This window comes from Brucella cytisi, assembly GCF_038433355.1.
GTDB classification, from domain to species: Bacteria; Pseudomonadota; Alphaproteobacteria; order Rhizobiales; family Rhizobiaceae; genus Brucella; species Brucella cytisi.
The window spans coordinates 1-57,671 of sequence record NZ_JBCAUP010000016.1 but is presented as its reverse complement, the minus strand read 5'-3'; the positions used below and the strand labels follow the sequence as shown (position 1 = coordinate 57,671).

The following is a 57,671-nucleotide window of genomic DNA, read 5'->3' as shown; positions in this document are numbered from 1 at the left end:
CATGCTGCATCCCTCTTCAGCCTGATGTGAATGCTGAACGCGGCCACACCACCTTCACTTCTGCGCCCTGTCCGGGATTGTTGCGATTGCGGAAGGTGATATGCGCGCCTGAGCGTTCCAGCAAAGTCTTGGCGATGAACAGACCAAGGCCGAGTCCGCCGCCGTTCCGCGTATTGTCGCGACTCGTCATATAGGGCTCGCCGATACGGTCGAGGATTTCCGGTTTGAACCCCTCGCCATCATCCTGAATGGTCACGCTCACATTACCGTCGGTCCAGCCCCAGGTCACGTTGACCGTACCACGTGCAAAATCGACGGCATTTTCCACCAGATTGCCGAGACCGTAGAGAAGGCCGGGATTGCGCCGGGTGATGGGTTCCGGTTTCGGACCTTCCGTCTTCTGCACATCAATCGTGATACCGAAGTTGCGGTGCGGCGCAATCACCTCTTCGATAAGCGAGGAGAGCGGCAGGCGGGACATATGTTCCTCGCCTTCCGAGGATAGGCTGGTCAGCCGTTGGAGAATTTCCCGGCAGCGCTGGGTCTGGGAATGGAGCAAGGCGATATCTTCGGCAAGGCCCGGATCGGTGGTGCGGGCGCGCTGCATTTCCTTTACCACTAGTGCAATCGTTGCCAGCGGTGTGCCCAATTCATGGGCGGCTGCGGCAGCCAGTCCGTCCAGCGCCGATAGATGCTGTTCACGCTGGAGAATAAGTTCGGCAGCGCTCAACGCATCGCCGAGCTGACGCGCTTCCTCGGCGATACGATAGGCGTAAACGCCAGTGAATCCGAGCGCCGAAATAATGGCGCACCAGATGCCGATGACGAACAGAAACGGCAGGTCCAGCGTTTCGCCCGGATACCAGGGTAGCGGTTCGTGCCTGATGGTAAGCACCGACGTACAGGCAACCACCAGCAAGGCGAGTACCAGCGTATGACGAGCCGAAAGCGACGTCGCCGAGATAATAACGGGCACGATCATCAAAATGATGAAAGGATTCTGCAGCCCGCCAGTGAGATAGAGAAGGCCTGCCAGTTGCAGAACGTCGAACGCCAGAACCAGGCTTGCCGCCGCCGGATTGAGCCGGTGATTGGTCGGAAAACGGAAGGCCAGATAAAGGTTGAGCCATGCTGAACAGGCGATCAGAGCAAAACAGATGCCGACTGCAAGAGGAAATTGCAGATAGAGCGCCACGAACATGACGGCGGCGGTCTGGCCGGCAATGGCCAGCCAACGCACACGTATCAACGTGGTCAGGCGCGGGCGGCGCGAAAGATTGGAAGCGCGATTCTCGAATTCTGCGTGCATGAGTCCCTCTACTCGCTCCTTATGAGACAAGGTCGGGTCTCAACGCAAGCGGAACTGCGTTATCCGGTCGCAGGTTGGAATCAGGTTCCGCGTGGCTTGGCGCGACGCGTCGCTTCCGCATTGGCCGGGTCTTCCGGCCAGACATGCTTCGGGTAGCGTCCGCGCATGTCGGCGCGCACATCCGCCCATGATCCCTTCCAGAAGCCGGGAAGATCACGGGTGATCTGGATCGGACGATGTGCTGGAGAAAGCAGCTCCAGCAAGAGCGGCACCTTGCCATTGGCGATGGCCGGATGAACCCCAAGACCGAAAAGCTCCTGTACACGAACTGCGATCACCGGCTCTTCGGCGTCATAGCGGATCGGAATATTCGATCCGGTCGGCACTTCGAAATGCGTCGGCGCAAGCTGGTCAACACTACGCTGCAGATCGAAGGGTACAAGGCTCATCAGACCGTTCTTCAACACGTGCCCCGGAATGCGGTTAAGTTGCGCTTCGCCCGTCAGGAAGGGCAGCAGCCAATCGTCCAGCCTTTCGACGAGATGGTCGCCATCCATCGAAGGCCACGGATCACCAAGACCGCGATGAAGCCAGCCAAGGCGACGGCGCAGAATATCGGTTTCCCTGCCCCATGGCAAAATATCGAGGCCATGTTCACGCGCAGCGGCAATCACGCCTTCGTCGGCGGCAGCTCCCGAAGGAGCGGCGAGCGGCTTTTCGGAGAGAGCTATCGCGCCGATGCGCACAGCTTCACGAGCCCGCAGGACGTTCTTTTCCGCGTCATAGACGACCTGTCGTCCACTTTCGATCCTGTTACCAAGGGCTGCGCGGATTTCGGTTTCCGAAACTTCCGCGGCAGAAAGAATGCGGGCACGGCCCGCTCTTCCAGACATATCTGCAACCACCAGCCATGGCGCCCTGCTGAGGCTGATAGCGGGATCGACCTCGCCGCCACGTCCATTGGCCAGAAGAAACTGTCCCATCTGCCCGCGAGCCTTGGCTATGCGGTCCGGATAAGCATCAATGAGCATACGACCTACGCTTGAGCCTGCCGCTTCGCCCTTGTTCGGAACATTTGCGGCAAGCCGCCTCGCCAGTCCTTTTGCACGCTGCGCACGATCCGAACGGTCATTGCGAAACCGTGACATGCGGGTCTCTAAATCGGTTTCATTCCCGCCAAGACCACGTTCAGTCAGCAACACAGCGAGTTCAGCCGCCTTCTGCGCCTCGCCACGTTTACCAGCTTCGGCCACCATATGTGCCAGACGTGCAGGAAGGGCCAGCGAACGCATGGCCTCGCCATCTGCAGTCAGGCGCCCTGCTTCATCCAGGGCCTCAAGCCGCATGAGTAGCGCTTTGGCTTCTTTCAAGGCTGGTATCGGCGGTTTGTCGAGCAGCGATAATGTTGCCGGATCAGTCACACCCCACGCAGCCGCATCAAGCACAAGCCCGGACAAGTCAGCTTCCAGAATTTCCGGTGGCGAGAACGCCGGAAGCGACGCCGTCTGCCCCTGATGCCAGAGGCGAATGGCAATGCCCGGCTCGGTACGACCCGCACGGCCGGCACGTTGATCGGCGCTCGCACGCGAAGTCCGCACGGTTTCAAGCCGGGTGAGGCCCGTGGCCGGTTCATATTTCGGCTGGCGTGCAAGTCCGCTGTCGATCACCACGCGCACGCCATCAATCGTGATGGAGGTTTCCGCAATCGAGGTCGCCAGAACAACCTTGCGGTGGCCTGCCGGTGCAGGCTTGATCGCCGCATCCTGATCGCGGCCATCCATTGCACCGTAAAGCGGTGCCAGAATGATATTGGCAGGCAGTAATTTTTCCAGAATGCCTGCCGTGCGTTCGATCTCGCCCTGCCCCGGCAGAAAAGCCAGAATGCTGCCGGTTTCATCCGCCAGCCCATCCCGGATAGCACGCACCATCGCGTCCTCGACCCGTTCATCCGCCTTGCGATCGCGATAGCGAATATCAACGGGAAAAGCGCGCCCTTCACTTTCGATCACCGGCGCATCGCCCAGAAGCGAGGCCACGCGTGCGCCATCAAGCGTTGCCGACATGACGAGAATTTTGAGATCGTCACGCAAGGCTGCCTGCACATCCAGCGCCAGCGCCAATCCAAAATCCGCATCGAGGCTGCGTTCATGGAACTCATCAAACAGGACTGCGGCGACACCCTTGAGGTCTGGATCGTCCAGGATCATGCGCGCAAAGACGCCCTCGGTGACGACAAGGATCTTGGTTTTCCCTGATACCTTGCTTTCAAGGCGCATCCGGTAGCCGACCGTTTCACCCGGTTCCTCGCCCAGGAGCTGCGCCATGCGGCGAGCGGCTGCACGTGCCGCCAGACGACGCGGTTCAAGCAGCACGATCGTGCCATCCTTGCGCCAGTCCGCGTTCAGCATATGAATAGGCACCAGTGTCGTCTTGCCCGCGCCCGGCGGCGCGACAAGGACTGCGCTCGCATGATGCGCCAATGCCTCATCCAGCTGAGGCAGAATTCGTGTCACAGGAAGGTCGGGCAGGCTCGTCAAAATAATTTCCGTCAGATAAGGCTTCCGCTTTCGTGCTTATCACACAGGGAACGCACATGATCCATATTCGAAAATCGAACAGGGCCGATGCGCCCGCGTTGACTGAAATCTGGCGCGCCAGCGTTCTCGCTACGCATGACTTCCTGAGCCGCGATGATTTTCTGGAAATCGAAAAGCTGGTGGCCGAGCAATATCTGCCGAACGTCGAAGTCTGGCTTATTGAAGACGCTGGCAAGCCGATCGGCTTCATGGGCATGAGCGAGCATCATATCGATAGCCTGTTCATCGCACCTGATCAGCACGGCAAAGGCATCGGCAAACAGATGATAGCGCATGCAAAAACGCTCGGCAGTCCGCTGACAGTCGATGTGAACGAGCAGAACCTGCAGGGTGTCGGCTTTTACCGGCATATGGGGTTTGTCGAAACCGGGCGTTCGGAGACAGACGACCAGGGACGCCCCTATCCACTCCTGCATCTGCGGTTGGCGACCAACAATTGACATACTCCCCTAGAGTATATAGATTTCGCTGAAATCGGGAGTTTCCATGCCGCATTCACCGGAAGACAAGAAGCGCGCCTTGACTCGCCTGCGCCGCATTCGCGGACAGGCCGAAGCGTTGGAGCGCGCGGTGGAGGCTGGCACGGAATGCGCGGCATTGTTGCAGCAGATTGCAGCACTGCGCGGTGCGGCCAACGGGTTGATGGCGGAAGTGCTGGAAAGTCACTTCCGTGAGACATTTGGGCAGGAAACCAAAGCTGACCCCGATACACAAATCGACGAAATCATGCGGATTTTACGCACCTACCTCAAATGAGTGCGTTGCTCTAAGATAGACTGAAAGGGAGAAACATCGTCATGAAATCACGCGCAGCCGTTGCGTGGGAGGCGAAAAAGCCGCTCACCATCGAAACAGTCGAGATTGGCGGTCCACGGGCTGGCGAAGTGCTGGTCGAAATCATGGCGACGGGCGTTTGCCATACAGATGCCTACACCCTTTCGGGCCTTGATTCCGAAGGCAAATTCCCGGCGATCCTTGGCCATGAAGGCGCGGGCATTGTTCGCGAAGTGGGCGCAGGCGTCACCTCCGTCAAGCCAGGTGATCATGTCATCCCGCTTTACACGCCGGAATGCCGCCAGTGCAAAACCTGCCTGTCGCAGCGCTCCAACCTCTGCACCTCGATCCGCGCCACGCAAGGCCAGGGCCTGATGCCGGACCGCACCACCCGCTTTTCCTGCGATGGCGGCGAAGTGTTCCACTATATGGGCTGCTCGACCTTCTCGAACTTCACCGTTCTGCCGGAAATCGCTGTCGCCAAAGTCCGCGAAGACGCGCCTTTCGACAAGATCTGCTACATTGGCTGCGGCGTGACGACCGGTATCGGTGCCGTGATCTACACGGCAAAGGTTCGCCCGGGTTCCAATGTTGTTGTGTTCGGTCTTGGCGGCATTGGCCTCAATGTCATTCAGGGTGCACGCATGGTTGGTGCCGACAAGATCATCGGCGTGGACATCAATCCATCCAAGGTCGAGATGGCCAAGAAATTTGGCATGACCGACTTCATCAACCCGCGCGAGATCGGCAATGACAAGGTGGTGCAGGCTATTCAGGACCTGACCGACGGCGGCGCGGACTATTCGTTCGACGCCACCGGCAATACCGACGTCATGCGTCAGGCGCTGGAATGCTGCCATCGCGGCTGGGGTGAATCGATCATCATCGGTGTGGCGGAAGCGGGCAAGGAAATTGCCACGCGTCCATTCCAGCTGGTCACCGGCCGCGTCTGGAAAGGCACTGCCTTCGGCGGCGCGCGCGGTCGCACCGACGTGCCAAAAATCGTTGACTGGTACATGGAAGGCAAGATCAACATCGACGATCTTATCACCCACACCATGCCGCTTGATGAAATCAACACGGCTTTCGATCTGATGCATGAAGGCAAGTCCATTCGCTCGGTGATTGTCTACTGATGAGTGAAAAGCTTCTCGTTTCCCAATGGGATGAACTCGACAATCTGGGCCCGCGCGCGCTTTATGCGATGCTGAAGCTGCGCGTGGACGTCTTCGTGGTCGAGCAGAAATGCCCTTATCCGGAGATCGACGGCAAGGATTTCGAGGCATTTCACTTGCGCATTCTCGATGGCGAGGAACTTGCAGCGAGCCTGCGAGTTCTGCCACCTGAACAGGCTGGCAAACCGGTGAAAATCGGGCGCGTTGTCGTGGCACCGGATTATCGCGGCTACAAGCTCGGCCAGCGCCTGATGAAAGAGTCGGTAGAATTTGCACATGAACGATTCCCGAACATCGCGATCGAACTTGGCGGACAAAGCCATTTGCGGAAATTCTACGGGTCGTTCGGCTTTGTCGCGATTTCGGAAGAGTATCTCGAAGATGGTATACCGCATGTCGATATGCGGTTAAATCCAAAGGAAGTAGCAGCCTGATGTTTCTGCTGCGCCGCCATATGTCGTTCTATCTTGGCGCTCTTGGTGGCGTAGCAACATTCATCATTGCCTGGCTTTTCAAAAGCCCTCTTGCCCCGGTCATCGGTGCAAACTGCTTCTTCGTGCTCTATCTGGGGCTGGCGGCATCTGCCCTGCCAAAGCTCACGGCCAGCTTTTTGAAAAAGCACGCCGCAAGTGCTGACGAACCTGTCTGGATCATCTTTCTGGTGACTTTCGCGACCGTTCTCGTCGCAATCGTCTCGCTGTTCATTCTCATCAACGGCGAGAAAAAGGCCGATACATTCTCACTTGTGATGACACTCGCTTCCGTGCCTCTCGGCTGGTTCACCATTCATATGATGACGGCGATCCATTATGCGCACGTATACTGGCAGCCAGGTGAGCCTGCGGGCGGCGATACCAGCCATGCCAGCCATTATCGTGGCGGCTTTGAATTCCCCGGCACACAAGAACCATCCGGCTGGGATTTTGCCTATTTCGCCTATGTCATCGGCATGACGGCGCAAACCTCCGATACGAGCGTGACGACGCCTGCCATGCGCAAGGTAACGCTGCTGCATAGCATCGTCTCCTTCTTCTTCAATACCGTGCTGGTCGCCGCTTCTGTCAATGTTGCGGTGGCGCTCGGAAGCTGAACAAAACTGGAAATTTTCTATGGAAACGATTTCGACTGCAAAGTGCTTTGATGGAACGCAAGGCGTCTATCGCCACAAAAGCGAGACGAACCGGTGCGACATGACCTTTGCCGTCTTCCTGCCGCCGCAGGCAAAAGACGGTCCGATGCCTGTACTCTGGTATCTTTCCGGCCTCACCTGCACGCATCAGAATGTCATGGACAAAGGCGAATATCGGCAAATGGCCGCAGAGTTGGGAATTGCCGTCATTTTCCCAGATACAAGCCCGCGCGGCGATGACATTCCGGATGAACCCGATAACTGGCAATTCGGCAAGGGTGCCGGTTTTTATGTTGATGCCACACAGGAACCTTTCGCCAAAAACTACCAGATGTACAGCTACATTACGCAAGAGCTGACCAATCTGGTGGCACGCGAATTTCCACTCGATATGTCGCGGCAAGCAATCACTGGCCATTCCATGGGCGGACATGGCGCTTTGACAATTGCGCTTAAGAACCCGGATCGCTTCAAGTCAGCATCCGCCTTTGCACCCATCGTCCAGCCTTCGACGGCAGGCTGGTCCAGACCGGCACTGGAGAAATATCTCGGACCAGAAGAACGGGCTTGGCGCGCCTATGACGCCACGCTGCTCATCGAAGACGGCTATCGGTTCCCGGAATTTCTGGTCGATCAGGGTACCGCAGACGGTTTTCTTGATGATGGCTTGCGTCCATGGCTTCTGGAAGAGGCTTGCAAGAAGGCTGGCATTCCTCTCACGCTCAATATGCGTGAAGGCTATGACCATTCATATTTCTTCATCTCAACCTTCATGGACGATCATCTGAAATGGCACGCTGAACGCCTTAAGAGCTAATCAGCGCTTCATCACTTTCATCGGTAGACCACCTTGCGGCTGAGTAGTGAGCTTCTGCACGGGCCATGGCTTCGTCGTTTCCAGCACCTCGAAACGACGACCGTCGAGCAGGATGGCGAGTGCAATCACAGCCTCCTGCAAGGCAAAGCTTGCGCCGATACAGACGCGCGGGCCTGCCCCAAAAGGCAAATATTGGAAACGGTCGAGCTTGTCGCGGTTTTCGGGCCAGAAGCGGTCAGGCATGAAAGCGTCCGGCTGGTCCCAGTAGAGCCTATGACGATGAATGACCCATGGCATAACCAGTACGGTCGCGCCCTTCGGGATTTGCAAGTCATCGTATGTATCGTCGGTTGCCGCCTCGCGATTGATCGACGGCGCTGGCGGATATAGTCGCATAGCTTCCTCGAAGGCCGCACGTGTGAAAGGCAGCGATGCCAGCCATTCCTGCGGCGGCAGATCACGTCCGCCTTTTGCAAAAAATCCGTCGATTTCCAATTCGATGCGCTCGCGTTCACGCGGTGCCTTCGCGAGCAGATAAAGCGTCCAGCCAAGCGCACGGGCGGTCGTCTCGTGACCGGCACCAATGAAGGTGATGATGTTGTCCTCGATTTCGGAGCGGCTCAGGCCGTCCGGTCCTTCGGCCCGCAACAGCAGGGTGAGGAAGTCGCTCGGCACGTCTTCGCCCTTGTCCATGCGCGTTTTACGCAGCGCGATCGTGTTTGAGACCAGCTCGCGGAAGAAACCAAGCGATTGCTGTCCGCGCAACCGCGTGAGGCGCGGCAGCCAGTCGGGCAGCCCCAGAAGGTCGAACGGATCGACCCGCCCCATGGTCTCGAACAGCTTGTCGATCTGGTGGGCGAAGTCGTTTGGATCGCCTGCGATCTCGCCGGAAAACAGCGTCTCCGCCAGAATATCATAGGTCAGGAGCGTCATGTCATGGGCGACATCGGTAATCGTACCGGGGGTCTTGTATCGCTCAACGAACTGCAGCGACCGGTCGCGCATGGCCTCGGCAAAACCACCGATATGACGCGGCGTGAAAACCGGCGCCATGGCTTTTCGCGACCGCTTCCACACCTGGCCTTCAGCCGTCAGCAGGCCGTCGCGCAACAAGGGGCGTAGCACGCGCTGACGAATGGCGGACATGGGATAATTGGCTGCATTGTCGACCAGCACATGGCGGATCAGCCCCGGATCATTGGCGATGATGGTTTTCATGCCGAACCAACTGACGGAAATCCACCGCTCGTTATAGGAAGGCTCCCCCCAAAGCTCGAGCGGGTTCTTGTAGACGACCCGCATCATCTCGAAACGCCCCACCGGCTTTTCGCGCGGGCGCGGTGCGGGCGGCACAAATGGAACCGGTCTTTCGCTCATGACGTTCGCAATTTCCATCAAGCGTTCCTTTCGTCATAAAACAGGTCGAGAACGCCCCCGTCAAACCCGATATAAGCGTCAATTGTGGCGGTTCCAGAAGCCAAGCGGCACCGGTACTGTTCTCATATGAACCAACTGCCGGAATCCCCGGCAAATTTACCGCCAAAATTTGGAAAAAAAGCCTTTAGCACCTATATTAAAGCCATGTTTGTCGCGTGATTCGACATATCTTTGAAGCTGCATTCGCAGCGCGTTTTTCGAAAGATTTTCATGAGCGAGATGCCCGAGATGAATTCCGAAGCCCCCGCCGAGTATGGCGCGGATTCCATTCGTGTTCTGAAAGGCCTGGATGCTGTTCGCAAGCGTCCCGGCATGTATATCGGTGACACGGATGACGGCTCCGGCCTGCATCATATGGTCTACGAGGTCGTGGACAATGCGATCGACGAAGCGCTGGCAGGACATGCCACGCTTGTCACTGTCGCCCTCAACCCGGACGGCTCCTGCACCGTGACCGATAATGGTCGTGGCATTCCGACCGACATCCATAAGGAAGAAGGCGTTTCAGCGGCCGAGGTCATCATGACCCAGCTTCACGCCGGTGGTAAGTTCGACCAGAATTCCTACAAAGTTTCCGGCGGTCTGCACGGAGTTGGCGTTTCGGTTGTGAACGCGCTGTCGATCTGGCTGAAGCTGAAGATCCGTCGTGCCGGCAAGATTCATGAGATGAGCTTTACCCATGGCGTGGCCGATGCCCCGCTCGTGGTAACCGGTGATGCCGGTGCGGAGACGGGTACGGAAGTCAGCTTCCTGCCCTCGCCTGATACTTTCAGCATGGTCGAATTCGATTTCGATACGCTGGAGCGCCGCCTGCGCGAACTCGCCTTCCTCAATTCCGGTGTGCGCATCAAGCTCACCGACCGCCGTCATGCGGATGTGGTTGAGCATGAGTTGCACTATGATGGCGGGCTTGTGGAATTCGTGAAATATATCGACCAGAGCAAGAAATCGCTTCTGGAAGAGCCGATTTATATCCGCAGTGAAAAAGACGGCATGACGGTTGAAGTCGCCATGTGGTGGAACGATTCCTACCACGAGAAGGTGCTGTGCTTCACCAACAACATCCCGCAGCGCGATGGCGGCACGCATCTGGCCGGTTTCCGCGGCGCGCTGACCCGTCAGGTGACGGGCTATGCCGATGCTTCGGGCATGACCAAAAAGGAAAAGGTGACGCTGACCGGCGATGACTGCCGCGAAGGCCTGACCGCCGTTCTTTCGGTCAAGGTTCCTGATCCGAAGTTCTCGTCGCAGACCAAGGACAAGCTGGTTTCCTCGGAAGTTCGCCCCGTTGTGGAAAGCCTCGTCAACGAAGCGCTTTCGACGTGGCTGGAAGAACATCCGGCTGGTGGCAAGGTCGTGGTTGAAAAGGTCATTCAGGCAGCCGCTGCACGTGAAGCTGCCCGCAAGGCGCGCGACATCACCCGCAAGAGCAATCTGAGCGTGACGTCCCTGCCCGGCAAGCTTGCCGACTGTCAGGAGCGCGATCCGGCCAAGTCTGAAATCTTTATCGTCGAGGGTGACTCGGCAGGTGGCTCTGCAAAGAGCGGTCGTTCGCGCCAAAACCAGGCCATCCTGCCGCTGCGCGGAAAGATCCTCAATGTGGAACGCGTCCGCTTCGACCGCATGATCTCGTCCGATCAGGTTGGCACGCTGATTACTGCGCTCGGTACATCAATCGGCAAGGATGAAACGCACGGTTTCAACCCGGACAAGCTGCGCTATCACAAGATCATCATCATGACCGATGCTGACGTCGACGGCGCGCATATTCGTACATTGCTGCTAACCTTCTTCTTCCGGCAGATGCCGGAACTGATCGAGCGCGGCCATATCTATATCGCCCAGCCGCCGCTCTATAAGGTCTCGCGCGGCAAGTCCTCGCAATACATCAAGAACGAGGCCGCCTTCGAAGACTTCCTCATCGAGACAGGTCTTGAAGAAGCCAAGCTGGAAATGGCAAGCGGCGAAGTTCGCGCCGGGCCTGACTTGCGTTCGGTGGTGGAAGATGCTCGCACTATGCGTCAGCTTCTGGCGGGTCTTCACACGCGCTATGACCGTCGCGTGGTGGAGCAGGCTGCCATCGCAGGGCTCCTGCATCCGGATGCATCAAGGGACAATGCAACCGCACAGCGTTCCGCCGATACTGTTGCAAAGCGTCTCGACATGATCTCGGAAGAAACCGAACGTGGTTGGGAAGCACATGTAACGGAAGATGGCGGCTACCGCTTCGAGCGCATGGTGCGCGGCGTGAAGGACATTGCCATTCTCGACATGGCATTGCTCGGTTCTGCCGATGCCCGTCAGATCGATCGCGTGGCTTCGCGTTTGTCAGAGGTCTTTGCCGAGCCGCCTGTGCTGCGCCGCAAGGACAAGGTAGAGACACTTTCCGGCCCGATGGGCCTGCTCGACGCAATCTTTGCGACGGGCCGCAAGGGCCTGACCCTGCAGCGCTACAAAGGCTTGGGCGAAATGAACGCCGAACAGCTTTGGGAAACCACACTCGATCCGAACGTGCGTTCGCTGCTGCAGGTCAAGGTGACAGATGCGACCGATGCCGATTCACTCTTTTCGCGCCTGATGGGCGACGACGTGGAACCGCGGCGCGAGTTCATTCAGGAAAACGCGCTGAGCGTTGCCAATCTGGACGTTTAAAAAACACAAACCCCGAAGAGCCGGAAAGCTTCTCGGGGTTTTATAATACCCAAAGAAAAGCCCGCTATTTAGCGGGCTTTTCTTTTATCGTGTTATTTACTCGCCGCGACGCTTCTTGCTGTAACCGCCGCCTTCAGGCTTTTTACCGCCCTTTTTGAAGCCATCTTTCTTGAAGTCGTCTCCACGGGAGAAATCACGTGGCTTGTCCCACTTGTCGCCTTTATAGCCGTCGCTCTTGTAGCCATCCCGGAAGCCGCCTTCCTTGAACTTGTCGCCGCGTGGTTTGAAACCACCCTTGCCTTCGCGCGGAGCAGCGTCACCGCCTGCACCTGCAACGGCAGTGCGGATCACAAGACCCTTTTCGCCGGTACCACGTTCTTCGACCGAACGGCGGAACTCATCGGCCTTCGAAGCCGTGATTTCGAAGCGGGTTTCATTGTCAAAAATCTTGATCGAACCGACATCGCGCTTGGAAACATCGCCCGCCTTGCAGATGAGCGGCAGCAGCCACTTCGGATCGGCGCGATGCTTGCGACCGGCAGAAACCGAGAACCAAACACCGTCAAAATGTGCATTGCGGTCGAAACGTTCGCCCGGCTCACGACGCTCGCCGCGTTCGAAGCGGTCGCCACGATCAGAACGTTCGCCTTTTTCAAAACGATCTCTGGGCTTCTTGCCACCAACCGGATGCACCGGTGCATCGGAAACTTCTTCCGCTGCCGGATAGGAAGCCACTTCGCGGTTGAGGAAAGCGGCGGCAATCTGTTCCGGCGTATAACGCTCGGTCAGCGCCTTCAGGAGATCCTGATATTCTTCTTCAACCGGCTGGTTGAAGACTTCCGCATTCAAAATACGCTCATTGGTCTTGGCCTGAACAGCAGCGATGCTTGGTGCCGGAACCGTCTGCGCATCGAGCTTCGCCATATGCAGAAGGCGCTCTGCAGTGCGGCGACGCGAGAACGGCACAACCAGCACACAGGTGCCCTTGCGACCGGCACGACCCGTACGCCCCGAACGATGCAGCATCGTCTCGGGATTGTTCGGAAGATCGGCATGAATGACAAGGTCGAGATTGGGCAGATCGATGCCGCGCGCAGCAACGTCGGTTGCCACGCAGACGCGGGCACGACCGTCGCGCATTGCCTGCAATGCATTGTTGCGTTCGGCCTGGCTCAATTCGCCCGACAGCGCAACCACGGCAAAGCCGCGATTGGAAAGCCGGCTTGCCATGTGCTTCACCGCTTCGCGGGTCGAGCAGAAAATGATCGAGTTCTGGGAATCGTAATAGAGCAGCGTATTGATGATCGCGTGGTCGCGCTCATGCGGCGGCACCGGCATGGCGACATAGTCGATATCGGCGTGCTGGCTGGTTTCGCTCTGGACGGTGAGGCGAAGTGCATCGTTCTGGAAGCGCTTGGCAAGCTGGGCAATCTGCTTCGGCACGGTTGCCGAGAACATCAGCGTGCGGCGGTCTTCCGGTGCTTCGCCGAGGATGAATTCGAGATCTTCGCGAAAGCCCATGTCGAGCATTTCGTCGGCTTCATCGAGAACGACAGCACGCAGCTCCGACATGTCGAGAGCGTCACGGGTAATGTGATCGCGTAGACGTCCTGGCGTACCGACAACGATATGAGCGCCACGTTCCAGCGCGCGACGCTCGGTGCGGATATCCATACCGCCAACGCAGGATGCGATGCGCGCGCCGGTATCGGCATAAAGCCATTCCAGCTCGCGGCGAACCTGAAGTGCCAGTTCGCGCGTCGGCGCGATGATCATGGCAAGCGGCGCACCGGCATCGCTGAAACGCAGCTCGTCTTCGAGGATGGTGTTGGCCATTGCGAGGCCGAAAGCGACCGTCTTGCCTGATCCGGTCTGTGCGGAAACGAGAAGATCGGCATCAAGCGTTTCAGGCGCCAGAACGGCGTTTTGAACGGCGGTGAGTGTATTATAACCGCGAGCGGCTAATGCTCCGGACAGAGCCGGAGCGATGGTTTCGGGCAAAGACATGAACCACTTTCACGAAAAAAGCTTCTCAAGCCGTATACCCATTGGTCGTGAACCCACTTGTCCACGACTCCCCTGACGACCACCGAAGCAACAGAATTGATGCTTCCCTATAGGGTTGGACCGCTCAGGTCAACCGGCCAAACCTCAGAGCGCAATTCGATCCGATTGAATCGTACCGCCGCTCTGGTCTTTTTGACGCGCATTTGGCCCGAAAACCGTTTCACACTTTTCGGAATGCGCTCTAATGCGCCTCATCCCAGTTATGCGCTGCGCGCGCATCGACATGCAGCGGTACAGCAAGCGAGACGGCAGGCATCGCCGCATTTTCCATAATGTGACGAACGACCGGTATGGTCTTTTCGACTTCATTATCAGGCACTTCGAAGATCAGTTCATCGTGCACTTGCAACAACATGCGCGCGGCAAGATTTTGCTCCGCCAGCGCATCTTCCATGCGGATCATGGCGCGGCGGATAATGTCGGCGGCGGAACCCTGTATTGGCGCATTGATGGCAGCGCGCTCGTTGAAAGCGCGGACCTGCGGGTTGGATGCCCTGATATCGGGATAATGCGCACGGCGGCCGAAAATCGTTTCGACATAACCATGCTCACGCGCGAAAGCCTTGGTCGCCTCCATGTAGTCCTTGATGCCAGGGAAGCGCTCGAAATAGGTCCGAATATATTGCCCTGCTTCTTCGCGCGGAATCGACAACTGGTTTGCCAAACCGAATGCGGAAATGCCATAGATGATGCCGAAATTGATTGCCTTGGCGCGTCGACGCACTTCCGACGGCATACCTTCCACCGGCACACCGAACATTTCGGATGCCGTCATGGCGTGAATGTCTATGCCGTCGGCAAAGGCCTGTTTCAGTTGCGCGATATCGGCCACATGGGCCAGCACGCGCAGTTCGATCTGGCTGTAATCGGCAGAAACCAGCTTGTTACCGGGTTCGGCAATGAAGGCTGTCCTGATCTTGCGGCCTTCTGCGGTGCGAACCGGAATATTTTGCAGGTTCGGGTCGGATGACGAAAGACGTCCGGTCGAAGTGGACGCCATCGCATAGGACGTATGAACACGCTTGGTCTCAGGGTTGATGAACCCCGGTAGCGCATCGGTATAGGTGGATTTGAGCTTGGTGAGCTGACGCCAGTCGACGATCTTGCGCGGCAGCGGATGACCTTCCGCAGCAAGGTCTTCCAGCACCTGCGCAGACGTGGACCATTGACCGGTCTTGGTCTTCGACGCGCCCGACAAACTCATCTTGCCAAACAGAATATCGCCAAGCTGCCTGGGCGAACCGATATTGAATCTTTCACCTGCCAGTTCGTAAATCTCGTCTTCATAGGCAGCGGCAGCCTGTGCCAAATCGCCGGAAAGACGCGACAGTACCTGGCGGTCAACGGCAATGCCGCGTTCTTCCATGCGCGCCAGAACATCGACCAGCGGACGTTCCAGACGTTCATAGACCGACATCAGTCCTTCAGCTGCAAGACGCGGTTTCAGAACTTGCCACAGGCGCAAGGTCACATCGGCGTCTTCTGCCGCATAAGCCGTGGCACGGTCGAGATCGACCATATCGAAGCTGACAGCGCTCTTGCCGCTTCCCGCCACGTCCTTATAGGGAATTGGCGTATGACCGAGCCAACGCTCGGACAACGGGTCCATGCCATGGCTACTCGTGCCAGCATCAAGCACATAGGAAATCAGCATCGTATCGTCGAACGAGACTGTATTGATCCCATGGCGGCGCATGACCAGCCAGTCATATTTCATGTTCTGCGCGATCTTGAGAACGGAAGCATCCTCAAGCACGATCTTCAAAGCGGCCAGCGCCTCATCCCGCGGAATTTGTCCTTCGACCATGCCGCCGCCGAGAAGATCACCGGCGCCAGACTTGTGTTGGAGCGGAATATAAGCGGCTCTGCCCGGCGCCAAGGCCAGAGAAAAACCAACCAGCTCCGCCTGCATCGGATCAAGCGACGTCGTTTCCGTATCGAAGGCCAAAACACCGGTTTCAACCGCCTCTGCGAGCCAGAGTTTCAGCGTGGCGATATCGCGAATGCAGGTATAAGCGCCCGTATCGATTGTCTGTGCGGTAGCTTCTGTCGCCCGCTTTTCTGCGAGCGCCTTCGGCGTGTAGCCCTGATCCAAGGCAGCGACAGCGGGTGTCGGTTGCGACGCAGCATTATCAGCTTTGGCGGGAACATCGACATCGGGACCATGAGCGTCTGCGCCCCAGTCTGTCTCCACATGGCACGGCTCGACAGCCGATGCGTCGGTGTCAGTCGCCTCGGCCACCCGGCGGGTGAGCGAAGTGAATTCCATAGCCTTCAGGAAGCCGATCAGCTTCGGGCCGTTCTGCGGCTCCAGCACCAGACTGTCCAGATCGACATCCAGCGGCACGTCAGTCTTGAGTGTAACCAGCTCGCGCGAAATCTTCGTCTGGTCGGCAAACGCCAGAATGTTCTCGCGACGCTTGTTCTGCTTGATTTCGGAAGCGCGGACCAGAAGCGTATCGAGATCGCCGAATTCTTCCAGCAATTGCGCCGCCGTCTTCGGCCCGATGCCAGGAATGCCAGGAACATTGTCGGTGCTGTCGCCAGTAAGCGATTGCAGGTCGATCATCTTTTCCGGCGAAACGCCCCATTTCTCGATCACTTCCGGGATCGAAATCTGCTTGTCCTTCATGCTGTCATACATCGATACGCTTGACGTCACGAGTTGCATGAGATCCTTGTCGGACGAAACGATGGTGACATCGCCGCCAGCCTGCTCGGCAATACGGGCATAGGTCGCGATCAGGTCGTCAGCCTCGAAACCTTCCTTCTCGATGCAGGGCAGATTGAACGCGCGCGTTGCCTGACGGATGAGGCCGAACTGGGGAATGAGATCTTCCGGCGGCGCGGTGCGATTGGCCTTGTATTCAGGATAGATTTCATTGCGGAACGTCTTCGACGAATAATCGAAGATGACCGCGAAATGGGTCGGCACCACGCCCACATCGGTGTTGCGCGCATCTTTCAAGAGCTTCCATAGCATGTTGCAGAAGCCCGAGACGGCGCCGACCGGCAGACCATCCGTCTTGCGGGTCAGCGGTGGCAGGGCATGATAGGCGCGGAAAATATAGCCCGAACCGTCAACGAGAAAGAGATGATCACCTTTTTTCATAAGCTAGAATTAGAGGAAATGACGCCTAAAGAAAACCACTCCCGTGTCAGGAGAAACATCCGTCCACGTGAAAGAAAATCCATCACGTCGCGGTAACACGTTTGTTACAGATTTGTAATCTTCCGTGCCCTTGAATAGCCACAGTTGAAAGGCCAAATCTCAATCATCGACAGTTCGTCGGTCGCCGGTTTTCTGACCCGTCCCCCGTTGGATGCCGGATGTTAGCGGTAGCCTCATTCCCCTCTCCGGGCTGCCGCTTTGAGTGTAGTGACATGGCCGTTGCGGTACCCCCTCACCGTAACGGCCAATTCATTTTATCGAGGCTCTTCTTTCTTCCAAACCGGGTTTCATCCTGACGACGCTGGTTGTAGTGTGCCGCCAGTTTACGTTACGACTCGTCAGGAAGTTTCCATGTCCCAGCAATCGTCTGCGCAATCGCTCGACAAAGTACTCAGCCACCTCGACGCCAATCTCGATCAGAGCCTCGATCGCCTGTTCGATCTTTTGCGGATCAAGTCGATTTCGACCGACCCGGCCTACAAGGCCGATTGCCGCAAGGCTGCGGAATGGCTCGTCGGAGATTTGAAGACAATCGGTTTCGATGCCAGTGTGCGCGACACGCCCGGCCACCCAATGGTGGTTGCCCATCATGAAGGCGCGACACCGGATGCGCCGCACGTGCTGTTCTATGGTCACTATGACGTGCAGCCGGTCGATCCGCTAAATCTTTGGGAAAACGATCCTTTCGATCCGGCTATCAAGGACGTGGGTAATGGCCGCAAGATCCTGACCGGTCGCGGCACGTCCGACGACAAGGGCCAGCTCATGACCTTTGTGGAAGCCTGTCGCGCATACAAGGCGATCAATGGCAATCTGCCAGTCAAGGTGACACTCCTGTTTGAAGGTGAAGAGGAATCCGGCTCGCCATCGCTGAAGCCGTTCCTCGACGCCAACAAGCAAGAGCTGAAGGCCGATGTGGCACTCGTCTGCGACACGGCCATGTGGGACGCAGAAACACCTGCCATCAGCGTGGGCTTGCGCGGTCTCGTCGGCGAGGAGATCGTCATCAAGGCAGCCGATCGCGATCTCCATTCCGGCTTCTTCGGCGGTGCTGCGGCGAACCCGATCCACATCCTGACAAAAATTCTGGCCGACCTGCACGACGAAACCGGACGTGTGACAGTTCCCGATTTCTATGAGGGCGTAGAAGAAACACCGACGCAGATTCTGAAGTCATGGGAAAGCCTTGGCCGCACGGCTGAAAACTTCCTCGGTCCGATCGGTCTGTCCATTCCATCCGGCGAAAAAGGCCGCAGCGTTCTGGAACTGACATGGGCGCGCCCGACCGCTGAAGTCAACGGCATCACCGGCGGCTATACCGGCGAAGGCTTCAAGACCGTCATTGCAGCGGAAGCTTCCGCCAAGGTTTCGTTCCGTCTTGTCCACAAGCAGGACCCCGTCAAAATCCGCGAAGCCTTCCGCACGTTCGTCAAGGAACGTCTGCCAGCCGATTGTTCGGTCGAGTTCCATCCGCATGGCGGCTCGCCAGCCATCCAGCTACCCTACGATTCACCGCTTGTTTCTAAGGCCAAGGATGCGCTTTCCGACGAATGGCCGAAGCCAGCCGTGTTGATCGCCATGGGCGGCTCAATCCCGATTGTCGGCGACTTCGACAAGTTCCTCGGCATGGAATCGCTGCTGGTGGGCTTTGGCCTCGAAGATGACCGCATCCATTCGCCCAATGAAAAATACGAGCTGAACTCCTTCCACAAGGGACAACGCTCTTGGGCACGTATTATGGCGGCTATCGCCGCCAAGTAGGTCGCGTATTATGGCGGCTACTGCCGCGAAGTAAGGATAATTGAATGACCATCCGTTTTCACAAGAACGATCTGCCGAACCTCGATAACTATCAGGTCGATGCGGTCGCCATCGACACCGAAACGCTGGGCCTGAACCCGCATCGCGACCGGCTTTGCGTGGTGCAAATTTCACCCGGTGACGGCACGGCAGATGTGATTCAGATTGAAGCCGGTCAGAAGAAGGCCCCCAATCTGGTCAAGCTTCTGAAGGATCGCTCGATCACCAAGATCTTTCATTTTGGCCGCTTCGATCTGGCCGTGCTGGCACAGGCTTTCGGCACCATGCCGCAACCTGTGTTCTGCACCAAGATCGCATCGAAGCTGACCCGTACCTATACGGACCGCCATGGCCTGAAAGAGCTTTGCAACGAGCTTCTCGACGTTTCGATTTCCAAGCAGCAGCAATCATCGGACTGGGGAGCGGAAACACTGTCAGCTGCGCAGCTCGAATATGCGGCTTCCGACGTGCTCTATCTGCATCGTCTGAAAGCCGTGCTCGATCAGCGGCTGGAACGCGATGGCCGTGCGAAACAGGCCGAAGCCTGCTTCAAGTTCCTGCCAACGCGCTCGGAACTCGATCTGATGGGCTGGCCCGAGGACGACATTTTCGCCCATTCGTGATGAGATCAAACGGCGGCGGTAGCCGCCGTCTTCTTTTGCGGCGCCTGATCGATATAGGCCCAGCCGGGACGGCGGAACAGAAACTGTCCGTAACCGCTCCACTGGATAAAGCCATAAAGAATGACCGGACCGATGACGCCGCTGGCTGTCGTCAGGAGCGAGACTGTACCGATATCGCCAATGCCGAGTTTCAGCAGCGCTGTGCGGGCAATGGCCATCGGCAGGAAGAAAGCCAGATAGACGACAATCGAATGCGCACCGAGCCAGCTCAAGCCTTGATGCAGCCAGTTTCTGGCCGACAGCAGGCTGAGGAGCGAAGATATGCAAATGATTGCCAGCGCACCCACCAGGCCCAGGAGAAGTGAAACGACCGGCAGATCGCTGATTGCGCCCCGCCCATCCAGAAGGTCGCTTGCGGGTGATATCAGCGCGGCAAGGCTTTCCGGCACTGGCATGAAGACGAACTTATATTCGATCAAGCCCCAGACCAGCAGTCCGGCAACACCGATGAGCGGGCGCTGTCGAAGCCAGTCCGCAGCCCGGAAGATGGCGGGAGCAAAAGCATAACCCGCATAGAAATAGACGAAACGGGAGCAGAACTCGTCGACCATAATCCAACCCGTATGGATCGGCAGGATTTCGAGAAATGCCAGCGCCGTAAAGGTCACGCCTACCGGCACGCGCTTCAAAAGCCGTGTCGCGATGAAGAAAACAGGCAGGATATAGATGAACCAGAGCGTTCCGAACGGTTCGATGAACGCCATCAGATAGGCGTTCACCACACCGGAAACTCCGGCTTCGCTGGCAATGCCCGGTGCCTTGAGTGCAAACTGGATCGTCAGCCACAGAATATAGAAATAGAGAAAATGCACGACCTTGCGGTCGAGATAACGCCGCCATGGCCGGTCGATCACAAGACTGAGAAACAAGCCTGATATCATGAAGAAATCCGGCATACGGAAGGGTTTGGCAAAGGCGACCACATACTGCATCCAGCCCTGGGCACCGGCTGCTTTCTCCACGCCCAGCGTCGAATGCATCATGACCACGAAGATGATGCAGATACCCTTGGCAATATCGACCCAGTCGACCCGCCCATTCATGCCCTTGGCGTCATGCATTTCCGTTTTCCCCGCAAGTTCTGTCGCCTTCTATAACGCGACAACGGCGGAATTACATCCGGCATAACTTACGCGTGCCTGCGCCATATTGCGCCTGACGACGTCAAGACTCCTCACAGGGTGCTCACGCTAACGTGTACCGCTCTGGCGACATTCCCCTTGATGTGTCTCGTTTGCTACAGACTTTTGACAGTAATCGCTTATATTAAGGACAAATATTGGTTCTGAGACTTTCCTTCAGGAGGTTTATCATGAAGCTCAAGGCCCTTCTTCTTGCATCGACTGTCGCCCTTGTGGTCGCTACAGGCGCAAAGGCTGCCGACGCTGTCATCGAGCAGGAACCAGTTCCGGTTGTGGTTGCACCAACCTTTACCTGGAGCGGTGCTTACATCGGTGGCCAGATCGGCTACGGCTGGGGCAAGTCCGATTTCAGCGGTGACGTCTATAGCTTTGGCAACGTCAAGCCGGATGGCTTCCTCGGCGGCATCTATGCCGGTTACAACTTCGATCTCGGCAACAGCATCGTTCTCGGTATCGACGGCGACGTGACCTACAACGATGTTTCCAAGGACATCGATGTCTACAGCGGTGACCTCGCAGTTGGCGATTTCGAAACCAAGCTTCGCTGGTCCGGTGCCGTTCGCGCACGCGTCGGTTATGCGGTTGATCGCTTCATGCCCTACCTCGCCGGTGGTGTTGCATTCGGCAACATCAAAAACAGCGGCAGCATTGACGGTATCGGCAGCTTCTCCGAAAGCAAGACGCTTACCGGCTGGACTGCAGGCGCCGGCGTTGACTATGCCGCAACCGACAACCTGATCGTTCGCCTCGAATATCGCTACACCGACTATGGCGATAAGGACATTGAGTTTGGCGGCCTGAATGTCAATCAGGACTTCAAGACCAACGAAGTACGCCTCGGCGTCGCATATAAGTTCTAATTCTGATTGAAAACATATCTGAAAAGGCTCCGCATCGCGGGGCCTTTTTTCGTTGGCATACGCCTGAATTTATTTGGATAAAATTTATTGATAACTAAAATACATAGAACGAAAAACATTCGGAGTTTGCTTTTTATTAAAGAAAAAATTGAATAATAACAAATTGTATATTAAGTTTTTTCTAAACTATATTCATATCTCCATAATGTTTCATACATCATGACATAGAAATACTGTTTAAAATCCATATCGAGCATATTTTATAGGAGTTTTCGATGAAGTTCAAAATTCTACTTGGCGCTTCCCTGCTTGCGGTCGTCGCCAGCACCGGGCTCCGCCCCCGCGGAGCCTTTTTTGTGTGTGAACGATTTACGTCCCTTTAAACTGCCGCATTTACCCTGCACCGGATTAGGCCCTTATTTGCTTTTGCGGCACAAAATCCCGTAAAGCACGCAAACATTATTCAGAATGACCGGTCTGCATCATGATTGGACCGGCGAACGGGTGGGCGGATCCAGGCTGACATGACATCGCATGACGATAAAAACCGGCGCATCGAACCTTCCTTCGGTGGCGAAGAGAAAAAAGATGACGAGGTTTTTCGCGTCGACGAGGAGGATCGCATGGCACGCTCACAGCAGCGCCGACGCAGGCAATCCGAAGAACCGGAACCACGTGCTTCACGACGTGGCAAGAAGAAGCCGCGTGGCTTTTTCGGCTTTCTGCGCCGCTCGATCTACTGGTGCCTCGTACTTGGCCTCTGGGGCGGTATCGCCTTTGCAGGCATGCTGGTCTATTTCGCAGCCAAGATGCCGCCGACGACGGATTGGGCCATTCCTGATCGTCCACCGAATGTGCGTATCGTTGACGTCAACGGAAACCTGATCGCCAATCGCGGGACTACCGGCGGCGAGGCCGTGGGCCTGCATGAAATGTCGCCCTTTATCCCGAAGGCCGTCATCGCTATCGAGGATCGCCGCTTCTATTCGCATTTCGGCATTGACCCCATTGGCCTTGCCCGTGCGGTTGTAACCAATGTTGTTTCAGGCCGCGCTGTTCAGGGCGGATCGACGCTGACCCAGCAGCTTGCCAAGAACCTCTTTCTTTCTCCCGACCGCACACTTGAGCGCAAGGTGCAGGAAGTCATGCTCGCGCTCTGGCTTGAGCACAAATATACCAAGGACCAGATTCTTGAGATGTATCTGAACCGGGTCTATCTCGGTTCCGGCGCTTTCGGTGTTGATGCGGCCTCCCGGCGTTATTTCAGCAAGCCCGCCAAGGATGTGAACCTGATGGAAGCGGCAACCCTTGCCGGTCTTCTGAAGGCACCGTCTCGTCTGTCACCTGCCCGTGATCCGGAAGCCGCCGCCGCACGTGCCAAGCTGGTGCTGGGTGCCATGCGCGAGGAAGGCATGATATACGACAGCCAGATGGCCATCGCCGAAAGCGAACCGATGACGCGCGCGCCATCCTACTGGCAGGGCTCGGAAAACTATGTTGCCGACAAGGTTGTGGCGGAACTACCCGAGCTGATCGGTGAAGCGAAGGAAGACATCACCGTCCAGACCACCATTGATCTGAACCTGCAGCGCGCAGGCGAAGAGGCGATCAAGGACCAGATTTCCCAAAATGGGAAAAAGATGAATGCCAGCCAGGGCGCGCTCGTTTCCATTGACAGTACTGGCGCAGTGCGCGCCATGGTCGGCGGTGTCGATTACGCCACAAGCCAGTTCGACCGTGTCACCGATGCTCACCGCCAACCTGCATCATCCTTCAAGCCCTTCGTCTATCTGACAGCGCTCGAACAAGGCCGGACACCGGACTCGGTACGCAACGATGCTCCGGTTCGTATTGGCAAATGGACACCGAGCAACGATAACGGCAAATATATGGGACAGGTGACGCTGGCTACCGCCCTTTCTCATTCACTGAACTCCGTTGCGGCGCAGCTCGTGATGGAAGTCGGCCCGCAGACCGTGATCGACACGGCCCACCGGCTCGGCGTTCAGTCCAAACTCGAAGCCAATGCCTCGCTGGCACTCGGCACGTCGGAAGTGACCCTGTTGGAACTGACCGATGCCTATGTGCCCTTTGCCAATGGCGGCTATCGCGCGCCGGTCTATTTCATCACCAAGGTGACGGATTCCGACGGCAAGGTTCTTTATCAGAAGGAAGATGGCGTTGGCCCGCGTGTCATCGATGAACGCAATGTCGGCATGATGAACGCCATGCTGCGGCGCACGGTGGAAGACGGGACGGCAAAGCGCGCCGCCTTCGGCTGGCCCGCAGCAGGCAAGACCGGCACCAGTCAGAATTTCCGCGATGCGTGGTTTGTCGGCTATACGGCCAACCTCACAACCGGTGTATGGTTCGGCAATGATGACGGCAAGGGCATGAAGCGCGTGTTCGGTTCGACCCTGCCGGTCGCCGCCTGGAAAAACTTCATGAAGGAAGCACATAAGGGCGTGCCGGTTGCCGAGCTTCCCGGCCATTACGATATCCAGAACGTCGTTCCCGGTGGCAGCGACGGCATCGATCCGAATGCGCCTTACGATCCCGGCATGATGCCGCAGGATTCCTATGGCAATCAGCCGATGGCCGCTAATGGTGATGACGGCTACTGGCCACCTGCTCCGGATTCCGCTGCCCGCAGCGGTATCCAGCAGTCGAATGAGACGGGCCGCCCACTGGCCGAACAGCCCGGAGCTGCGACTTACCCGGCCAATGCCAATGACAATTACCGCCCGATGCCGCCAGGCGATGTGGGCGGCGGGCAGCCGCAGCAGCCAGGAAAATCCACGACATTGCTCGATATCATCATGGGTAATTCACAGTAACATCAATAGAGGCCGCCACTGGCGGCCTTTACTCGCGATCAAGTGAAGCAGCTTCAATACAAGCTTGTTTGAGCGCGTTTCGATCTGACTGAATCAGATCGGCGCTCTCACTATTTCCGCTAACGCGCATTAAAACCGAAAACCGTTTCACACTTTTCGTGATGCGCTTTAATTCCCCTCGAAATCTTGAACGGCTTGGTCTATTCAAGATTGGAGAGCGAGGTTTCCATGTCCCAAGTCACCAAAACAGACGTTGCCGGTTCCGATACTCCCAAGGCGGATACCGAACGTAAAACTCTGGTCCTGACCGGTGCCAGCCGTGGCATCGGCCATGCGACGGTGAAGCGTTTTTCGCGGGCCGGGTGGCGCGTCATCACCTGCTCGCGACAGGATTTTTCCGACAATTGCCCCTGGCCCGCCGGTCCGGAAGATCACATCAAGGTCGACCTCGCCGATCAGGAAGATGTCGGCAAGGCAATCGCCGAAATCCGCCGCCGTCTCGAAGCCGATGGCAGCAAACTTCATGCACTGGTCAACAATGCAGGCATTTCGCCGAAGGCGGAGGGCGGACGCCGCATGAATTCCATCGAAACGCCCATGGCGGTCTGGCGCGATGTATTTCAGGTCAACTTCCTTGCCTCGATCATGCTGGCACGTGGCCTGTTCAAGGAACTCGAGGCTGCACATGGCTCGGTGGTCAATGTGACCTCGATCGCGGGTAGCCGCGTGCACCCCTTTGCCGGAACCGCCTATGCTACATCGAAGGCCGCACTTGCTGCCCTGACCCGCGAAATGGCCTCCGACTTCGGCCCTTACGGTATCCGCGTCAATGCCATTGCACCGGGAGAAATCGATACGGCGATCCTTTCACCGGGAACCGACAAGCTGGTGGAACAGCTTCCGATGCGCCGCCTCGGCAAGACATCGGAAGTGGCGGAAACCATCTACTTCCTCTGCTCCGAGGCCTCATCCTATGTGACGGGTTCGGAAATTCATATCAATGGCGGCCAGCACGTCTGACATCTTAACAAAGCGCGGAGATTGAAATTCTTTGCGCTTTTTGTTTATCTCCATTCAATCGATTTAACTTCCGAGTGACGCTTCCATGATCCTTTGCTGCGGTGAATCCCTGATCGACATGCTGCCACGCGAAACCGCAGCGGGGGAAACCGCGTTCCAGCCTTTCGCAGGTGGCTCCGTCTTCAACACGGCCATCGCGCTTGGACGCCTCGAAGTCCCGACCGGTTTCTTTTCAGGCATTTCGTCCGATTTTTTCGGCGAGGTGCTGCGCGATAATCTGGCGCGATCCAATGTCGATTATTCCTTCGCCGCAATCTCGGATCGACCAACGACACTGGCTTTCGTGCGTCTGGTCGATGGGCAGGCGCGTTACGCCTTCTATGATGAAAATACTGCTGGCCGCATGTTGGCCGAGAGCGACATGCCCTATGTCGATGATGCCATCGACGCCATGCTGTTCGGCTGCATCAGCCTGATTTCTGAACCGTGCGGCAGCGTCTATGAAGCGCTGATGGGGCGTGAGGCACCAAGGCGGGTTATGTTCCTCGACCCGAATATCCGTGCTGGCTTCATCACCGACCGCGAAAAACATCTGGCGCGCCTGAAGCGCATGATCGCGCTCGCCGATATCGTGAAACTTTCAGACGAAGACCTCGCCTGGTTTGGCGAAAAGGGCAGTCACGACGAAATCGCAGCCGAATGGCTGAAGCTCGGACCGAAACTGGTGGTCATCACCAGGGGCGCGCATGGCGCTGACGCCTATACGACCAAGGCAACCGTGCGCGTGCCGGGTGTGAAAGTGGACGTGATCGACACCGTTGGCGCGGGCGACACGGTCAATGCGGGCATTCTCGCCAGCCTTCACAATCAGGGCCTTCTCGACAAGGACGCGCTTGCCGAACTGACTGAAGACCAGATTCATTCCGCCGTCGCGCTCGGGGTCCGGGCTGCTGCCGTCACCGTCTCGCGTGCAGGTGCAAACCCGCCATGGGCACATGAGATGAAGGATTGACGCAAGGCAAAGCCGTGACATGATGCGTCCGGCCTGCGTCAACCTTTTCCGACAAGGTCCGAACAGGAGTCCAGAACATCATGAGCATCGAATTTCTGCTGACATCCTTCATCATCGTTGCATCGCCTGGTACTGGCGTTCTGGTAACGCTTGCGGCAGGGCTGTCCCGTGGCGCACGGGCCTCGGTCATTGCCGCGCTAGGCTGCACGCTCGGCATCGTACCGCATATGCTGGCTGCCGTGACGGGGCTGGCGGCTCTGCTCCATACCAGCGCACTTGCTTTCGAGGTCATCAAATATGCAGGCGTTGCCTATCTGCTCTATATGGCGTGGATGACGCTCAAGGAACATGGCACACTGAAGATCGAAACCAACGACGCGCCGCGTTCGGACCGTGAGGTCATCTGGTCGGCGATCCTCGTCAATCTGCTGAACCCCAAACTGTCGATATTCTTCTTTGCCTTCCTGCCGCAGTTCGTAAATAGGCAGCAGGGCGGGACGGTTGACCGTATGGTGGAACTGTCTCTCGTCTTCATGGCGATGACATTCGTGGTGTTTGCGCTCTACGGTGTGTTCGCAGCCGCCGTCCGTAACCAGATCATCTCGCGCCCCGCTGTGCTTGCATGGATGCGCCGCAGCTTTGCTGCCGCCTTCGTCGCGCTCGGGGCAAAACTCGCACTGACCGAACGATAGACCATGTCCCAGAATATTTATGATCGCGACGATTTCTTCGCCGCTTACAGCCAGTTGCCACGTTCCGTGTATGGGCTGGAAGGCGCGCCTGAATGGCCCTTTGTCCGCTCGCTCTTGCCCGACCTGACCGGCCGTAACGTTGCCGATCTCGGTTGTGGTTTCGGCTGGTTTTGCCGCTTTGCTCGCGAACAGGGTGCTGCATCCGTCATCGGCTACGACCTTTCAGAAAACATGCTCGAACGCGCACGCCGCGACACACAGGATGACGCCGTTCGCTACATTCAGGCCGACATGGAAGGGCTGGAACTTCCAGAAGCAAGCTTCGATCTCGTCTACAGTTCTTTGGCCTTTCACTATATCCGCAACTTTCCGCGTCTTTTGAAAGCGATCCATGCGGCTTTGCGGCCAGAAGGTTGCTTTGTTTTCACGATTGAGCATCCGATCTTCATGGCGCCGCTTACGCCGGGCTGGATCGAGGAAGGCAACGGCCGGAAGCGCTGGCCGGTCGATCATTATGCAGTGGAAGCTGAAAGGCGAACCGATTGGCTGGCAGAGGGTGTCATTAAATATCACCGCCGCCTCAGCACCTCCGTCAATGCGCTGATTGAGGCCGGATTTGCCATCAACCGGCTGGAGGAATGGCATCCGTCGCCAGAGCAGATCGCGGCATGGCCAGCACTGTCGGAGGAAATGGAAAGACCTATGCTGTTGATAGTTTCCGCTAGCCGACAGACTGCTTGACCAGCCACATTTCACGCCTTTTATAGGGGTGGGCGGGACACGAATCAGACTGGCGAGGAGAAACCATGGACGTGTTGCGCATTGCTGCCTTTTCGCAAGGCAATCAGGGCGGCAATCCCGCTGGAGTGTTGATTGCCGATCGCCTCCCCTCCCCGCAAGATATGCAGAAAATCGCAAAGGATGTGGGCTTTTCCGAAACCGTCTTTGCTGCGCCGGAGGACGATAGCTGGCGCGTTCGCTATTTTGCACCGGAAATGGAAGTGCCGTTCTGCGGTCACGCTACCATTGCTCTCGGCGCCGCGTTGGCCATGCGCATGGGCGATGGACGTTTCGCACTCAAGCTCAACAATGGCGATATCAGCGTCGAAGGCCGCAAGGAAGGCGAGCTGTTTGCGGCCAGCCTGCAATCGCCACCGACGCGCCAGCGTGCCGCCAATGATGCGGAAGTGGAACAGGCGCTGGCACTATTCAGTTTCGAACAAGATGATCTGGCACCCGGTCTGGCACCCGCCCTGATCCATGCCGGGGCGGACCATATCGTGCTTCCGCTTCGTTCACGCGAAAAGCTGGCTTCGATGCATTACGACATGGTGCGCGGGCGCATCCTGATGAAGCGGCAAGGCTGGACGACGATCCTGCTCATCTATTCCGAGACGCCGAAGCGCTTCCACAGCCGCAACCCGTTTGCCTCCGGCGGAGTTTATGAAGACCCGGCGACTGGCGCGGCCACGGCGGCCTTTGCCGCCTATCTGCGTGATAGCGGCTGGCCGCATGGCGGCGAGATCGAAGTCTTTCAGGGCGAGGATATGGGCAGTCCGTCACATCTGCGCGCCCAGATCGGCAATGAGCGCGGCGGCTCTATCCGCGTTTCCGGCACCGCACGGTTGATGGAATAGTTATTCGTTGCAGCTCGTCACACGCGGACGAGCTGCTCCACCCGCTCCTCATTTCCGAAGAACTTGAGATAACGCGCCACTTCCTTCGGGTCTCCGGTCGCCTTTTGCGGATTGTCGGAAAGCTTGACCGCCGGATGGCCGTTGGCATCGGTCACCTTGCAGACGAGCGAAATCGCGTTCAGCCCTTCGATTTCCTTCGGGGCACAGCCTGCAAAATCATTTGTGAGATTGGTGCCCCAGCCGAAGCTCATGCGCACATGCCCTTCGAAGTGACGGTAAGTCTCCTCGATCGTGTCCACATCGAGCGCGTCGGAAAAGATCAGCAGCTTTTCACGCGGGTCCTTGCCACGTGACTTCCACCATTCGATGATGCGCTCGCCGCCTTCGATGGGCGGGGCACTGTCGGGGCGGAAGCCGGTCCAGTCGGCAACCCAGTCCGGCGCATTGCGCAGGAAGGCAGCCGTGCCGAAAGCATCGGGCAGAACGATCAGAAGATTGCCGCCATAGTAACGGTTCCAGTCCTGCAGCACGCGATAGGGGGCTGAGCGCAGTTCCTCGTCACTCCTGGCAAGAGCTGCCAGCACCATCGGCAATTCATGCGCATTGGTGCCAAGTGCTTCAAGATCGGTATCCATGGCCAGAAGCACATTGCTGGTGCCGGTGAAGGCATCGCCGATGCCTTCCTTCAGCGCTTCGACGCACCAGCGCTGCCACAGGAAGGAATGGCGGCGGCGCGTGCCGAAGTCGGAAATCTTCAGCCCCGGCAGCTGGCGCAGGCGTTCAACCTTGCTCCACATCTTCGCCTTGGCGCGCGCATAAAGCACGTCGAGCGAAAACGGTCCGAGGTTCTTCATCGCCGCGCGCGAACGCAGCTCGTTGATGATGGCAAGTGCGGGAATTTCCCACATGGTCGTGTGCGACCACGGTCCATGGAAATGCAGCTCGTACTGGCCGTCCTTGCGGCGCAGATCATATTCCGGAAGCTGGAAATCGTGCAGCCAGTTCAGGAACTCGGGCTGGAAAATCTGCTTGCGGCCATAGAAACTGTTACCCGCCAGCCAGATCATTTCCTTCTTGGAGAAGCGCAGCGTGCGGGCGTGGTCGAGCTGCGCACGCAATTCGCCCTCATCGATCTCATCGGCAAGGCGCACCGAGGTCGTGCGGTTGATGAGCGAGAAGGTTGCGTCCACCTTGGGGTAAAGGCCCCAAATCATCTGCAGCATCAGAAGCTTGTAGAAGTCCGTATCCAGAAGGCTGCGGACGATGGGATCGAGCTTCCATGCGTGATTGTAGACGCGGCGCGCAATATCAGTCTTGGCCATGACGGCCTCCAGAAAAAGCATGTTTCCGATAGCACAAACATCCGGCTTTACTTCGCCGAGTCGTGCAAAAGGCGGGTTTTCACCCGCCTTTTTAATCGGTTCACTTCTGTTTGGGAAGCTCTACAACGATTTCGTGTTCTCCGTCCGGCTTGATCGGCACACCCTCTTCCGGCTTGCCAACCTTGCGACCGTTGAGCTTGACCACCTTGTCTTTAGCACCGGCCACGACCTTCACACGGTAGAGCGCTTCGCCGAAGCGAAGTTCCGCTTCATAGCCTTCCCATTCCGGTGGCAAGGCCGGGTCGAGATGCAGGCGGTCGCCGCGTTTTGTGACGCCAAGGATACCCTCCGTCGCAACGCGGTAGAACCAGCCGGCGGAACCGGTGTACCAGGTCCAGCCACCCTGCCCGCGACGCGGCTCGACAGAATAGATGTCGGCTGCAATCACATAAGGCTCGACGCGGTAGATATCCGGGTTGCGACCATGGCTGACCGGGCTGATAAGCGAGAACAGACGCCACGCCTCGGCCGTCTTGCCCATGCGGGCAAGCGCCAGAATGGCCCAGGTCGCACCGTGGGTGTACTGGCCGCCATTCTCACGAACGCCCGGTGGATAGCCCTTGATATAACCCGGCTCCTGAATGGTGACGTCGAAAGGCGGCGTAAAGAGACGCAGCAATTCACCCTCGTCATCCAGCAGGTACTTTTCGAGCGAAGCCATCGCCTGTTCGGCACGTTTCGGATCGGCAACGCCGGACAACACGCTCCACGACTGCGCGATGGCATCGATCTGGCATTCGTCGCTGTCCTTCGAGCCAAGCGGTGCGCCGTTGTCGTAGAAACCACGGCGATACCATTGGCCATCCCAGCCATCGCGATCAAGGGCTGCCGTCAGGCTTTCCAGATGTGCTTTCCAGATATCGACACGCTTCTTGTCCTTGCGCCCTTCGGCAATCGGGATGAATTTACCGAGCGTATAGGCGAGGAACCAGCCGAGCCAAACGCTCTCGCCCTCTCCCTTCACGCCGACGAGATTCATGCCGTCGTTCCAGTCGCCGCCAAGGATCAGCGGCAGGCCGTGCTTGCCGGTGCGTTCCACAGCAAGGTCGAGTGCCAGGGCGCAATGCTCATAGAGGCTTGCCGTCTGCTCGGAGATTTCCGGCTGATAGAAGGCATCGTGTTCTCCCTCCTCCAGCTTGCGCCCTTCGAGGAACGGCAGCTTTTCATCGAGGATCGAGCGGTCGCCCGTCGTCTCGACATAAAGCGAAGCGCCATAGCCGAGCCAGACAACATCGTCCGAGATCAGCGTGCGGACGCCCGCCCCGGTCGCTGGCAGCCACCAATGCTGGACATCGCCTTCCGGGAACTGGCGTGATGCGGCATTGAGGATCTGCGCGCGGGCAAGGGTCGGATCTATCAGAAGCAGCGACAGCGTGTCCTGCAACTGATCACGGAAGCCGAACGCACCACTTGCCTGATAGAAGGCAGCGCGGGCCCATATACGGCAGGCAATCGCCTGATAGGGCAGCCAGCCATTGACCAGAAGGTCGAAAGCCGGGTCTGGCGTTTTCACCTGAACGCGGTCGAACAGGCTTTCCCACAGGCGCTTGGCAGCAGCAAGCTTGTCACCGAACGACACCTTGCGGGTTTCAGCGATCAGCGCCTTCGCCTGTCTCTGATCGGCCGCATTGCCGAGCAGGAAGACGATCTCTCGCGCTTCGCCCGGTCCGACTTCGATATCGAGGGCGAGCGCAGCACAGGGGTCACGGCCAGCCTCGACCGTACCCGAAAGCGCCTTGCCAGCCAGCACGACTTCCGGCTTGTCCACCGAACCGGTGGTGCCGATGAACTCGCTGCGGTCGGCAGTGACGGATTGCGGCTTTTCGGTTGCCGCAAAGAAGGCGATCTGCCCGGACTTGTCCGGATGATACGGATTGCCCGCAAAGAGTGCGCCCAATTCCTCGTCCTGCGAAGGTACAATGAAAGGCACGTTCTTGGAGCGGGCATTGCCCAGCACCCATTCCACATAGCCATAGACGCGCAGCTTGCGCGTGGAACGCCCGTTGTTGGTGATCGTCAGACGAGACAGACGCACCGGCTTGTCCGCATTCACGATGTGGGTGAGGTCGAGTGCCAATTCGCCATGCTGTGCCCCAAAGCTCGAATAGCCGTGGCCATGACGCGCTTCATAGGTCACGGCCTCATCGCGCAGCACGCTTGCCGTTGGCGCAAAGGTGCGGCCCGTTTCACGGTCAAGGATATAGATCGCCTCGCCCGGACGGTTGGTGACCGGATCGTTCGCCCATGGGGTGAGCTGATAATCGCGGCTGTTGCCTGCCCAGGTGAAGGCCGAACCTTCCGCCGAGACATGGAACCCGAAATTCGGATTGGCGATCACATTGATCCAGGGATGCGGCGTGTTGGTCCGGTTGTTGATGCGCACCACATAGCTGCCATCCTCGGCAAAACCACCATAACCATTCCAGAAACGGAGATCGTCCCCGGACGGCGCAGGACGGTTTACTACAGGCTTGACCACGGGACGGCGTTCTTCCGTCCCGCGTTCGATGGCGACAGGCGCAAGACCCGCAGCGCCGAGCCCCTGAGCCGACATCTGAGCCGAAGCCTGACCGCCAAGGGCAGTCTTGGCATCGCGCGCCGCCAGATCGACGGTGATTTCCTCGCTGCGGCGCAACTGCTCGGCCAGCGACCCGTTCTGTGCGTGCATCACGATACGTGCCGAGGCGAGCAGCGTATTGTAGCTCTCGTCGCTCATCTGGTCGCGGCGCACCGCGAAGATGTGCGGTTGACCGCCGCCGCGGGCGCGGAAACCTTCCACGATCCAGTCGATGGCACGCTGCGTATCCTGCGCATACGAGAAGGCACGCTCGTTAACCGCCACCACATCGACGGTGAGGCCCTTCGAGCGCCAGTATTCCTGCGCCCGCAGCACGCCGCGCAACACATCGAGATCGGCTTCGTTGTCGATGCGCAGCGCAAAGATTGGGTAGTCGCCCGAAATCGACATCGGCCAAAGGTCGGACTGCTTGCCGAGGCCGCTGGCGATGGTTTCCGGTGGCTGACGCAGGGTCCGCTCCGGATAGAGCAGATAGGCGGCGACCTTCTGATAATCGGCAGCTTCGGCAGGCTTGATACCGATATGGTAGAGCTGCACCTGCGAGCTGGTCCACGACAGCGAATATTCGCGGGCGAAGGTTTCCGGATGCCGATGCAGCGCCACGGCATGTTCTACCGCATCTCGGCTGCCGCCTGCGAAGGTCCAGAAAACGAGGCTCACCTTTTTATGCGCCGGAACGCGGACACGTGTACGCACCGAAGCGATCGGGTCGAGCACGCAACCCTGGCTGCCGTTGAACTTGGCACCCTGATCGAAGGCAGCCGCATCACGCAAGCTGCGGCCACGACCGACAAAGGCACGGCGGTCGGTTTCGACTTCCGTTTCGCGGATCGAGCCGGAAAGATCGGTCACGAAATGCGCGACGTGGATGTCCGGATCGGACGGCGCGCGCTTGCGGCGCTTGGCATAGATGGTCGAACCGTTATCAGAGATTTCGGTCTCCACGAACATCTTGGCAAAGGCCGGATGGGCGGCATCGCTGTCGCTGTCGGTCAGCACCAGTTCCGCATAGGAGGTGACCTCGATCATGCGGTCGCGGGCAGACGTGTTGATGATGTCGAGCCTGCGGCCTTCGCCGTCCGATTCCGACGACACGATCACTTCCATGACGGTCTTGATGTCACCGGCGGTCTTGTAGAATTCCGCCTTGTCTTCGGTGAAGACCGTCTTGGTTTCCTCTTCCGGGTTGCGGACCGGTTCGCCGGTTGCCGACCACCAGTATCCGCTTTCCATGTCGCGCAGGAACAGGAACGTGCCCTGAAGGTCTTCCGACGCATCGGCGTGGAAGCGGGTAATGTCCCAATTGTGCCAGCGGCTGTAGCCCGAACCGTTTGCTGTCACCATCAGCGCATATTGTCCGTTCGACATCATATGCGTGGTGCGCGGCGCCTTGAACGGCTTGTCGACAATCCGCATCGGCGCATCGTCGAAGCCACCCGAATCCACGCGCATCGGATTTTCCGTCTTGGCGTAGATCATCGGGATTTCGCGGGGTGCCTTTTCCTGCAGGAGCAGTTCGGCAGCCTCGATCACCGGATCGGAGTGGAAACGCTCACGCATCCGGCCTTCAAAGATCACGTTGTTGACCGCGATGATCGCCATGCCATGGTGATGGGCGTAGTAGTTCTTCACCACGGCGCAGAGTTCGCCTTCGCGAACACGTGACGGCGTGAAGTCCACCGAATCGTGGAAGCCATAGCGTCCGAGCGCGCCAAGCTTGGCAAGGCGCTTCAGGTTCGCGACAGCAGCAGCAGGCTGATACTGCGCGGCGAGCAGGCTCGCATAGGGCGCGATGACCGCATTGCGCGACAGGCCGCGCTGCAGGCCCAGATTGGGCACGCCGAAATTGGAATACTGGTAGTTCATATGCGCATCACGCGCATTGAACGCCGCTTCCGAAATACCCCATGGCAGACCGCGCGAGGTCGCATAATCGATCTGGCGCTGCACCACGAGCTTGTTGGTCTGGTCAAGCAGCGAACCGAGCGGCTCGGACATGACCAGCGGCGGCATCAGATATTCGAACATCGAGCCGGACCAGGAGAGCAGAGCGCCCTTCCAGCCCACCGGCACCAGAAGACGGCCAAGCTTGAACCAATGTTCGACCGGAACGTCGCCCTTGGCGATGGCGAACAGGCTCGCCAGACGCGCTTCGGACGCCAGAAGATCGTAGCAGCTTTCGTCCAGTTCGTTTTCCTGCACACGGAAACCGATGGAGAGAAGGCGGCGTTCCTTCCGTTCAAGGAAACCGAACTGCATGTCGAATGCGAGCTGGCGCGAACGGGTAGCAAGATAGCGCAAACGCTCACGCAGCGCGTCCGTATCGTGCTCGCCGATGGAATCCTCGGTATGCGCCTTGCAGGTATCGACGAGAATGCGCGCCCATTCCACGGCTTCAGCACTTGCCGGGGTTTCGATTTCGCCATCGAGTTCGTCCATCAAGCGAACGATGTCGGTTGCAAACAGCGACAGGTTGATGGTGCGGAAGGAGGCCGTTTCCGGCTCATCCTTGATGGAAATCACGGCGCGGCGGAAATTGGCAATCCGCTCTTCCAGGCGGCGGCGCAGCGGACGCAGAATCCGGCGATCATCCGGGATTTTCGCGATTGTCTCTTCAAGGATGTCGTTAACATCAAGAATACCGTCGAGGTCGCCCTGCATGTAGACGGACGGTGCTTCCGCCCATTCTTCCAGCGCCGACGACAGCGTGACCAAATGCCCGGCAAGGTTGCCGCTATCCACCGCAGAGACATAAAGCGGGCGCATCGGCGTCAGCGTGTTGGTCTCGTACCAGTTGTAGAGATGGCCCTGATACTTCTCCATCTTCTCAAGCGTATCGACAGTGGCTTGAACGCGGTCCAGCGTTTCACCGAAGCCGATCCAGCCGAAATCGCGCGCGGCGACGACGGACAGGAGATAGACGCCGATATTGGTCGGCGACGTGCGCTGCGCGACAATCGGCGCCGGATCTTCCTGGAAGTTGTCCGGCGGCAGATGGTGGTTTTCCTCGTTTGCGAACTCGGCGAAATAACGCCAGGTCCTGCGTGCATAGCGGCGCAGGTCCGACTTGTCGGAAGAAAGCACTTCCAGCGTGTCCTGCGGCTTCGCCGAACGGCTGACCAGCCATGCAATCAGCGGTGAGGCAAACCAGATGACGGCAAACGGCGCTGCGATCATTGCCGCATGACTTTGGGCAGCAAGCGGGATGAAGATCGCCAGACCCGCAATGGCTATGGCCGGCCACATCAGCTGGAAATAAAACAGCAGCGTATCGGGCGAGGTTCTCGCCTGCGCAGCCGTGCGCCATTCCAGAAGATTGCGATGCGAGACGAACAGGCGATAGACGGTACGCACAATCGCATCCGCCATCAGGAACGCCGAATGGGCGATGAAGGTGGTGCGCAGCGCCACATCGGCCGTGCCGAGCGCGATGTCAGTCAGCACCGACTGCGCATGACCTTTCAGCGAATAGTCCATGTTCGATGGAATGAGATTGGTCACAATGCCGAATGTCGGCGCAACGAACATGGAGAGAATGAGGAAGCCCTGCCAGACGGCAGCAGGCCCGATTGGCAGCACGCTCCAGCCGACGACGGCTGCGATCAGCCACAGGATCGGATTGAGCGAGCGGCGCAGGTTGTCGACCATCTTCCAGCGCGTGATGTGGCTGACGCCACGGCTTGTCGAAAACAGCCAGGGGAGAAGCTGCCAGTCGCCACGCGCCCAGCGATGATGACGCGATACGTCGACATTGTAGCCGGTCGGATAATCCTCGACCACTTCGACATCGCTGACCAGAGCCGCACGAGAATAGCCGCCCTCCAGGAGATCGTGGCTGAGCAGCGTGTTCTCAGGCACGCGGCCCTTCAGCGCTGCCTCGAAGGCATCGATGTCGTAAAGTCCCTTGCCGGTGAAGGTGCCTTCGCCGAGCAGGTCCTGATAGGTGTCGGACACGGCGAAGACATAAGGGTCGATACCGCGATTGACCGAGAAGACGCGCTGCAGGAACGACGCCTCGTCACCGGTGGTGAGCGAGGGCGTGACGCGCGGCTGGAGGATGCCGTAACCGCGCACGACCTTGCCGGTCTTTTCGTCGATGATCGGACGGTTCAGAGGATGGCTGAGCTTGCCGGCCAGATGCGTGACGGATTCCGGCGTCAGACGCGTGTCGGCGTCCAGCGTCATCACATATTTGATTTCCTTCGGCAAACGTTCGTCCGGCGGGAAAAAGCTCGTATCCTGATCACCGCGCAGCAGCAGGTTCAGCTCGTGCAGCTTGCCGCGCTTGCGCTCCCAGCCCATCCAGCAATTCTGCTTCTCGTTGAAGAGGCGACGGCGATGCATGAGGAAAAAGCGTGGCTGGTCGTCGCCGGTATAATGCTCGTTGAGCTTGGCGATTTCCTCGCGCGCATATTCATAGATTTCCATATCCGCAGGCGTGATTTCCTGCTTCGCATCGGTCCAGTCACTGACCAGCGCAAAGTAGATTTCACCACGCGGATTGGTGAGATAATGAACTTCCAGATTGCGAATCTGCTCGTCGATGGAATCACGCGAGGTGATGAAGGTCGGCACCGCGACCAGCGTGCGCGCCTCCTCCGGCAAGCCTTCCTTATATTCGAAACCGATGAGCCGCGTCGGCTGGACAAACCACGGCACCAGCGCATTGAACAGCGAATAGGACGCGTCCATTGCCGGGAAAATCGCCAGAAGCGTGAACAGCGTGCGCAGATCAGTCGAAAGACCGGCGCGGATCATGCAGTAATTGACGAGCAGAAGGATCAGGATCGTGAAGATCGCCGTCGGGATGAACAGCCCCCACAGACCGAGACCACGATAGAAGCGCAGCGCCTTGACGCCGAATGGCGCCTTGTAGCCACAGACCTTTTCCAGCTCCTTGCGCCCTTCGCCGGACAGGTAATAGGCGATTGCGCCCTTGCCCTCGGCTTCCGGATGACCGGCCTTTTCCGCACGATGTCCGTCTTCGGCCAGTTTCAGCGCAGCCCATGTGATGTCGATTTCGCTCATGTCCGAATAGCGGGCGAGCTTTTCGATGGTCACGCGATAGGCATTGCGGGAACGGAAATCCAGAAGTTCGAAATCGCTGTGGTCACGCAGGATCGCATCAACCTCGTTGACGGTTTCGAACCAGGTCTCCCAGTCCACGTCATCGATGGATTTCAGGCTGCGGATGACATTGCCCATCGTGACGCCGCCAGTAGACTGGCGGGCATGTTCCTCAACGATGGCGTCTTCCGGATTGCTGCCTTCCTGCTCCAGAATCCGTTCCAGCCAGCTGGCAGCAGCCGTGGTGTCCGTCGAGGAGGAACGCAGGCGATAAAGAAGATGGGTCGCGAAAGTGCTGTCGCGGGCGGCATCGGCATATTGCGCCAGAACCGAATCCAGTTCGGCACCGTCGGTGGCGACCACGATGCGGTCGGCGGCCGTATTGGCGAGATTGCGCATGATGCGCGCGCGATCGACGCGCAGCGCCAGACGGCGTGCATTCTCGATCAGGAAATAGCGCACCGCAGAAGGCAGCGCCCACAATTCACCAATCTTCAGGGGCTCGACAGTCTGGAAACCCTTGACGATGGCCGTCAGCGTCTTCAGCGAGAAATTGCTGTCCGTATGGGCGACATAAAGCCAGGCCAGCGCGAAAATGCGCGGCATGCCTTCATATTTCTCAACCGGCGCCTTGTAGAGCGGCAGCTGACGGATGAAGCGGCGTGGCAGGTCGCGGCGGGCCTGCTGCACGTTCTTGTCGATCTGGTAGTGATTGTCGAGCAGCCATTGCGCGGCTGGCGTGATGGTTTCACCCGCACGCGATGCGGCATCAGAGGCGCGATAGGCATGCAGAATCAGCTTGCCGTTTTCGGAAAGGCGCTGATCGAACGGGAAGGCGATATAGCCCGGCAGCGGAATGTCTTCACCCCGCGCCACGGCAGCGGCAAGCGCGCCAAGCTCTTCCTCGGTTTTGTACAAGGCCCTGATGGGGGATGGTTGTTCGGGCGGAATCCGGCCCGATGCATCGGGCTCGCTGGATTTGGGTTCCATCGAAGGTTTCTGCATCGGCGATTTATTCTCGGTAGAGGTTGAATTGGAGAGCGAAGAAGACAATTCCGGCATCTGCCTTAACAGCCTTTCCGAAGGAAATGAGTTATCTGCGGCGGGTGGATACTGACATTATTCCGAATTTTCATTTCAGGGAAACGGCAGTATCCGTGATCGGTTCCCTGAATGTCGACCGCATTTGGCCAAAATGCGACGGCGCAATGTGCTGATATTCAAACCGTTTGAATCGCAACGCACAATTCTTTCCGCCCATTAATGTTGCGTTATGGAACACCCCGTTCCCTGCAACCCTAACATATTGAAAATAAAAATAATACTACCGCAGGTAACGTGCCGGAAAATTTCAGCGCGGCCCCACCACGCCCGTCAATAGAGAAAAGCCCGACAGGTCTGCGGGAATCACCGCGCATCTGCCGGGCCTCGTCTTTCACTTCACCGGAAAGTGACGATCAGGAACCTATTCCGGAACCAGTTTCACTGGCAGGAAAAAGCTTCCAGTAACGCGGTCGGAAGGCGATGCGACTCTTTTCCGCGGCTGGATGTTCGGCTGGAATTTCGATCTCCACCCGCTCGCGTGCGCCGCCTACTTCCAGTTCGACACGCCGCTTGCCGCCCGAGCGACGGCTGGCGACCACCGTGCCTGCGATACAGCCGCCGCAACCGTCCAGCAATTCAACATCGTGCGGACGGAAGAAGAGCTGCGCGTCACCATCCGCCACATCCTGGACCGTCAATCCGATATTGCGATCCACCAGCCAGATCTCGCCCTTTTCGACCCGCACCGGAAGTGTGCTGGACTCGCCGATGAAGCCATAGACGCCGGGGGAATTCGGATTGTCATAGACTTCGTCGGGCGTGCCGACCTGCTCGATACGCCCCTGGCTCATCACCACCACGCGGTCGGCGAGCTCCAGCGCCTCGTCCTGATCGTGGGTCACGAAAACGGTCGTATGGCCGGTCTTGTCGTGAATCTCGCGCAGCCAACGACGCAGTTCCTTGCGCACCAGCGCATCAAGCGCGCCAAACGGTTCATCGAGAAGCAGGACTTTCGGTTCAATCGCCATGGCGCGGGCAAGCGCCACGCGCTGGCGCTGACCACCGGAAAGCTGCGCCGGATAGCGCTTCTCCAGTCCCTGTAGCTGCACGAGATCGAGCAATTCCAGCGCGCGGTTGCGAATATCGTCACTCGACGGACGCGTCGCGCTTGGACGCACCTTCAGGCCGAAGCCGATATTGTCCGCCACCGTCATATGACGGAACAACGCATAATGCTGAAAGACGAAGCCGACATTGCGCTCCTGAACGCTCTTCTGCGAGGCGTCCTCGTCGCCGAAGAAAATCGTGCCCTCAGTCGGGGTTTCCAGCCCGGCAATCAGGCGCAAAAGCGTGGTCTTGCCCGAACCGGAAGGCCCCAGCAAAGCGATCAGCTCGCCGGAACGAATATCCAGCGAGACATTATGCAACGCCGGGAAGCGAGCGAACTCCTTACGCACACCGGCAACACGAACTTCCATTCCCAATCCTTTCATCTGCCATAGCAGGACTATGCTTTATTTCTGCCGCCGAGCGGCTAATTGCCAGTTTGGGTGTCAGTGCCCGTTTCCACTGCCAGCCAGTTCATCGCCATAGCGCAGTTCCAGCGCCGTCTTGATCGCAAGCGTCAACAACGCCAGGAAAGCCAGCAACGATGCCACCGCAAATGCACCGACGAAGTTATATTCGTTGTAGAGAATTTCCACATGCAGCGGCATCGTATTGGTGAGACCGCGAATATGTCCAGAGACAACGGAAACAGCGCCGAACTCGCCCATTGCACGGGCATTGCAGAGCAGCACACCGTAAAGCAGCCCCCATTTGATATTGGGCAGCGTCACATAGCGGAACGTCTGCCAGCCATTGGCGCCAAGCGAAATCGCCGCCTCTTCATCGCCGGTTCCCTGTTCCTGCATCAGCGGGATCAGTTCGCGCGCGACGAAGGGAAACGTGACGAACACCGTCGCCAGCACGATGCCGGGAACGGCGAACAATATCTCGATACCGTGCCGTGACAGCCACGGCCCGAGCAGGCTGTGACTTGAGAAAAGCAGCACGAAAACAAGACCCGAAATGACCGGCGACACGGAAAACGGCAGATCGATCAGCGTCGTCAGCAGCGCCTTGCCCTTGAACTCGAACTTCGCGATTGCCCAAGCAGCTGCAATGCCGAAGATCAGATTGAGCGGCACGGCAATGGCCGCCACCATGTGGGTGAGCCTTATCGCAGCCCAGGCATCCGGCTCGACCAGTGCCGCCAGATATTCGCCTGCCCCCTTGCGGAAGGCTTCCACGAAAACCGCTATCACCGGCAGGATGAGGAACAGGGCCAGAAATGCCAGCGCCAGAGCGATCAGCGTGATGCGCGTCGCCGGGCTTTCCGTGACAGCGCTTCGGCTGTTGCGAGGAGCGGCAGAGACAGGTTCATTCGCCATGACCATATTTCCTCCGTGTCCACGACTGGATGAGATTGATGAAAAGCAACATCGCAAAGGAAAGCGCCAGCATCACCGTGGCAAGCGCCGTCGCCCCGGCATAATCATATTCCTCCAGCTTGATCACGATCAGAAGCGGCGCGATTTCCGAGACATAAGGCGTATTGCCCGCAATGAAGATCACCGAGCCATACTCGCCGACGCCGCGTGCAAAGGCGAGCGCGAAGCCGGTCAGGATGGCGGGTTGCAGGCTCGGCAGCAGCACCCGCCAGATGGTCTGAAACCGGGATGCGCCAAGCGTTGCCGCCGCCTCTTCGACCTCGCGGCTGATTTCCTCCATGATCGGCTGGACCGTGCGCACCACGAAGGGCAGACCGATGAAGATCAGCGCAATGATAATGCCCGCCCGCGAAAAAGCGATGCGAATGCCGAACGGAGCCAGCAGGCTGCCTATCCAGCCATTCGGCGCATAGATCGCGGCCAGCGCAATACCGGCCACTGCCGTCGGCAGCGCAAAGGGAATATCGACGATGGCATCAACGAAGCGGCGCCCCGGAAAGCGATAACGCACCAGAACCCAGGCGAGGATGACGCCGAAGACCACATTGACCAGCGCCGCGATGAAGGCGGTGCCGAAGCTCGTTTCAAGCGCTTTCAATGTGCGCTCATCGGTGACGAGGCGCCAGAAGCCGGAAAACCCTACTTCGGTGGAACGCAGCACCAATGCCGCAAGCGGAATGAGAATGAGAAGGGTCAGATAGGCAACACTGAAGCCGAACGTCAGCCCGAAACCGGGAATGACGCTCGGCTTTCTGAAGTGCGACCCTGCTCTGGCCCGTGCAGGGAGCGAAGACATGCGTTGGTTTGTTCCCTCTTCAGTACTTATTGTTACTGATTGCTCTCGAACTCCGGATTATTTTCCCGGCTTGTAGAGCTGGTCGAACGTTCCTCCATCGCCAAAATGATAGGGCTGTGCCTTGGCCCATCCGCCGAAAATCGGATCATCGATCGTCACCAGCGTCAAGTCCGGAAACTTGCGCTGCTTGTCGGCAGGGATGATGTCAGGCTTCGACGGACGGTAGAAATGCTTGGCGGCAAGCGCCTGACCTTCCGGCGAATACAGATATTCAAGATAGGCCTGCGCCAGCTTGGTGGTACCGTTTTCCTCTGCATTCTTGTCCACCACCGCGACCGGCGGTTCAGCCAGAATGGATTGCGGCGGAACGACGATGTCGAATGCATCCTCGCCAAATTCAGCCACCGAGAGATAGGCTTCGTTTTCCCAGGCAAGCAACACATCGCCGAGCTGACGCTGCACGAAAGTGGTTGTCGAGCCGCGCGCACCAGTATCGAGTACAGGCACATGGCGGAACAATTCGCCGATGTAATCCTTGATCTTCTGCTCGTCGCCACCGTATTGCTTGTAGGCCCAGGCCCATGCGGCGAGATAGTTCCAGCGGGCACCGCCAGAGGTCTTCGGGTTCGGCGTGATGACCTCGACGCCGTCCTTCACCAGATCGCCCCAGTCCTTGATGCCCTTCGGATTGCCCTTGCGCACAAGGAAAACGATGGTTGACGTATAGGGAGCCGAATTGTTGGGCAGGCGTTTGCGCCAGTCCTTGTCGATCTTGCCCGAAAGTGCGGCAATCGCATCGATATCGCTTTCGAGCGCCAGCGTAACCACATCGGCCTTGATGCCGTCGATCACCGAGCGCGCCTGCTTGCCCGACCCGCCGTGGGATGCGCGAATGGTGACGGTTTCGCCGGTTTCTGCCTTCCAGTGGGCGGCAAAAGCGGCGTTGTAATCCTTGTAAAGTTCACGCGTCGGATCGTAGGACACGTTCAGAAGTGTCTGATCGGCAAAGCTTGCCTGAACCGTTCCGGTCAGCGAAGCCGCAGCCACCAATGCTGCCAAAGTGAGCGAGAATCTCGATATCTTCATGACCGCCTCCATGTTTCACTGGCCAAGACAGTATCAGAGCTCTTTGAAGACAGGATGCCACAAGCCGGTCGTTATTTGAAACGACTTCGAAAAATCTACTCATTTTGTCGGAGAATTCGGAGATAATTTTTCCACCGGCATGTCGAAACACGCCGGTGATAGTATCATTAACTCATTGAGCCGACACCGGTCCGGCAACCGGTGAAGTTTGGGTGGGGAGGCTGTTCGTGGCCTGCCCCAGTTGGAGCGGAGGCTGCTTCGGCTCATTCCAGCCCATGAAGTTATAGAGCGTATAGCGCCAGACTCCGATCTCCTCGTGAAGCGCCAGATCGGTCATGAGGAAATACAGGCCCGGCGAAGACATGTTGGTATGCGATCCGGTCAGATAACCGGCCGCAACCGGCTCAGGCTTCACACCAAAATGTGCCAGATAAAGAAGATCGCGCTTCATCATCGGCGCAGCCTGTAGCAGAACAACTTTCGCCGGTCTGATCTCGCGCAGGATTGCTGCTACGTTCCTGGAGTTCTGCCAGCTGTTGCGGCTTTTCTCGTCAAGCAGGACGGAAGCCGGATCGACACCGGCCTTTTCCAGCTGCGTGGCGATTGATGCGGCTTCGGAAGCACCCGTTCCGGCTACATCGGCGCCGCTGGCGATGAACTTGCAGCGAAAACCCTTCTCGACACATTGTCGGTTCATGGCGACCGCCGCCAAAATTGGCCCGTAGGAGAAGGCAAGTGGTTCGACCACCTTCTGACCGTCGCCATCGACTGTCTGGCTTCCCATACCGAAGACGATGAAGGCAGTATTGTCTTCAAGCTGCGTCTGCAATTGCGATGAATAGGCCGATTGCAGGCGGCTCATCAGCGTGTTGGGAAGAATTGCCGAAGCAATTGCACCGTAAAAGATGGCCGCAAGGCCGATCAGAACGATTCCGGTCTTACGCCAATTGAAAAAATGAAGGAGCAATCCGGCAACAACAAAAGCCACGATCAGATTGAGCATCATATGGGATCACCAGGCTTCAGTATAAATTTCTAAATCAAGCTCACCCGATATAAGTGCCTGCTATGAGTACGAACAATCCCAATAATTTCAGATACAATCTTTCCAGCCTCGGAAGTGAGGCCCGGACTGGGGTTGCGGGGGGCAAGTATTCATCCGGGCCTCCGCCAATCTCGCGACCGGCAGGCTGATAACGGGCGAAACCTGTTTCGGTTGCAGGAAATGGGTCGCAGGCTGATTATTTTTGCTGTCGGGTAGCAACTTTACCGCGCCATATGATCGCTCTTGAACCGGGCCGCCGAAGAGTTATTTTCCCTGTATCGATTGGCTGACCAGAGGATTTTTCACCATGGCATATGGCAAGCGTTCCATTTGCACCCTTTTCGCGGTTATAGCAGGTCCGGCAATGCTCTTCGCGCCTTCTGTTTCGGCGCAGGCTCAGGATGCAACCCCCATCGAGCGGGTCGATTACATCTGCGAACGTGGGGTCGTCGTGCCTGTCACCTATATCCGCAATGGCAGTGCACCCGGCTTTGCGGTTCTCGATGCGGAAGGCAAGATGATCGCGCTGCAATGGCATGACAGTCTCAAGAAATATGTCGCCATCGATGAGCAGGACAGCTACCGCTGGAGCGACAAGGACGGTCAGGCTGTGCTGAGCCATCTCGAAGCCGATCACACCGCCAAGGAAGTGACGCTGCTGTCAGCCTGCCGTTCGGACGACTCGGAAGAATAGACGACCCTGTTATGGGACGAGGTAGTGCTTGTCCCACTGGTTCTGGGGCACTTCATCGCCGATATCGTAGCGAAACGAAACGATATTGATATGTTCCTCATCCGTCTTGCAGACAAAGGACAGCTTGTACCAGTGCTCGCGGCTGCGGAAGGCAGCGCCATCGGCCTCGATCGAGTTCTTCGTGGTCACGGGATCGGAGAAGGCATAGGCCAGAACCTTGTCGACCGAAAACTTCTGTTCCCGCGTGATGCGTTCCATTGCTTCCACGTCGCAACGTTGCTCAAGGCGGGTTGCCGGATCGAGCTTCTCGAGCTGGGCCTTTTCGGACGCATTCATTGCAAAAGACGGGGAAACCGCCGGGCCGAACGAGAGGAGACCAACAACAGCGGACGCAGGCAACACAAGGGATTTGAATTTCATCGGACTTTCGGGAACTCCTCGGCACTCACATTATCGGCGGCCATAATAAGCATGATTTGCGGCAATGTGCGGATCATCACCGGAAAGTTATCGAAGGCCACCCGTAAAAACCGCCATCCCCAAAATTCGTCCGCTCTGTGAACTATTCGTCGCTGTTCGGGTTCAACCCTTCCACATAGGTGCGGTTGCGTCCTTCTTTCTTGGCGGCGTAGAGGATTTTGTCGGCCTTATCGACCGCCTGCCAGAAATCACCCTGCTCCGGCAGACGGACACAGCCTATGCTGCATGTGACGCTGGCTTCCTTTGCGAGGCGCTGGAACTGGTGCCTCTCGATGTTCTGCCGCACGCCTTCCATAAGCTGGAAGACATTATCGGGATGCATGTCGTCGACACAGATTACGAACTCCTCGCCGCCAGTACGCGCAATCAGTGGCCGTTCGCCGATGAGCTTGCGCAGGATTCCAGCGAATTCCTTCAAAACCGCGTCGCCCGCCGCATGGCCATAGGCATCATTCAGCGCCTTGAAGTAATCGATATCGCAAACGGCAACCCAGCCGGGCACGCCCTTTTTCGTCTGTGAAAGCGCATCGTAGCGCATTTCCAGTCCGCGCCGGTTGAGGAGCCCGGTCAAGGGATCGCTGTCACGTTCATGCGACAGTTCGCCGATACGATCGTAACCGGCAGCGGCCAGCAAGGCGAAGCCTGTTACAACCGCTGCGATAGCGGTAGAAAACACCGTCCATTGCCAGAAAACAGTCGTTGCGAAATCGTCGCCATCGACATCGCCGAGCAGGGAGCGGGCGGTCAGAAGCGTGCGCGGCACGAATTGCAATGCCACCAGAACGAGCATGACCAGCAGCAGCTTGTCCACCAGCGGCCCCTTGAACAGCCGCCGCGCCTGCCATGCGAAAGAAAGGATCAACGTGGCCATGCCCAGATTGAGCACATAGACCCGCGACAGAAGATTGGGCTCAATATAGCAATAATACCAGACACCGCCGACGATGAGGGCAAAGCTCAATATGTAGAAGGCAGATGTAAGCCGCAGCCCGCTTCGCTGCAAAATGCCATAGCCGCCAACCAGCGTGCCTCCGACATAAAATGCGGCGGAAAGCACCGTGTTCAGATTGTCGTCCGAAGGGAAATCACCAAGCTGGACGAGCATTGCGAGGCCGATCAGCAGGAAACAAGCGCCGCAGGACACCAGAAACTGGCGGCCGCGATCGGAAAGCCACGCCGAGAAAAAGGCGAACGCGAACAGCAGCAAAACGGCGGGAAGTACAAATTTCATATAAATCTGACGCGCAAATTACAATTTCTGGGAGAAGTCTTATTGCGCCCTCTCAAGAAAATTACAATTGAGTAAATTAAAACCTCCGCGTGAACCAGCCATGCGTGGAGGACAAACCTGCTGCGCCAAACATCGCCATCCGCTATGCTTTCGCTCTTGATTTCGGCGGGCTGTCCGTGTTTGTAACCTGCAAACACTACTGTGATATCCGCCACGCAGTCCCGTCGCGAAAGGAAGAGACATGAAGCCCGTTTTCCTGCAACTGCAGTGCGCCCCCGGCAAGACCTACGAAGTTGCCGATACGCTCTTTCAGCGCGAAATCGTCTCCGAGCTTTATTCCACCAGCGGCGAATTCGACCTTCTGGCCAAGATCTACATTGCCGAGGATCAGGATATCGGCAAGTTCATCAACGAGAATGTTCTCAACATTCCCAACATCATCCGTTCACTGACGACGCTGACCTTCACCGCCTTCTGACGTCGCGGCCTCCAAAACCGGTAAAGGTTTGATTCACCATTAACGAATTATCATGCCGGCGAAGGGAACCTCTGCTTGCGCTCGCGCATTTCTTGCGTGAAGGGCTTACCTCAAAAAGGGAGGCAGCGAGACAAGTGATGAACGATCTTGGACAGCGGCGGGTATTGGTGGTGGAAGACGAGATTTTCGTCGCCCTCGATGTCGCCGCGACTGTCGAGGATGCGAACGGAACCGTTGTCGGTCCGGTCGGCACTGTCCGGCAGGCCATGGAACTCATCAATCGCAATGAAGTCGATGCGGCCATTCTCGATGTGAACCTCGCCGATGGCGACGTGGAAGCCGTGCTGGACCGGTTGAAGAGCCGTGATGTCTTCGTGGTCATCCATACCGGCGGTGGCCTTCCAGCACGCCTTGCGGCACGTTATCCCGGAATACCGGTCTTTCAGAAGCCTGTGCTGCCATCCCGGCTGACGCGCGCTCTGGCTTCCGCCTTTTCGTCGCATAGGGTGCAGCGAGCCTGATGCTGCGGAACGGCCCGGATTTCGCAACGGTTCTGAAGGAAGTCGAGGCTGACGCAAGCCCCGAGGAAAACACCCGCCCGCCGCAATTCGGGTTTGCTTCCACCGTCTTTTCCGTGGGTTTCGGCGATACGCCAGCACCCCCCCGCCAGCCGGACGATCTTGAAAGCCTATTCGATATTGAAAGCGTGCCGGAGGCTGCGCCCGAGCCTGAACAGGAAAGACAGGCAATAGAAGCGCGGATGCAGAAGCAGTCGCCGGATGTAATCCGCCAGGAGCTGGACCTGCATTCCGGCCTGAAACGCTCCGAACTGCAACGGCGGCGGCGCAGCTTTGCCGCAAGCAATCATCCGGACCGCCTGCCGGAAGAGTTTCGCCTTGCCGCGGAACAGCGAATGAAAACGGCGAATGCCCTGCTGGATGCAGCCATGGCTGACGCACCATCTTAAGGCTGAGCAACTTCCTTACGTTTTCAGCGCAATATCTTTTGCATTATAACAATAACGTGTTAGATTGCGGTTTCTGTGCCTGCGAAAGCTGTCGCACGCCGGAACCCTTTCCGTTGTCCGCAAGTCTGCGAATGGTTCAGCCCCGATAGTATGGGGCAATTTGCGCTTTGCTCAGCGGGAACGGTTCTGTCATATCGACGTTACACATTGGAATAGTTCCTAAAAGGTTTGAAAATGCCTCCTTATCGTTCGCGTACAACCACCCACGGTCGCAACATGGCCGGCGCGCGCGGCCTATGGCGCGCCACCGGCATGAAGGATGAGGATTTCGGCAAGCCGATTATTGCCGTGGTGAACTCGTTCACCCAATTCGTGCCGGGCCACGTTCACCTGAAGGACCTCGGCCAGCTCGTCGCGCGCGAAATCGAAAGCGCTGGTGGCGTGGCAAAAGAATTCAACACCATTGCGGTCGATGACGGCATCGCCATGGGTCACGACGGCATGCTCTATTCGCTGCCGTCGCGTGAACTCATCGCCGACTCGGTCGAATATATGGTCAATGCCCATTGCGCCGATGCGATGGTCTGCATTTCCAATTGCGACAAGATCACTCCCGGTATGCTGATGGCCGCTCTGCGCCTTAATATCCCGGTCGTGTTCGTTTCCGGCGGACCAATGGAAGCAGGCAAAGTCGTCTGGGACGATCAGGTCAAGAAGCTCGACCTCGTCGATGCGATGGTTGCAGCTGCCGACGACAGCTACACCGACGATCAGGTCAAGGCGATTGAACGCTCTGCCTGCCCGACATGCGGTTCGTGCTCAGGCATGTTCACCGCGAATTCGATGAACTGCCTCACCGAAGCGCTCGGCCTGTCGCTGCCGGGCAATGGCTCGACGCTCGCAACCCATGCCGACCGCAAGCGCCTCTTCGTGGAAGCCGGTCATCTGGTTGTTGATCTCGCCCGCCGTTATTACGAGCAGGACGACCAAAGCGTGCTGCCACGCTCGATTGCGAGCTTCCCGGCTTTTGAAAACGCCATGACACTCGACATCGCCATGGGCGGTTCGACCAATACGGTTCTGCATCTGCTTGCAGCTGCACAGGAAGCCGAGATCGACTTCACCATGGCCGACATCGACCGCCTGTCGCGCCGCGTGCCGGTGCTCTGCAAGGTCGCCCCTGCCAACAACACGGTTCACATGGAAGATGTGCATCGTGCGGGCGGCATCATGGGCATTCTCGGCCAGCTCGACAAGGCAGGCCTGATCAATACCGATCTGCCGACCGTGCACAGCGAAACGGTTGCCAAGGCGCTCGATCATTGGGACGTGACCCGCACCAACAGCGACATGGTGCACAAGTTCTATTCGGCGGCTCCCGGTGGCGTGCCGACGCAGGTTGCCTTCTCTCAGGAACGCCGCTTCGATCATGTCGATACCGACCGCGAAAAGGGCGTCATCCGCTCGAAGGAACATGCCTTCAGTCAGGATGGCGGTCTGGCCGTGCTTTACGGCAATCTGGCCGAAGACGGCTGCATCGTGAAGACGGCAGGCGTGGATGATTCCATCCTGAAGTTCTCCGGTCCGGCCCGCATCTTCGAAAGCCAGGATACCGCAGTACTCGGCATTCTGAATGGCAAGATCAAGGCTGGCGACATTGTGCTGATCCGCTATGAAGGTCCGCGCGGCGGCCCCGGAATGCAGGAAATGCTCTACCCGACCAGCTATCTGAAGTCGAAGGGCCTCGGCAAAGCCTGCGCGCTTATCACCGATGGACGTTTCTCGGGCGGCTCTTCGGGCCTCTCGATCGGCCACGTCTCGCCGGAAGCAGCCGAAGGCGGCACGATCGGGCTGGTGCGCGAAGGCGATATCATCGATATCGACATTCCGAACCGCAAGATCCACCTCGCCGTTGATGATGCGACGCTGGCCGAACGCCGCGCCGAGCAGGAAACAACCGGCTGGAAGCCTGCGGAAGAGCGCAGGCGGAAGATTTCCACCGCACTGAAAGCCTATGCCTCCATGGCAACCAGTGCCGCCAAAGGCGCGGTGCGGAAACTGCCGGATTGATTTCGTAAAAAAGTATTTTACTAAGGGCTCTTCGGAGCCCTTTTTATTTTTTCGGGAGACTGGAGATCATGAATTTCAGAACAATGCTATTTGCATCTATATCTGTTTCTTTATTATCAATTACTGCGACATACGGTGAAGAGCTCACCAAGCAGGATTATCTCGCACTCCCTGCGAAATCTTTGAAAATTTTCAATGTGCAATTCTCATCCAGAACATGGGAACTGCAATAAATCCATCTGCCTCTTCCTCCCTATTATCGACCAGCTTCACACAAAAGGCTTATGATCTTGGGAAGCAATATTATGAGGCACTAGAAAGCAACAAGATTAGTGTCATGGATCTCACGCTTGACATGTCTTCAGAGTTTAAACTGGACACAGTTGCAATCATGGCACGAGGCCCACAGGAAGTAATCGCTTTCAAATTAGGACGTATTTCAGTCAAAGCGACAACAGCCGACCTTCTTTATAAGGTTGGAGCTGTGAATGATGAGGGCGAAGTCGACACCTCCAAGTTCAGACAGAAATCTCCGGAACTTCTGGATGAATATTGCGACTTCGATGGACTGAACATGCCTGCTCCAATACTAGAGAAGCTGCAGCAGGACCTTAAATCATCCATCCATGAATAAGCTCAACGACTATTACTGAAGGACCCTCTCCACAGCAGGCATCAGATCGTTCTTCACTGACTCCGGCGTAAACGGCCCGACATGCTTGTAGACGATCTTGCCATTCTGATCGACGAGGAAGGTTTCCGGCACGCCGTAGACGCCCCATTCAATGGCTGAGCGTCCGGCACGGTCGGCACCGACTGCTGCAAAAGGATTGCCAAGATCGCCGAGAAAACGGCGCGCATTTTCCGGCTGGTCCTTGTAATTGAGGCCAACCACGCGGATACGTTCGTCCTTGGCGATTTCCATCAACAGCGGGTGCTCCTGACGGCAGGGAACGCACCACGATCCCCAGACATTCACCAGTGTCAGCTTGCCCTTAAACTCTTCGCTGTTGAGGCCAGGCACAGGCACGCCATCACGCACCAGCCCCTCGACGGGCGGCAGGTTCGTCGGTGGCGCATCCTTGCCGATCAGCGCGGAAGGGATCGTCGTATTGTCCCTGCCCGACAGAAGCTGGACTGCAAACACCGCCGCCAGTCCGACGAAAATCGCCAGCGGCAACAGGGCAACCCATGTGGAGCGCTTTTTCGGCGCGGCTGGCTTCTCGGTCGTTTCGGTCATTGTGCTTTACCGGGGGCTTTTGCAGAACGGCGGCGCACGCCCTGCGCCTCAAGCCGCTTCAATTCGTTTTTCTGGATACGCTGATCGATCAATATCCAGCCGATGGTGACGGCGAGTGCCGCGACCGTGATGCCATAGGATGCAAGAACATAGCCAAGATGGTTCATACTGCACCCTCCTGTGCTTTGCGATTGCGGTCGGCATTCCGTGCGGCAAGCTTCTTCATCGACGCCACGCGGCGGCGCCAGATTTCATTGCGCATGGCCATCATGTGCATGGTGAAAAACAGAAGTGAGAAGCCGATAGCCATCACGAAAAGCGGACGCAGCATGGATGCATCGATGGTCGGGCCGTCCATGCGGAAAACAGAGGCTGGCTGATGCAGCGTGTTCCACCAGTCGACCGAGAATTTGATGATCGGAATATTGATGAAGCCGACCAGTGTGAGCACCGCCACAGGTTTGGCGCTTTTCGCTGGATCGTCCATGGCGCGCGACAGCGCGATAATGCCGAGATACATCAGGAACAGCACGAAAACCGAAGTCAGCCGCGCATCCCACACCCACCACGTGCCCCACATCGGCTTGCCCCAGAGCGAACCGGTGGCGAGCGCAAGCGCGGTGAAGACGGCGCCCAAAGGAGCGGCTGCACGGATCGAGACATCGGCCAGCGGATGTCGCCAGACCAGCGTGCCCAGCGCCGAAACAGCCATGATCGAATAGCACATCATGGAAAGCCATGCGAAAGGCACATGAATATACATGATGCGAACCGTCATGCCCTGCTGGTAGTCTTCCGGCGACAGGAAAAAGACCATATAGAGACCAGTCGCCAGAAACAGTACCGAAAGCACGGCCAGCCATGGCAACACCTTGCCTGCAAAGGCAAGGAAGCGCGTGGGATTGGCCAGATCGAGCCAGCTCGTGGTTTTAACGGCGTCTTTGGTCATGTCTTTTTCCATGGCCTATACTTACCTTCCACCCCCGTGCCGTTCAATTGACCGTAATCAACTGCGTCAATCCGCCGAACTTTTCAGTGCCGCGCTCGCGGCCAGAGGCCCGAGGACGGCAAAGAACAGGGTGAGTGCTGCAAGAATAAGGAATGGCGCCAGAAAGGGCGCGTTGTCTACTGTCGCTCCATGCGAAGCTGATACACCGAAAATGAGCACCGGAATGGTGAGCGGCAGAACGATCACCGACACCAGCAACCCGCCACGCGGCAGCGCCACAGCAAGGGCTGCACCCACAGCGCCAATGAAGGCGATGGCAGGCGTTCCCACCAGAAGCGTCAGCGATGTTGCGCCGATTGCCGATGCATCCATGTTCATGAACAGGCCGAGCATTGGCGATGCGACCACCAGCGGCAGCACACTTGCCACCCAATGAGCCACGCATTTCACAAAAACCGTGAAGGCCAGCATGTGACTGTCCGCGCCGATCAGCAGCAGGTCGAGCGAACCATCCTCCCGGTCAGCCTGAAACAGCCGGTCGAGCCCCAGTAATGTCGCCAGCAACGCGCCGATCCACAGCATGGCAGGGCCGATGCGTGCGAGAAGATTGAGATCAGGCCCGACGCCGAAGGGCATCACCGAAATCACGGCCAGAAAGAATAGGATTCCGATCAGCGCGCCACCACCAGCGCGGAAACTGAGGCGCAAATCTCTCAGGAAAAGCGCCAGCATCAGGCAGCCTCGACTGCATAGGCGGCCATGTCGAGCGCGCTGACACCTTCAAGGCCAAGAGGAATATGCGTTGCAGCGACGATCATGCCGCCGTCCCGCATATGTCCGCGCATCAGCTCGGCGAAGCGGGCTTCGGACGCCTTGTCGAGACCAGCGGTCGGTTCATCGACGATCCAGAGCGGACGATGGCTGACCAGAAGCTTGGCAATGGAAACACGGCGCTTCTGCCCCGTCGACAGATAGCCGAAAGGCAGATGCTCCACGCCGGGCAGATCGACGGCTTCCAGCGCCTCATCGATCTCCGTTTGCGCAGCACCATTGAACTTCTGCCAGAAGGACAGGTTTTCACGCACGCTGAGCGCCGGTTTCATCGCGTTCTGATGGCCGAGATAATGGCAGGCGGCGCGCACCGGAAGAACTGTGCTATCCTCGCGAAGTTCCACCTTTCCTGCTTCTGGCAGAAGCAGGCCGCAGATGATTCGCAGCAGCGTGGACTTGCCCGAGCCATTCGGGCCTGTCACCACCAGCGCCTCGCCTTCACTGAGAGCAAAAGACAGGCCAGCGAAAATCGTTTCCCCGCCTCTCTCGCCCGCCAGATTTTCGGCTTCAAGCCGCATTTTATACCCTCTAAGCCCCGATAGATAATTGCCAGACCAATAGAACCGGAACCCCGGAAGATCTATGGAAAGGCATCGCAACATTTCGCCGCAAGGGGCCGAATTCACGATATTCTGTCTGGAATCGTTTTAGAAAACTCTCTATATGAGGGCTACCACGCCAGCGGTCGGCGTGGAAACCATTTTTGGCCGATCTCAACCTGTTGCCCTCAAGGACGCAGGCATCGGGACGGACAGCGGAAATGACTGCACCCGCACCTTGGCGCGTCCTTGAAACGCAGCAGAGGCGTTCGTCCTGGTTTTCCGGCCAGTAGCATGAAGGACGAACGCAGTGTCGCACATCGACAGCTTTAATTGCCGCAAAACCCTTACCGTAGGCGGTAAGGATTATGTTTATTACAGCCTGACCGAAGCCGAAAAGAACGGTCTCGAAGGCGTTTCCAAGCTTCCATTCTCCATGAAGGTTCTGCTCGAGAACCTGCTCCGCTTCGAGGACGACCGCTCCGTCAAGAAGTCGGACATCGAAGCTGTTGCCAAGTGGCTGAACGACCGCGGTTCCGCAGGCGCAGAAATCGCCTACCGCCCGGCCCGTGTACTGATGCAGGACTTCACCGGCGTTCCTGCCGTCGTTGACCTAGCAGCCATGCGCGATGGCCTCAAGGCTCTTGGCGGCGATCCGGAAAAGATCAACCCGCTCGTTCCCGTCGATCTCGTCATCGACCACTCGGTCATCGTCGACGAATTCGGCAATCCAAGCGCATTCAAGGCCAATGTGGACCTCGAATATCAGCGCAACGGCGAACGCTACCGCTTCCTTAAGTGGGGCCAGCAGGCATTCAAGAACTTCCGCGTCGTTCCTCCTGGCACCGGCATCTGCCATCAGGTGAACCTCGAATATCTCGCCCAGGCTGTCTGGACCAAGGAAGAAGACGGTGAAACCGTTGCCTATCCCGACACTTGCGTCGGCACCGACAGCCATACCACCATGGTCAACGGCCTTGGCGTGCTGGGCTGGGGCGTGGGCGGCATCGAAGCTGAAGCTGCCATGCTCGGCCAGCCGGTTTCCATGCTTCTGCCGGAAGTCGTCGGCTTCCGCCTGACCGGCAAGATCAAGGAAGGCGTGACCGCGACCGACCTCGTTCTCACCGTCACGCAGATGCTGCGCAAGAAGGGCGTTGTCGGCAAGTTCGTCGAGTTCTTCGGCGAAGGCCTCGAAAACATGACGCTGGCCGACCGCGCAACCATCGCCAACATGGGTCCGGAATATGGCGCGACCTGCGGCTTCTTCCCGGTTGACCGCGAAACGCTCAACTACATGAACACGACCGGCCGCGACGAGCATCGCATCGAACTCGTTGAAGCTTATTGCCGCGCACAGGGCATGTGGCGCGACAAGGGTGCAGCCGATCCGGTCTTCACCGACATTCTCGAACTCGACATGAGCGACGTCGTACCGTCGATGGCCGGTCCGAAGCGTCCGGAAGGCCGCATCGCACTGGAAAACATCGCTTCCGGTTTCGCCACCTCGCTCGAAAACGAGTACAAGAAGACCACCGGCCAGACCGCGCGTTATGCCGTTGAAGGCGAAGACTATGATCTCGGCCATGGCGATGTGGCGATTGCCGCCATCACGTCGTGCACCAACACCTCGAACCCGAGCGTGCTGATCGCGGCCGGCCTTCTGGCCCGCAACGCAGTTGCCAAGGGCCTCAAGACCAAGCCTTGGGTCAAGACCTCGCTTGCTCCCGGTTCCCAGGTCGTTGCCGCCTATCTCGAATCCGCTGGCCTCCAGAAGGATCTCGATGCGCTCGGCTTCAACCTCGTCGGCTTCGGCTGCACGACCTGCATCGGCAATTCCGGTCCGCTGCCTGCTCCGATCTCCAAGACGATCAACGAAAAGGGCCTGATCGCGGCTGCCGTTCTTTCCGGCAACCGTAACTTCGAAGGCCGTGTTTCGCCGGACGTTCAGGCCAACTACCTGGCTTCGCCGCCGCTCGTCGTCGCCCACGCTCTTGCCGGTACGGTCACCAAGGACCTGACCAAGGAGCCGCTCGGCGAAGACAAGGACGGAAACCCAGTATTCCTGCGCGACATCTGGCCTTCCTCTCAGGAAATCCAGGAGTTCATCGCCAAGAACGTCACCCGCAAAATCTTCTCCGAAAAATATGCGGATGTGTTCAAGGGTGACGAAAACTGGCAGGCCGTTCAGGTTCCTGCGGGCCAGACCTATGCATGGGACGACAACTCGACCTATGTGCAGAACCCGCCTTACTTCGTCGGCATGGGCAAGTCGGCTGGCACGATCGGCGACGTCAAGGGTGCCCGCATTCTGGGTCTCTTCGGCGACAAGATCACGACCGACCATATTTCGCCTGCCGGTTCTATCAAGGCACAGTCGCCAGCTGGCAAGTACCTCATCGACCATGGTGTCGGCGTGGCTGACTTCAACCAGTACGGCACGCGTCGCGGCAACCATGAAGTGATGATGCGCGGCACCTTCGCAAACATCCGTATCCGCAACCACATGCTGGGCGAAAACGGACGTGAAGGTGGCTACACCATCCACTATCCGTCGAAGGAAGAAACCTCGATCTATGATGCTGCCATGCAGTACAAGGCCGAGGGCGTTCCGCTCGTCGTCTTCGCAGGCGTCGAATACGGCAACGGTTCTTCGCGTGACTGGGCTGCCAAGGGCACCAACCTGCTCGGCGTCAAGGCCGTGATCGCGCAGTCGTTCGAGCGTATCCACCGCTCCAACCTCGTCGGCATGGGCATTGTGCCTTTCGTCTTCGAGGAAGGCACGAGCTGGCAGACACTCGGCCTCAAGGGCGATGAAATGGTCACCATCGAAGGTCTTGCCGATGTGCGTCCGCGCCAGAAGGTCGACGCTTCGATCACTTTTGCCGATGGCACGGTGAAGAAGGTTCCGCTCATCTGCCGCATCGATACGCTGGACGAGCTCGACTACATGAAGAACGGCGGCATTTTGCAGACCGTTCTGCGCGATCTCGCTGCTTAATCAGCACGCGCTTGAAATTCAGAAGCCGCCGGAGAAATCCGGCGGCTTTTTTATTTTGGATTAGAGCGTTTCCGTTTTTCTCTGAATCGAATGCGCTTCCCAAATCAGTTTTGTTCTGATTCACTGATGCTGGCTGGATGGAGGCCAGCGTTGGATGACCGCACCGATATCGAATGATCTTCGAGAGCGCGTTATTGCCGCCGTGCTGAGTGGCGAAAGCGTTCGTTCAGTGGCGACGCGGTTTGAAATTGCCGCATCTTCAGTCGTAAAATGGTCCCAGCGCCATCGTGCGACCGGATCGGTTCATCCCGGCAAGATGGGCGGCCACCGCAAGCGGATACTCGAACCGCATCGTGATATCATTGTGCAACGGCTCGCCGAGAACCCACACCTGACACTCCATGGCCTGAAGGCGGCGTTGACCGAGCGGGGTATTTCCGTCTCGCACAATACGATCTGGGAATTCATTCGCAGTGAAGGGCTGCGCTTCAAAAAAAACACTATTCGCCCTTGAGCAAGCTCGTGCCGACGTCGCTCGCAAAAGACAGCGCTGGAAGACCCTGCAAAATCACCTTGATCCCGAACGGCTGGTCTTCATTGATGAGACCTGGATCAAGACCAACATGTCGCCGATCAGAGGCTGGGGTCCAAAAGGCAAGCGACTGCGGGCATTTGCACCGCATGGCCACTGGCGCACGCTGACATTCCTGGGCGCTTTGAGAAACGATCAGCTTACAGCACCCTGTGTCTTCGACGGACCGATGAACGGCCAGTGTTTCCGCGCCTATGTCGAGCAGCAGTTGGTCCCGGTGCTCAAGCCAGGCGACATTGTCGTCATGGACAATCTCGGCAGCCATAAGTCGGCAACCATCCGTCAATTGATCAAAGCCGC

44 protein-coding genes and 1 pseudogene (1 of these 45 running past the window's edge) are annotated in these 57,671 nt (G+C 57.8%); 24 read left to right on the top strand and 21 right to left on the bottom strand.

From position 1 onward, the window contains the following. The 3 genes from AAE521_RS16285 to hrpB all read right to left on the bottom strand — a co-directional run. A protein-coding gene (locus AAE521_RS16285) for a DUF2267 domain-containing protein (protein ID WP_071632904.1) crosses the window boundary here: on the bottom strand, positions 1-3 show its beginning. Its footprint begins 417 nt before the window's first position; the window shows 3 of its 420 coding nt (coding positions 1-3); it begins with the start codon at positions 1-3; its stop codon lies beyond the left edge, outside the window. A 13-nt stretch (positions 4-16) separates the two neighbouring features. Beyond that, positions 17-1,309 carry an ActS/PrrB/RegB family redox-sensitive histidine kinase gene (locus AAE521_RS16280; RefSeq protein ID WP_071632903.1) on the bottom strand — a complete coding sequence of 431 codons (1,293 nt, stop codon included), beginning with the start codon at positions 1,307-1,309 and terminating at the stop codon, positions 17-19. 80 nt (positions 1,310-1,389) lie between these two features. After that, complete coding sequence (hrpB, locus tag AAE521_RS16275; RefSeq protein ID WP_071632902.1) at positions 1,390-3,846, bottom strand: ATP-dependent helicase HrpB; 2,457 nt, start codon at positions 3,844-3,846, stop codon at positions 1,390-1,392. A 56-nt stretch (positions 3,847-3,902) separates the two neighbouring features. On the opposite strand from hrpB, the gene AAE521_RS16270 reads away from it, so the two are divergent. From AAE521_RS16270 to fghA, 6 genes are read left to right on the top strand one after another with little or no spacing between them, the layout of a single operon-like run. After that, positions 3,903-4,346: an acetyltransferase gene (locus AAE521_RS16270; RefSeq protein ID WP_071632901.1), complete on the top strand. Its 444-nt coding sequence runs from the start codon at positions 3,903-3,905 to the stop codon at positions 4,344-4,346. 46 nt (positions 4,347-4,392) lie between these two features. Then, on the top strand, positions 4,393-4,662 hold the full coding sequence (locus AAE521_RS16265; protein WP_010657981.1) for a metal/formaldehyde-sensitive transcriptional repressor: 270 nt from the start codon (positions 4,393-4,395) through the stop codon (positions 4,660-4,662). 41 nt (positions 4,663-4,703) lie between these two features. Beyond that, positions 4,704-5,816 (top strand): S-(hydroxymethyl)glutathione dehydrogenase/class III alcohol dehydrogenase, encoded by a 1,113-nt coding sequence (locus tag AAE521_RS16260; RefSeq protein WP_071632900.1) that lies wholly within the window; start codon positions 4,704-4,706, stop codon positions 5,814-5,816. Continuing rightward, entirely contained in the window at positions 5,816-6,289 is a 474-nt protein-coding gene (locus tag AAE521_RS16255) for a GNAT family N-acetyltransferase (protein ID WP_071632899.1), read from the top strand. Before AAE521_RS16260 ends, AAE521_RS16255 begins: the two co-directional genes overlap by 1 nt. After that, on the top strand, positions 6,289-6,945 hold the full coding sequence (locus tag AAE521_RS16250; protein WP_342061857.1) for a DUF1345 domain-containing protein: 657 nt from the start codon (positions 6,289-6,291) through the stop codon (positions 6,943-6,945). Before AAE521_RS16255 ends, AAE521_RS16250 begins: the two co-directional genes overlap by 1 nt. A gap of 19 nt (positions 6,946-6,964) precedes the next feature. Then, entirely contained in the window at positions 6,965-7,801 is an 837-nt protein-coding gene (gene fghA / locus AAE521_RS16245; protein WP_342061856.1) for an S-formylglutathione hydrolase, read from the top strand. On the opposite strand, the gene AAE521_RS16240 is transcribed toward fghA, so the two are convergent. Beyond that, on the bottom strand, positions 7,802-9,196 hold the full coding sequence (locus AAE521_RS16240) for a cytochrome P450 (RefSeq protein ID WP_206044326.1): 1,395 nt from the start codon (positions 9,194-9,196) through the stop codon (positions 7,802-7,804). Between the two features lie 252 nt (positions 9,197-9,448). Here AAE521_RS16240 and gyrB point away from each other — a divergent pair, with 252 nt between their 5' ends. Then, positions 9,449-11,890 (top strand): DNA topoisomerase (ATP-hydrolyzing) subunit B, encoded by a 2,442-nt coding sequence (gene gyrB, locus AAE521_RS16235; protein ID WP_342061855.1) that lies wholly within the window; start codon positions 9,449-9,451, stop codon positions 11,888-11,890. Between the two features lie 96 nt (positions 11,891-11,986). On the opposite strand, the gene AAE521_RS16230 is transcribed toward gyrB, so the two are convergent. Then, the gene (locus AAE521_RS16230) at positions 11,987-13,897 is read right to left on the bottom strand and encodes a DEAD/DEAH box helicase (RefSeq protein ID WP_071632896.1); all 1,911 of its coding nucleotides are present in this window, start codon (positions 13,895-13,897) and stop codon (positions 11,987-11,989) included. A gap of 241 nt (positions 13,898-14,138) precedes the next feature. Further along, on the bottom strand, positions 14,139-17,069 hold the full coding sequence (polA, locus tag AAE521_RS16225; protein ID WP_342061854.1) for a DNA polymerase I: 2,931 nt from the start codon (positions 17,067-17,069) through the stop codon (positions 14,139-14,141). A 411-nt stretch (positions 17,070-17,480) separates the two neighbouring features. Here polA and AAE521_RS16220 point away from each other — a divergent pair, with 411 nt between their 5' ends. Continuing rightward, a complete protein-coding gene (locus AAE521_RS16220) occupies positions 17,481-18,890 on the top strand; it encodes a dipeptidase (protein WP_342061853.1) in 1,410 nt (469 codons plus the stop codon). A 44-nt stretch (positions 18,891-18,934) separates the two neighbouring features. Further along, the gene (locus AAE521_RS16215; RefSeq protein WP_342061852.1) at positions 18,935-19,552 is read left to right on the top strand and encodes a ribonuclease D; all 618 of its coding nucleotides are present in this window, start codon (positions 18,935-18,937) and stop codon (positions 19,550-19,552) included. 5 nt (positions 19,553-19,557) lie between these two features. On the opposite strand, the gene AAE521_RS16210 is transcribed toward AAE521_RS16215, so the two are convergent. After that, complete coding sequence (locus AAE521_RS16210; RefSeq protein ID WP_342061851.1) at positions 19,558-20,673, bottom strand: acyltransferase family protein; 1,116 nt, start codon at positions 20,671-20,673, stop codon at positions 19,558-19,560. Positions 20,674-20,924: 251 nt separating this feature from the next. Between AAE521_RS16210 and AAE521_RS16205 the strand changes: the two genes are divergently transcribed. The 7 genes from AAE521_RS16205 to AAE521_RS16175 all read left to right on the top strand — a co-directional run bounded on the left by AAE521_RS16205 (position 20,925) and on the right by AAE521_RS16175 (position 28,812). Continuing rightward, positions 20,925-21,614 carry an outer membrane protein gene (locus tag AAE521_RS16205; RefSeq protein WP_071632891.1) on the top strand — a complete coding sequence of 230 codons (690 nt, stop codon included), beginning with the start codon at positions 20,925-20,927 and terminating at the stop codon, positions 21,612-21,614. 524 nt (positions 21,615-22,138) lie between these two features. Next, on the top strand, positions 22,139-24,451 hold the full coding sequence (locus tag AAE521_RS16200) for a transglycosylase domain-containing protein (protein WP_342061850.1): 2,313 nt from the start codon (positions 22,139-22,141) through the stop codon (positions 24,449-24,451). Positions 24,452-24,679: 228 nt separating this feature from the next. Further along, entirely contained in the window at positions 24,680-25,471 is a 792-nt protein-coding gene (locus AAE521_RS16195) for an SDR family NAD(P)-dependent oxidoreductase (RefSeq protein ID WP_010657966.1), read from the top strand. Between the two features lie 85 nt (positions 25,472-25,556). Continuing rightward, positions 25,557-26,483 carry a carbohydrate kinase family protein gene (locus AAE521_RS16190; RefSeq protein WP_342061849.1) on the top strand — a complete coding sequence of 309 codons (927 nt, stop codon included), beginning with the start codon at positions 25,557-25,559 and terminating at the stop codon, positions 26,481-26,483. An 80-nt stretch (positions 26,484-26,563) separates the two neighbouring features. Next, positions 26,564-27,175: a LysE family translocator gene (locus AAE521_RS16185; protein WP_342061848.1), complete on the top strand. Its 612-nt coding sequence runs from the start codon at positions 26,564-26,566 to the stop codon at positions 27,173-27,175. Between the two features lie 3 nt (positions 27,176-27,178). Further along, the gene (locus tag AAE521_RS16180; protein ID WP_342061847.1) at positions 27,179-27,916 is read left to right on the top strand and encodes a class I SAM-dependent methyltransferase; all 738 of its coding nucleotides are present in this window, start codon (positions 27,179-27,181) and stop codon (positions 27,914-27,916) included. A gap of 65 nt (positions 27,917-27,981) precedes the next feature. Next, positions 27,982-28,812, top strand: coding sequence for a PhzF family phenazine biosynthesis protein (locus AAE521_RS16175; RefSeq protein WP_342061846.1), 831 nt, complete (start codon positions 27,982-27,984; stop codon positions 28,810-28,812). A gap of 17 nt (positions 28,813-28,829) precedes the next feature. On the opposite strand, the gene pncB is transcribed toward AAE521_RS16175, so the two are convergent. The 7 genes from pncB to AAE521_RS16140 form a co-directional block, all read right to left on the bottom strand. Beyond that, positions 28,830-30,134, bottom strand: a complete 1,305-nt coding sequence (pncB, locus tag AAE521_RS16170) for a nicotinate phosphoribosyltransferase (RefSeq protein WP_342061845.1) — start codon at positions 30,132-30,134, stop codon at positions 28,830-28,832. Between the two features lie 100 nt (positions 30,135-30,234). Continuing rightward, on the bottom strand, positions 30,235-38,901 hold the full coding sequence (locus tag AAE521_RS16165; RefSeq protein WP_342061844.1) for a glycoside hydrolase family 94 protein: 8,667 nt from the start codon (positions 38,899-38,901) through the stop codon (positions 30,235-30,237). A gap of 395 nt (positions 38,902-39,296) precedes the next feature. Beyond that, positions 39,297-40,361, bottom strand: a complete 1,065-nt coding sequence (locus AAE521_RS16160) for a sulfate/molybdate ABC transporter ATP-binding protein (protein WP_071632885.1) — start codon at positions 40,359-40,361, stop codon at positions 39,297-39,299. Positions 40,362-40,436: 75 nt separating this feature from the next. Beyond that, the gene (gene cysW / locus AAE521_RS16155; protein WP_342061843.1) at positions 40,437-41,315 is read right to left on the bottom strand and encodes a sulfate ABC transporter permease subunit CysW; all 879 of its coding nucleotides are present in this window, start codon (positions 41,313-41,315) and stop codon (positions 40,437-40,439) included. Continuing rightward, positions 41,305-42,171 (bottom strand): sulfate ABC transporter permease subunit CysT, encoded by an 867-nt coding sequence (gene cysT, locus AAE521_RS16150; protein ID WP_010657957.1) that lies wholly within the window; start codon positions 42,169-42,171, stop codon positions 41,305-41,307. Before cysT ends, cysW begins: the two co-directional genes overlap by 11 nt. 57 nt (positions 42,172-42,228) lie before the next feature. Further along, complete coding sequence (locus AAE521_RS16145) at positions 42,229-43,257, bottom strand: sulfate ABC transporter substrate-binding protein (RefSeq protein ID WP_010657956.1); 1,029 nt, start codon at positions 43,255-43,257, stop codon at positions 42,229-42,231. 172 nt (positions 43,258-43,429) lie between these two features. Further along, positions 43,430-44,263, bottom strand: coding sequence for a YdcF family protein (locus AAE521_RS16140; RefSeq protein ID WP_342061842.1), 834 nt, complete (start codon positions 44,261-44,263; stop codon positions 43,430-43,432). 346 nt (positions 44,264-44,609) lie between these two features. Between AAE521_RS16140 and AAE521_RS16135 the strand changes: the two genes are divergently transcribed. Beyond that, positions 44,610-44,996: a lysozyme inhibitor gene (locus tag AAE521_RS16135; protein WP_342061841.1), complete on the top strand. Its 387-nt coding sequence runs from the start codon at positions 44,610-44,612 to the stop codon at positions 44,994-44,996. Positions 44,997-45,005: 9 nt separating this feature from the next. On the opposite strand, the gene AAE521_RS16130 is transcribed toward AAE521_RS16135, so the two are convergent. Beyond that, positions 45,006-45,416, bottom strand: coding sequence for a DUF930 domain-containing protein (locus tag AAE521_RS16130; RefSeq protein ID WP_010657953.1), 411 nt, complete (start codon positions 45,414-45,416; stop codon positions 45,006-45,008). A 142-nt stretch (positions 45,417-45,558) separates the two neighbouring features. Continuing rightward, positions 45,559-46,707, bottom strand: a complete 1,149-nt coding sequence (locus tag AAE521_RS16125; protein ID WP_342061840.1) for a diguanylate cyclase domain-containing protein — start codon at positions 46,705-46,707, stop codon at positions 45,559-45,561. Between the two features lie 241 nt (positions 46,708-46,948). On the opposite strand from AAE521_RS16125, the gene AAE521_RS16120 reads away from it, so the two are divergent. From AAE521_RS16120 to AAE521_RS16100, 5 genes are all read left to right on the top strand, one after another. Then, positions 46,949-47,185 (top strand): Lrp/AsnC ligand binding domain-containing protein, encoded by a 237-nt coding sequence (locus AAE521_RS16120; protein WP_010657951.1) that lies wholly within the window; start codon positions 46,949-46,951, stop codon positions 47,183-47,185. A gap of 137 nt (positions 47,186-47,322) precedes the next feature. Further along, a complete protein-coding gene (locus AAE521_RS16115) occupies positions 47,323-47,706 on the top strand; it encodes a response regulator (RefSeq protein WP_342061839.1) in 384 nt (127 codons plus the stop codon). Continuing rightward, positions 47,706-48,152 (top strand): hypothetical protein, encoded by a 447-nt coding sequence (locus AAE521_RS16110; RefSeq protein WP_342061838.1) that lies wholly within the window; start codon positions 47,706-47,708, stop codon positions 48,150-48,152. The genes AAE521_RS16115 and AAE521_RS16110 overlap by 1 nt, the downstream gene beginning before the upstream one ends. A 234-nt stretch (positions 48,153-48,386) precedes the next feature. Then, entirely contained in the window at positions 48,387-50,222 is a 1,836-nt protein-coding gene (gene ilvD, locus AAE521_RS16105) for a dihydroxy-acid dehydratase (protein WP_342061837.1), read from the top strand. A 337-nt stretch (positions 50,223-50,559) separates the two neighbouring features. Next, entirely contained in the window at positions 50,560-50,856 is a 297-nt protein-coding gene (locus tag AAE521_RS16100; protein WP_342061836.1) for a hypothetical protein, read from the top strand. A 12-nt stretch (positions 50,857-50,868) separates the two neighbouring features. Here the strand turns inward: AAE521_RS16100 and AAE521_RS16095 are convergent, their stop codons facing one another. From AAE521_RS16095 to ccmA, 5 genes are all read right to left on the bottom strand, one after another. Continuing rightward, a complete protein-coding gene (locus tag AAE521_RS16095) occupies positions 50,869-51,462 on the bottom strand; it encodes a DsbE family thiol:disulfide interchange protein (protein ID WP_342061835.1) in 594 nt (197 codons plus the stop codon). Beyond that, positions 51,459-51,629 (bottom strand): heme exporter protein CcmD, encoded by a 171-nt coding sequence (gene ccmD, locus AAE521_RS16090; RefSeq protein WP_010657945.1) that lies wholly within the window; start codon positions 51,627-51,629, stop codon positions 51,459-51,461. The genes AAE521_RS16095 and ccmD overlap by 4 nt, the downstream gene beginning before the upstream one ends. After that, positions 51,626-52,411 carry a heme ABC transporter permease gene (locus tag AAE521_RS16085; protein ID WP_342061834.1) on the bottom strand — a complete coding sequence of 262 codons (786 nt, stop codon included), beginning with the start codon at positions 52,409-52,411 and terminating at the stop codon, positions 51,626-51,628. The genes ccmD and AAE521_RS16085 overlap by 4 nt, the downstream gene beginning before the upstream one ends. Positions 52,412-52,477: 66 nt before the next feature. Beyond that, entirely contained in the window at positions 52,478-53,143 is a 666-nt protein-coding gene (gene ccmB / locus AAE521_RS16080; RefSeq protein ID WP_029925999.1) for a heme exporter protein CcmB, read from the bottom strand. Further along, complete coding sequence (ccmA, locus tag AAE521_RS16075; RefSeq protein WP_342061833.1) at positions 53,143-53,760, bottom strand: heme ABC exporter ATP-binding protein CcmA; 618 nt, start codon at positions 53,758-53,760, stop codon at positions 53,143-53,145. The genes ccmB and ccmA overlap by 1 nt, the downstream gene beginning before the upstream one ends. A gap of 331 nt (positions 53,761-54,091) precedes the next feature. Here ccmA and acnA point away from each other — a divergent pair, with 331 nt between their 5' ends. Continuing rightward, entirely contained in the window at positions 54,092-56,779 is a 2,688-nt protein-coding gene (gene acnA / locus AAE521_RS16070; RefSeq protein WP_342061832.1) for an aconitate hydratase AcnA, read from the top strand. Between the two features lie 154 nt (positions 56,780-56,933). Continuing rightward, positions 56,934-57,671: pseudogene (locus AAE521_RS16065) on the top strand (IS630 family transposase); the annotation flags it as partial.

Excerpts from the sequence above, each read along its gene's own strand:
- AAE521_RS16280 (WP_071632903.1), bottom strand. The coding sequence starts at position 1,309 with ATGCACGCAGAATTCGAGAATCGCGCTTCCAATCTTTCGCGCCGCCCG.
- AAE521_RS16270 (WP_071632901.1), top strand. The coding sequence starts at position 3,903 with ATGATCCATATTCGAAAATCGAACAGGGCCGATGCGCCCGCGTTGACT.
- AAE521_RS16265 (WP_010657981.1), top strand. The coding sequence starts at position 4,393 with ATGCCGCATTCACCGGAAGACAAGAAGCGCGCCTTGACTCGCCTGCGC.
- AAE521_RS16260 (WP_071632900.1), top strand. The coding sequence starts at position 4,704 with ATGAAATCACGCGCAGCCGTTGCGTGGGAGGCGAAAAAGCCGCTCACC.
- AAE521_RS16255 (WP_071632899.1), top strand. The coding sequence starts at position 5,816 with ATGAGTGAAAAGCTTCTCGTTTCCCAATGGGATGAACTCGACAATCTG.
- AAE521_RS16250 (WP_342061857.1), top strand. The coding sequence starts at position 6,289 with ATGTTTCTGCTGCGCCGCCATATGTCGTTCTATCTTGGCGCTCTTGGT.
- fghA (WP_342061856.1), top strand. The coding sequence starts at position 6,965 with ATGGAAACGATTTCGACTGCAAAGTGCTTTGATGGAACGCAAGGCGTC.
- AAE521_RS16240 (WP_206044326.1), bottom strand. The coding sequence starts at position 9,196 with ATGGAAATTGCGAACGTCATGAGCGAAAGACCGGTTCCATTTGTGCCG.
- gyrB (WP_342061855.1), top strand. The coding sequence starts at position 9,449 with ATGAGCGAGATGCCCGAGATGAATTCCGAAGCCCCCGCCGAGTATGGC.
- AAE521_RS16230 (WP_071632896.1), bottom strand. The coding sequence starts at position 13,897 with ATGTCTTTGCCCGAAACCATCGCTCCGGCTCTGTCCGGAGCATTAGCC.
- polA (WP_342061854.1), bottom strand. The coding sequence starts at position 17,069 with ATGAAAAAAGGTGATCATCTCTTTCTCGTTGACGGTTCGGGCTATATT.
- AAE521_RS16220 (WP_342061853.1), top strand. The coding sequence starts at position 17,481 with ATGTCCCAGCAATCGTCTGCGCAATCGCTCGACAAAGTACTCAGCCAC.
- AAE521_RS16215 (WP_342061852.1), top strand. The coding sequence starts at position 18,935 with ATGACCATCCGTTTTCACAAGAACGATCTGCCGAACCTCGATAACTAT.
- AAE521_RS16210 (WP_342061851.1), bottom strand. The coding sequence starts at position 20,673 with ATGCATGACGCCAAGGGCATGAATGGGCGGGTCGACTGGGTCGATATT.
- AAE521_RS16205 (WP_071632891.1), top strand. The coding sequence starts at position 20,925 with ATGAAGCTCAAGGCCCTTCTTCTTGCATCGACTGTCGCCCTTGTGGTC.
- AAE521_RS16200 (WP_342061850.1), top strand. The coding sequence starts at position 22,139 with ATGACATCGCATGACGATAAAAACCGGCGCATCGAACCTTCCTTCGGT.
- AAE521_RS16195 (WP_010657966.1), top strand. The coding sequence starts at position 24,680 with ATGTCCCAAGTCACCAAAACAGACGTTGCCGGTTCCGATACTCCCAAG.
- AAE521_RS16190 (WP_342061849.1), top strand. The coding sequence starts at position 25,557 with ATGATCCTTTGCTGCGGTGAATCCCTGATCGACATGCTGCCACGCGAA.
- AAE521_RS16185 (WP_342061848.1), top strand. The coding sequence starts at position 26,564 with ATGAGCATCGAATTTCTGCTGACATCCTTCATCATCGTTGCATCGCCT.
- AAE521_RS16180 (WP_342061847.1), top strand. The coding sequence starts at position 27,179 with ATGTCCCAGAATATTTATGATCGCGACGATTTCTTCGCCGCTTACAGC.
- AAE521_RS16175 (WP_342061846.1), top strand. The coding sequence starts at position 27,982 with ATGGACGTGTTGCGCATTGCTGCCTTTTCGCAAGGCAATCAGGGCGGC.
- pncB (WP_342061845.1), bottom strand. The coding sequence starts at position 30,134 with ATGGCCAAGACTGATATTGCGCGCCGCGTCTACAATCACGCATGGAAG.
- AAE521_RS16165 (WP_342061844.1), bottom strand. The coding sequence starts at position 38,901 with ATGCCGGAATTGTCTTCTTCGCTCTCCAATTCAACCTCTACCGAGAAT.
- AAE521_RS16160 (WP_071632885.1), bottom strand. The coding sequence starts at position 40,361 with ATGGAAGTTCGTGTTGCCGGTGTGCGTAAGGAGTTCGCTCGCTTCCCG.
- cysW (WP_342061843.1), bottom strand. The coding sequence starts at position 41,315 with ATGGCGAATGAACCTGTCTCTGCCGCTCCTCGCAACAGCCGAAGCGCT.
- cysT (WP_010657957.1), bottom strand. The coding sequence starts at position 42,171 with ATGTCTTCGCTCCCTGCACGGGCCAGAGCAGGGTCGCACTTCAGAAAG.
- AAE521_RS16145 (WP_010657956.1), bottom strand. The coding sequence starts at position 43,257 with ATGAAGATATCGAGATTCTCGCTCACTTTGGCAGCATTGGTGGCTGCG.
- AAE521_RS16140 (WP_342061842.1), bottom strand. The coding sequence starts at position 44,263 with ATGATGCTCAATCTGATCGTGGCTTTTGTTGTTGCCGGATTGCTCCTT.
- AAE521_RS16135 (WP_342061841.1), top strand. The coding sequence starts at position 44,610 with ATGGCATATGGCAAGCGTTCCATTTGCACCCTTTTCGCGGTTATAGCA.
- AAE521_RS16130 (WP_010657953.1), bottom strand. The coding sequence starts at position 45,416 with ATGAAATTCAAATCCCTTGTGTTGCCTGCGTCCGCTGTTGTTGGTCTC.
- AAE521_RS16125 (WP_342061840.1), bottom strand. The coding sequence starts at position 46,707 with ATGAAATTTGTACTTCCCGCCGTTTTGCTGCTGTTCGCGTTCGCCTTT.
- AAE521_RS16120 (WP_010657951.1), top strand. The coding sequence starts at position 46,949 with ATGAAGCCCGTTTTCCTGCAACTGCAGTGCGCCCCCGGCAAGACCTAC.
- AAE521_RS16115 (WP_342061839.1), top strand. The coding sequence starts at position 47,323 with ATGAACGATCTTGGACAGCGGCGGGTATTGGTGGTGGAAGACGAGATT.
- AAE521_RS16110 (WP_342061838.1), top strand. The coding sequence starts at position 47,706 with ATGCTGCGGAACGGCCCGGATTTCGCAACGGTTCTGAAGGAAGTCGAG.
- ilvD (WP_342061837.1), top strand. The coding sequence starts at position 48,387 with ATGCCTCCTTATCGTTCGCGTACAACCACCCACGGTCGCAACATGGCC.
- AAE521_RS16100 (WP_342061836.1), top strand. The coding sequence starts at position 50,560 with ATGGATCTCACGCTTGACATGTCTTCAGAGTTTAAACTGGACACAGTT.
- AAE521_RS16095 (WP_342061835.1), bottom strand. The coding sequence starts at position 51,462 with ATGACCGAAACGACCGAGAAGCCAGCCGCGCCGAAAAAGCGCTCCACA.
- ccmD (WP_010657945.1), bottom strand. The coding sequence starts at position 51,629 with ATGAACCATCTTGGCTATGTTCTTGCATCCTATGGCATCACGGTCGCG.
- AAE521_RS16085 (WP_342061834.1), bottom strand. The coding sequence starts at position 52,411 with ATGACCAAAGACGCCGTTAAAACCACGAGCTGGCTCGATCTGGCCAAT.
- ccmB (WP_029925999.1), bottom strand. The coding sequence starts at position 53,143 with ATGCTGGCGCTTTTCCTGAGAGATTTGCGCCTCAGTTTCCGCGCTGGT.
- ccmA (WP_342061833.1), bottom strand. The coding sequence starts at position 53,760 with ATGCGGCTTGAAGCCGAAAATCTGGCGGGCGAGAGAGGCGGGGAAACG.